General features: G+C 66.4%; 53 protein-coding genes. 8 read left to right on the top strand and 45 right to left on the bottom strand.

Annotated elements, in window-relative coordinates; translation table 11 throughout:
- Positions 1-74: 74 nt before the first annotated feature.
- The 4 genes from ACE3P6_RS08390 to ACE3P6_RS08375 all read right to left on the bottom strand — a co-directional run bounded on the left by ACE3P6_RS08390 (position 75) and on the right by ACE3P6_RS08375 (position 3,431).
- Positions 75-851 (bottom strand): ABC transporter permease, encoded by a 777-nt coding sequence (locus ACE3P6_RS08390; protein ID WP_374393715.1) that lies wholly within the window; start codon positions 849-851, stop codon positions 75-77.
- Positions 851-1,588 carry an ABC transporter permease gene (locus tag ACE3P6_RS08385; RefSeq protein ID WP_374393712.1) on the bottom strand — a complete coding sequence of 246 codons (738 nt, stop codon included), beginning with the start codon at positions 1,586-1,588 and terminating at the stop codon, positions 851-853. The genes ACE3P6_RS08390 and ACE3P6_RS08385 overlap by 1 nt, the downstream gene beginning before the upstream one ends.
- Before the next feature lie 275 nt (positions 1,589-1,863).
- Positions 1,864-2,631: a transporter substrate-binding domain-containing protein gene (locus ACE3P6_RS08380; protein ID WP_374393709.1), complete on the bottom strand. Its 768-nt coding sequence runs from the start codon at positions 2,629-2,631 to the stop codon at positions 1,864-1,866.
- Between the two features lie 32 nt (positions 2,632-2,663).
- Positions 2,664-3,431, bottom strand: coding sequence for an ABC transporter ATP-binding protein (locus tag ACE3P6_RS08375; protein WP_374393706.1), 768 nt, complete (start codon positions 3,429-3,431; stop codon positions 2,664-2,666).
- Between the two features lie 126 nt (positions 3,432-3,557).
- On the opposite strand from ACE3P6_RS08375, the gene surE reads away from it, so the two are divergent.
- The 3 genes from surE to ACE3P6_RS08360 are packed head-to-tail and all read left to right on the top strand — an operon-like array spanning position 3,558 to position 6,238.
- The gene (surE, locus tag ACE3P6_RS08370; protein ID WP_374393724.1) at positions 3,558-4,343 is read left to right on the top strand and encodes a 5'/3'-nucleotidase SurE; all 786 of its coding nucleotides are present in this window, start codon (positions 3,558-3,560) and stop codon (positions 4,341-4,343) included.
- Complete coding sequence (locus ACE3P6_RS08365; protein WP_374393703.1) at positions 4,340-5,011, top strand: protein-L-isoaspartate(D-aspartate) O-methyltransferase; 672 nt, start codon at positions 4,340-4,342, stop codon at positions 5,009-5,011. Before surE ends, ACE3P6_RS08365 begins: the two co-directional genes overlap by 4 nt.
- Positions 5,012-5,068: 57 nt before the next feature.
- Positions 5,069-6,238: a peptidoglycan DD-metalloendopeptidase family protein gene (locus ACE3P6_RS08360; RefSeq protein WP_374393701.1), complete on the top strand. Its 1,170-nt coding sequence runs from the start codon at positions 5,069-5,071 to the stop codon at positions 6,236-6,238.
- A gap of 1 nt (position 6,239) precedes the next feature.
- Here the strand turns inward: ACE3P6_RS08360 and ACE3P6_RS08355 are convergent, their stop codons facing one another.
- From ACE3P6_RS08355 to ACE3P6_RS08325, 7 genes are read right to left on the bottom strand one after another with little or no spacing between them, the layout of a single operon-like run.
- Positions 6,240-6,527: a type II toxin-antitoxin system RelE/ParE family toxin gene (locus ACE3P6_RS08355; RefSeq protein WP_374393698.1), complete on the bottom strand. Its 288-nt coding sequence runs from the start codon at positions 6,525-6,527 to the stop codon at positions 6,240-6,242.
- On the bottom strand, positions 6,524-6,703 hold the full coding sequence (locus ACE3P6_RS08350; RefSeq protein ID WP_374393696.1) for a hypothetical protein: 180 nt from the start codon (positions 6,701-6,703) through the stop codon (positions 6,524-6,526). Before ACE3P6_RS08350 ends, ACE3P6_RS08355 begins: the two co-directional genes overlap by 4 nt.
- A gap of 48 nt (positions 6,704-6,751) precedes the next feature.
- Positions 6,752-8,026: a hemolysin family protein gene (locus tag ACE3P6_RS08345; protein WP_374393693.1), complete on the bottom strand. Its 1,275-nt coding sequence runs from the start codon at positions 8,024-8,026 to the stop codon at positions 6,752-6,754.
- A 52-nt stretch (positions 8,027-8,078) separates the two neighbouring features.
- The gene (locus ACE3P6_RS08340) at positions 8,079-8,918 is read right to left on the bottom strand and encodes an ATP-binding protein (protein ID WP_374393691.1); all 840 of its coding nucleotides are present in this window, start codon (positions 8,916-8,918) and stop codon (positions 8,079-8,081) included.
- Complete coding sequence (gene tatC / locus ACE3P6_RS08335) at positions 8,915-9,784, bottom strand: twin-arginine translocase subunit TatC (protein WP_374370220.1); 870 nt, start codon at positions 9,782-9,784, stop codon at positions 8,915-8,917. Before tatC ends, ACE3P6_RS08340 begins: the two co-directional genes overlap by 4 nt.
- The gene (tatB, locus tag ACE3P6_RS08330) at positions 9,781-10,335 is read right to left on the bottom strand and encodes a Sec-independent protein translocase protein TatB (protein WP_374393688.1); all 555 of its coding nucleotides are present in this window, start codon (positions 10,333-10,335) and stop codon (positions 9,781-9,783) included. Before tatB ends, tatC begins: the two co-directional genes overlap by 4 nt.
- Before the next feature lie 33 nt (positions 10,336-10,368).
- Positions 10,369-10,572, bottom strand: a complete 204-nt coding sequence (locus ACE3P6_RS08325; RefSeq protein WP_374393685.1) for a twin-arginine translocase TatA/TatE family subunit — start codon at positions 10,570-10,572, stop codon at positions 10,369-10,371.
- A 159-nt stretch (positions 10,573-10,731) separates the two neighbouring features.
- Between ACE3P6_RS08325 and ACE3P6_RS08320 the strand changes: the two genes are divergently transcribed.
- Positions 10,732-11,085, top strand: a complete 354-nt coding sequence (locus ACE3P6_RS08320) for a helix-turn-helix transcriptional regulator (protein WP_374370211.1) — start codon at positions 10,732-10,734, stop codon at positions 11,083-11,085.
- On the opposite strand, the gene ACE3P6_RS08315 is transcribed toward ACE3P6_RS08320, so the two are convergent.
- Positions 11,082-12,164, bottom strand: coding sequence for an ABC transporter ATP-binding protein (locus tag ACE3P6_RS08315; RefSeq protein ID WP_374393682.1), 1,083 nt, complete (start codon positions 12,162-12,164; stop codon positions 11,082-11,084). The two genes, ACE3P6_RS08320 and ACE3P6_RS08315, sit on opposite strands and share 4 nt — an antisense overlap.
- Positions 12,165-12,245: 81 nt before the next feature.
- On the bottom strand, positions 12,246-13,022 hold the full coding sequence (locus tag ACE3P6_RS08310) for an SDR family oxidoreductase (protein WP_374393680.1): 777 nt from the start codon (positions 13,020-13,022) through the stop codon (positions 12,246-12,248).
- A gap of 102 nt (positions 13,023-13,124) precedes the next feature.
- Between ACE3P6_RS08310 and ACE3P6_RS08305 the strand changes: the two genes are divergently transcribed.
- The 3 genes from ACE3P6_RS08305 (at position 13,125) to ACE3P6_RS08295 (ending at position 17,388) form a co-directional block, all read left to right on the top strand.
- Positions 13,125-14,720 (top strand): peptide chain release factor 3, encoded by a 1,596-nt coding sequence (locus tag ACE3P6_RS08305; RefSeq protein WP_374393678.1) that lies wholly within the window; start codon positions 13,125-13,127, stop codon positions 14,718-14,720.
- A gap of 69 nt (positions 14,721-14,789) precedes the next feature.
- Positions 14,790-15,623, top strand: a complete 834-nt coding sequence (locus ACE3P6_RS08300) for a hypothetical protein (protein ID WP_374393676.1) — start codon at positions 14,790-14,792, stop codon at positions 15,621-15,623.
- Positions 15,624-15,741: 118 nt separating this feature from the next.
- Positions 15,742-17,388 carry a DEAD/DEAH box helicase gene (locus ACE3P6_RS08295; RefSeq protein WP_374393673.1) on the top strand — a complete coding sequence of 549 codons (1,647 nt, stop codon included), beginning with the start codon at positions 15,742-15,744 and terminating at the stop codon, positions 17,386-17,388.
- A 70-nt stretch (positions 17,389-17,458) separates the two neighbouring features.
- Here ACE3P6_RS08295 and ACE3P6_RS08290 read toward each other — a convergent pair whose 3' ends face one another.
- The 29 genes from ACE3P6_RS08290 to ACE3P6_RS08150 all read right to left on the bottom strand — a co-directional run bounded on the left by ACE3P6_RS08290 (position 17,459) and on the right by ACE3P6_RS08150 (position 40,773).
- Positions 17,459-19,135, bottom strand: coding sequence for a ribonuclease J (locus tag ACE3P6_RS08290; RefSeq protein WP_374393670.1), 1,677 nt, complete (start codon positions 19,133-19,135; stop codon positions 17,459-17,461).
- Positions 19,132-19,905 carry a type III pantothenate kinase gene (locus ACE3P6_RS08285; RefSeq protein WP_374393721.1) on the bottom strand — a complete coding sequence of 258 codons (774 nt, stop codon included), beginning with the start codon at positions 19,903-19,905 and terminating at the stop codon, positions 19,132-19,134. The genes ACE3P6_RS08290 and ACE3P6_RS08285 overlap by 4 nt, the downstream gene beginning before the upstream one ends.
- Positions 19,906-19,975: 70 nt before the next feature.
- Entirely contained in the window at positions 19,976-20,725 is a 750-nt protein-coding gene (locus ACE3P6_RS08280; RefSeq protein ID WP_374393667.1) for a biotin--[acetyl-CoA-carboxylase] ligase, read from the bottom strand.
- On the bottom strand, positions 20,715-22,151 hold the full coding sequence (nuoN, locus tag ACE3P6_RS08275; RefSeq protein ID WP_374393665.1) for an NADH-quinone oxidoreductase subunit NuoN: 1,437 nt from the start codon (positions 22,149-22,151) through the stop codon (positions 20,715-20,717). Before nuoN ends, ACE3P6_RS08280 begins: the two co-directional genes overlap by 11 nt.
- The gene (locus ACE3P6_RS08270; RefSeq protein WP_374393662.1) at positions 22,148-23,695 is read right to left on the bottom strand and encodes an NADH-quinone oxidoreductase subunit M; all 1,548 of its coding nucleotides are present in this window, start codon (positions 23,693-23,695) and stop codon (positions 22,148-22,150) included. The genes nuoN and ACE3P6_RS08270 overlap by 4 nt, the downstream gene beginning before the upstream one ends.
- A gap of 12 nt (positions 23,696-23,707) precedes the next feature.
- The gene (gene nuoL, locus ACE3P6_RS08265) at positions 23,708-25,966 is read right to left on the bottom strand and encodes an NADH-quinone oxidoreductase subunit L (RefSeq protein WP_374393659.1); all 2,259 of its coding nucleotides are present in this window, start codon (positions 25,964-25,966) and stop codon (positions 23,708-23,710) included.
- Entirely contained in the window at positions 25,967-26,143 is a 177-nt protein-coding gene (locus ACE3P6_RS08260) for a hypothetical protein (protein ID WP_374393657.1), read from the bottom strand.
- Positions 26,144-26,146: 3 nt separating this feature from the next.
- Complete coding sequence (gene nuoK / locus ACE3P6_RS08255) at positions 26,147-26,452, bottom strand: NADH-quinone oxidoreductase subunit NuoK (protein ID WP_197642188.1); 306 nt, start codon at positions 26,450-26,452, stop codon at positions 26,147-26,149.
- A gap of 85 nt (positions 26,453-26,537) precedes the next feature.
- Entirely contained in the window at positions 26,538-27,146 is a 609-nt protein-coding gene (locus ACE3P6_RS08250) for an NADH-quinone oxidoreductase subunit J (RefSeq protein WP_374393654.1), read from the bottom strand.
- Positions 27,143-27,556, bottom strand: coding sequence for a carboxymuconolactone decarboxylase family protein (locus ACE3P6_RS08245; RefSeq protein ID WP_374393651.1), 414 nt, complete (start codon positions 27,554-27,556; stop codon positions 27,143-27,145). The genes ACE3P6_RS08250 and ACE3P6_RS08245 overlap by 4 nt, the downstream gene beginning before the upstream one ends.
- Positions 27,553-28,047, bottom strand: coding sequence for an NADH-quinone oxidoreductase subunit NuoI (gene nuoI / locus ACE3P6_RS08240; RefSeq protein WP_294982410.1), 495 nt, complete (start codon positions 28,045-28,047; stop codon positions 27,553-27,555). The genes ACE3P6_RS08245 and nuoI overlap by 4 nt, the downstream gene beginning before the upstream one ends.
- Complete coding sequence (locus tag ACE3P6_RS08235; RefSeq protein ID WP_374393646.1) at positions 28,044-28,268, bottom strand: hypothetical protein; 225 nt, start codon at positions 28,266-28,268, stop codon at positions 28,044-28,046. The genes nuoI and ACE3P6_RS08235 overlap by 4 nt, the downstream gene beginning before the upstream one ends.
- Complete coding sequence (gene nuoH, locus ACE3P6_RS08230) at positions 28,268-29,305, bottom strand: NADH-quinone oxidoreductase subunit NuoH (protein ID WP_374393645.1); 1,038 nt, start codon at positions 29,303-29,305, stop codon at positions 28,268-28,270. The genes ACE3P6_RS08235 and nuoH overlap by 1 nt, the downstream gene beginning before the upstream one ends.
- 29 nt (positions 29,306-29,334) lie before the next feature.
- Entirely contained in the window at positions 29,335-29,721 is a 387-nt protein-coding gene (locus tag ACE3P6_RS08225; RefSeq protein WP_374393643.1) for a hypothetical protein, read from the bottom strand.
- Positions 29,722-29,743: 22 nt separating this feature from the next.
- On the bottom strand, positions 29,744-31,765 hold the full coding sequence (gene nuoG, locus ACE3P6_RS08220) for an NADH-quinone oxidoreductase subunit NuoG (protein WP_374393641.1): 2,022 nt from the start codon (positions 31,763-31,765) through the stop codon (positions 29,744-29,746).
- A gap of 69 nt (positions 31,766-31,834) precedes the next feature.
- Entirely contained in the window at positions 31,835-32,287 is a 453-nt protein-coding gene (locus tag ACE3P6_RS08215) for a hypothetical protein (RefSeq protein ID WP_374393638.1), read from the bottom strand.
- Positions 32,288-32,291: 4 nt separating this feature from the next.
- Positions 32,292-32,789, bottom strand: a complete 498-nt coding sequence (locus tag ACE3P6_RS08210; RefSeq protein ID WP_374393636.1) for a DUF3291 domain-containing protein — start codon at positions 32,787-32,789, stop codon at positions 32,292-32,294.
- Positions 32,786-33,187: a DUF5333 domain-containing protein gene (locus tag ACE3P6_RS08205; protein WP_374393633.1), complete on the bottom strand. Its 402-nt coding sequence runs from the start codon at positions 33,185-33,187 to the stop codon at positions 32,786-32,788. Before ACE3P6_RS08205 ends, ACE3P6_RS08210 begins: the two co-directional genes overlap by 4 nt.
- 107 nt (positions 33,188-33,294) lie before the next feature.
- Complete coding sequence (locus tag ACE3P6_RS08200; protein ID WP_374393631.1) at positions 33,295-33,531, bottom strand: hypothetical protein; 237 nt, start codon at positions 33,529-33,531, stop codon at positions 33,295-33,297.
- Between the two features lie 5 nt (positions 33,532-33,536).
- Entirely contained in the window at positions 33,537-34,832 is a 1,296-nt protein-coding gene (gene nuoF / locus ACE3P6_RS08195) for an NADH-quinone oxidoreductase subunit NuoF (protein ID WP_374393629.1), read from the bottom strand.
- A 9-nt stretch (positions 34,833-34,841) separates the two neighbouring features.
- Positions 34,842-35,069, bottom strand: a complete 228-nt coding sequence (locus tag ACE3P6_RS08190; RefSeq protein ID WP_374370144.1) for a DUF5337 domain-containing protein — start codon at positions 35,067-35,069, stop codon at positions 34,842-34,844.
- Between the two features lie 5 nt (positions 35,070-35,074).
- Positions 35,075-36,004 (bottom strand): hypothetical protein, encoded by a 930-nt coding sequence (locus ACE3P6_RS08185; RefSeq protein ID WP_374393627.1) that lies wholly within the window; start codon positions 36,002-36,004, stop codon positions 35,075-35,077.
- 63 nt (positions 36,005-36,067) lie between these two features.
- A complete protein-coding gene (locus tag ACE3P6_RS08180) occupies positions 36,068-37,246 on the bottom strand; it encodes an NADH-quinone oxidoreductase subunit E (RefSeq protein WP_374393625.1) in 1,179 nt (392 codons plus the stop codon).
- Between the two features lie 94 nt (positions 37,247-37,340).
- The gene (locus ACE3P6_RS08175) at positions 37,341-38,582 is read right to left on the bottom strand and encodes an NADH-quinone oxidoreductase subunit D (RefSeq protein WP_374393622.1); all 1,242 of its coding nucleotides are present in this window, start codon (positions 38,580-38,582) and stop codon (positions 37,341-37,343) included.
- The gene (locus ACE3P6_RS08170) at positions 38,582-38,773 is read right to left on the bottom strand and encodes a hypothetical protein (protein WP_374393619.1); all 192 of its coding nucleotides are present in this window, start codon (positions 38,771-38,773) and stop codon (positions 38,582-38,584) included. Before ACE3P6_RS08170 ends, ACE3P6_RS08175 begins: the two co-directional genes overlap by 1 nt.
- On the bottom strand, positions 38,773-39,198 hold the full coding sequence (locus ACE3P6_RS08165) for a thioesterase family protein (protein WP_374393616.1): 426 nt from the start codon (positions 39,196-39,198) through the stop codon (positions 38,773-38,775). Before ACE3P6_RS08165 ends, ACE3P6_RS08170 begins: the two co-directional genes overlap by 1 nt.
- Entirely contained in the window at positions 39,195-39,800 is a 606-nt protein-coding gene (locus tag ACE3P6_RS08160; RefSeq protein WP_374393613.1) for an NADH-quinone oxidoreductase subunit C, read from the bottom strand. The genes ACE3P6_RS08165 and ACE3P6_RS08160 overlap by 4 nt, the downstream gene beginning before the upstream one ends.
- Before the next feature lie 2 nt (positions 39,801-39,802).
- Positions 39,803-40,354, bottom strand: coding sequence for an NADH-quinone oxidoreductase subunit B family protein (locus tag ACE3P6_RS08155; protein WP_374393718.1), 552 nt, complete (start codon positions 40,352-40,354; stop codon positions 39,803-39,805).
- A gap of 53 nt (positions 40,355-40,407) precedes the next feature.
- Positions 40,408-40,773 (bottom strand): NADH-quinone oxidoreductase subunit A, encoded by a 366-nt coding sequence (locus ACE3P6_RS08150; protein WP_374370127.1) that lies wholly within the window; start codon positions 40,771-40,773, stop codon positions 40,408-40,410.
- A 241-nt stretch (positions 40,774-41,014) separates the two neighbouring features.
- On the opposite strand from ACE3P6_RS08150, the gene ACE3P6_RS08145 reads away from it, so the two are divergent.
- Positions 41,015-41,422, top strand: coding sequence for a hypothetical protein (locus ACE3P6_RS08145; RefSeq protein WP_374393610.1), 408 nt, complete (start codon positions 41,015-41,017; stop codon positions 41,420-41,422).
- Between the two features lie 64 nt (positions 41,423-41,486).
- On the opposite strand, the gene ACE3P6_RS08140 is transcribed toward ACE3P6_RS08145, so the two are convergent.
- From ACE3P6_RS08140 to ACE3P6_RS08130, 3 genes are read right to left on the bottom strand one after another with little or no spacing between them, the layout of a single operon-like run.
- Positions 41,487-42,008, bottom strand: coding sequence for a thermonuclease family protein (locus ACE3P6_RS08140; protein WP_374393608.1), 522 nt, complete (start codon positions 42,006-42,008; stop codon positions 41,487-41,489).
- Positions 42,008-43,240 carry a DegT/DnrJ/EryC1/StrS family aminotransferase gene (locus tag ACE3P6_RS08135; protein ID WP_374393606.1) on the bottom strand — a complete coding sequence of 411 codons (1,233 nt, stop codon included), beginning with the start codon at positions 43,238-43,240 and terminating at the stop codon, positions 42,008-42,010. Before ACE3P6_RS08135 ends, ACE3P6_RS08140 begins: the two co-directional genes overlap by 1 nt.
- Positions 43,237-44,484, bottom strand: a complete 1,248-nt coding sequence (locus ACE3P6_RS08130) for a TCR/Tet family MFS transporter (protein WP_374393603.1) — start codon at positions 44,482-44,484, stop codon at positions 43,237-43,239. The genes ACE3P6_RS08135 and ACE3P6_RS08130 overlap by 4 nt, the downstream gene beginning before the upstream one ends.
- Positions 44,485-44,753 lie beyond the last annotated feature (269 nt).

The raw sequence follows: 44,753 nt of genomic DNA, 5'->3' as shown, positions 1-44,753 counted from the left end.
CGCCTTCGGCTTCTCCTCGCCGGGGCAGGAAAACCAGCGAGGAGAAGCCGAAGGCGCACGACGAGCGGCCCGGATCACGCCGTCTTCTGCGGCACCCGGCGTTCCAGCCAGCGGAACAGCAGCACGATCAGCCCGGCGATGGCCATGTAGACCACGGCCAGCAGCAGAAGCGGCTCATAGACCACGAACGTGTCCTGCCGGATGCGCGAGGACACGGCGTAGATGTCGACCACGGTGATTGTCGCCACCAAGGGCGTCGCCTTCATCTGCAGCACGGTTTCCCCGCCCAGCGTCGGCAGCACCCGCTGCAGGGCCTGTGGCAGCCAGATGCGCCGGAACAAAGTGAAGCGCGGCATTCCCATCGCCTTCGCGGCCTCGAGCTGGCCATGCGGCACGCCCTTGAAAGCGCCGCGCATCACCTCGCCCTCGTAGCCCGCGACCGAGAGCGAGAGCGCCAGAACCGCATAGGGCCAGGCCTGCCTGAGGATCGGCCAGAGGTCGGAGCCCCGGATCCAGGGGATCGACGGGAAGAGCGAGCCGAGCCCGTAGTAGAGGAGCCAGAGCTGCAAGAGGAGCGGCGTGCCCCGGATCACCGAACAGAACACCCGCGCCGGGGCGGCCAGCCACCAGGGCCCCACCGCCTGCGCCAGCCCCAGGGGAATGGCCAGCGCCATGCCGAGCAGCATGGTCACGACCAGAAGCCAGAAGGTCGTCCAGATGCCTTGCAGGATCAGGCTCTGGTATTTTGGCACCGCCAGCCAGGTCCAGTTCAGCGCCAGCGCGCACCAGACCACGATGCCGAGGCCGACCCCCGCCATCACCAGCCGCCGCGGCACCCAGAAGCCCTGCATCAGCGCCCCTCGCCCCGGACCTGGCCGCGCCGGGCCCAGGCCTCGATCCGGTTGAAGACCAGCGTCGAGAGGATGGAGATCGCCAGATACAGCATCCCCGCCGCCATGAAGAAGGTGAAGAAGGCCTTGGTCGTGCTGGCCGCCTGCCGCGTCACCAGCGTCAGTTCGGCATAGCCGACCACGGCCAGCAGTGCCGTGTCCTTGGTGGCGATCAGCCAGAGGTTCGCAAGTCCGGGGATCGCCGCCGCCAGCATTTGCGGCAGGGTCACGCGCCAGGCGAGCATCAGTGGCGGCATTCCCATCGCGCGGGCGGCCTCGATCTGGCCGTGCGGGACCGAGAGGATCGCGCCGCGCAGGACCTCGGTCGCATAGGCGCCCTGCACCACGCCCAGGACGGCGATCCCGGCGGCGAAGCCGGAAATCTGGATCCGGTCATAGCCCCAGGCGAGAAGCAGGTTGTTGATCGAGGAGGTGAAGGCGAAATAGAGGATCAGGATCAGGATCAGCTCCGGCACCGCCCGGACGATGGTGGTGTAGATCGCCAGAAGGTCGCGCGTCACCGGCCCGCCGTAGAGCTTGCCATAGGCCCCGCCGATGCCGATCAGGAGGCCAAGGCCATATGCGCCAAGCGCGATCATGATCGACTGCGCCAGCGCGACGGCCAGGGTCTGCCCCCAGCCGGGCGGTGCCCAGGCGAGGAGGTCGAGCGTCGAGATCAGGAGCGCGCCGCCGGTCATGGGGTGCCCCCTTTGCAGGCGGCGGCCCCCCCTCCCTCTCCCTCCCCCACGCGGGGGGAGGGAAGCGCTTGGCCGGGAGGCGGAAGTTCATAGGAGAAAGGTTGCAGGCCAGCCGTTTGCCCTGTGTCACGCCAGTCGCGCCCTGCGCCTCCCCTCCCCCGCTGTGGGGAGGGGCTGGGGGTGGGGGGCAGCAGGCCGCACGGGCACGCACCCCCCCGCCCCTGGCGGAAGGGAAGTGTCCGACCGGACAGCGCCGCACCCCCGACGGTCACGGATCAGTCGCCGTAGATCGACGAGGCGAAGTAGTTGGCGGTGATCTTGTCGTAGGTGCCGTCCTCGCGGATCTTCTTGATCGCGGCGTTGATCTTTTCGCGCAGCGCGTCGTCGCCCTTGCGCACCCCGGCGCCGACGCCAAGGCCCAGCACCTCCGGGTCATCGGCGACCGCGCCCTTCAGCTCGCAGCAGGCCTTGCCCGCATCGGTGGCGAGGAAGGCATCCAGCGCGATGCTGTCGGCCTGGGTCGCGTCGATCCGGCCCGCCGCGAGGTCTGAGTTCGCCTCGTCCTGGGTCTGGTAGATCTTCACCTCGGCGGCGGTGGCGGCGAAATGCTTCTCGACATAGGCGGCATGGACGGTCGAGGCCTGCACGCCGATGATCTTGCCCGCCAGCCCTTCGGCGGTGGGCGCCATCTCGACCCCCTTGGTGCCGACGATGACGGTGGGCGTGTTGTAGTACTTGTCGCTGAAGTCGATCGACTGCTTGCGTTCGTCGGTGATCGACATCGAGGCCATGATCACGTCGATCTGGCCCGAGGTCAGCGAGGGGATGATCCCGTCCCAGGCGACCGGGGTGATCACGCATTGCATCTCGCCGGCCGCGCAGACGGCGTTGATGATGTCGATCTCCCAGCCGACCCAGTTGCCGCTGGCGTCGGGGCTGGCGAAGGGCGGATAGGCCTCGGCGGCGATGCCGACCTTGACCTCTTGCGCGGCCACCGGCGCGGCCATCAGGCAGGCGGCGGCGAGAAGCATCTTGAATTTCATCGGTCTCTCCTTGCTGGTTGGGTTCCGCCTGTTCAGGCGACGGATTTCAGGAATTGTTTCAGCCGTTCGGATTTCGGCGCGCCGAACAGCTGGTCCGGCGGGCCTTCCTCCTCGATCTGGCCATTGTGGAGGTAGATGACGTGGCTGGCCACCTCGCGGGCGAATTTCATTTCGTGGGTCACAAGGATCATCGTGCGCCCTTCGTCCGCGAGGCCCCGGATCACCTGCAGCACCTCGCCCACCAGTTCGGGGTCGAGCGCGGAGGTCGGTTCGTCGAAGAGCATCGCCTTCGGTTCCATGCAGAGCGCGCGGGCAATGGCGGCGCGCTGCTGCTGGCCGCCGGACATGAAGGCGGGATAGGCGCCCTCCTTCTCGGCCAGGCCGACGCGGGCGAGAAGCTTGCGGGCGCGGGCCACCGCCTCGTCCTTCGGGCATTTCAGGACATGGACCGGCACTTCGATCAGGTTCTCCAGCACGGTGCGGTGGGTCCAGAGGTTGAAGCTCTGGAACACCATGCCAAGCGACTGGCGGATGCGTTCGATCTGGCGGCGGTCGGCGGGGGTGCCGTCGGGGCGCATCGTGACCGCTTCGCCCGCGATGCTGATCTGGCCCGAGGACGGGGTTTCCAGGAAGTTGATGCAGCGCAGCATGGTGGACTTGCCCGAACCCGAGCCGCCGATGATCGCCACCACGTCGCCCTGCCGCGCAGTCAGCGAGACGCCCTTCAGCACATGATGGGCGCCGAAGCTCTTGTGCAGGTCGGCAACCCGGATCGCCTCTGGCCTGTCGGTCTGTGCCATGTGCTCCCCCCGGCCTGCTGTCATACAAGCGTGCAATTCGACGCCGCGCAAGCTTTTCCTTGTCCCATCGCGCCTTGAAGGCACGGGGAGGGTCGTCTAATCAGGAACGGCAGAATGAGGACCCGAATGCGCATCCTGATCACCAATGACGACGGCATCAACGCGCCGGGGCTGGAGGTTCTGACCGGGATCGCCAGCCAGATCGCCGGAAAGGATGGCGAGGTCTGGACCGTCGCGCCCGCCTTCGAACAGTCGGGCGTCGGGCATTGCATCAGCTATACCCACCCGATGATGATCGCCGAGCTTGGCCCCCGACGCTTTGCCGCCGAAGGGTCGCCGGCCGATTGCGTGCTGGCGGCGATCTACGATGTGCTGGACGGCGCGAAGCCCGACCTCGTGCTGTCCGGCGTCAACCGGGGCAACAACGCCGCCGAGAACGTGCTTTACTCCGGCACCATCGGCGGCGCGATGGAGGCGGCGTTGCAGGGCGTTCCGGCCATCGCCCTGTCGCAGTTCATCGGGCCCGACAATGCCCGGCTGGCCGATCCGGTCGAAAGCGCCCGCACCCACGGGGCCGCCGTGGTGCGTGCGCTCTTGGACAAGGGGATCTGGACCGACGGCGACTATCGGACCTTCTACAACATCAACTTCCCGCCCCTGCCCGCCAAGGCGACCAAGGGGATGATGGTCGCGCCGCAGGGCTTCCGCCGCGACACCGCCTTCAGCGTCGAGCCGCATCTGTCGCCCTCGGGCCGCAAGTTCCTGTGGATCAAGGGCGGTCCCCAGCACACGCCCACCCTGCCCGGCAGCGACGCGGCGGTGAACCTGGACGGTTTCATCTCGATCACCCCGATGCGCGCCGACCTGACCGCGCATGACCTCTTGGCCGACCTTGAGGCGAGGCTGGCATGACGGAAGGAGCGGAGGACGACCCGACCTCCGGCCCGCTTGCCGAACGCAAGATGCGCTTTCTCTTTGCCCTCCGCACCCGTGGCGTGACCGACAGCCGCGTGTTGACCGCGATGGAGAAGATCGACCGTGGCCTCTTCGTCCGCGGCACCTTCGCCGACCGCGCCTATGAGGACATGCCGCTGCCCATCGCCTGCGGCCAGACGATCAGCCAGCCTTCGGTGGTGGGGCTGATGACGCAGGCGCTGCAGGTGAACCCGCGCGACACGGTGCTGGAGGTGGGCACGGGGTCCGGCTACCAGGCGGCGATCCTGTCGCAGCTGGCCCGCCGGGTCTATACCGTGGACCGCTACCGCCGCCTGGTGCGCGAGGCGGCAGAGCTGTTCCGCCAGCTCGATCTGGTCAATATCACCACGATCACGGCGGATGGCTCGCACGGCTTGCCGGACCAGGCGCCCTTCGACCGCATCCTGGTGACGGCGGCGGCGGAGGACCCGCCGGGGCCGCTTCTGGAACAGTTGAAGCCCGGCGGGATCATGGTTGTGCCGGTCGGCCAGTCCGACGCGGTGCAGGCGCTGATCAAGGTCACGCGCACCCAAAGCGGTTTTGACTACGAGGAACTTCGCCCAGTGCGCTTTGTCCCACTGGTCGAAGGGATCGGCTCCGAGTAACATTCGCGCCCATGAACCGGGCTGAACCCGGTCGGGCGGATCATCAGGCGGGATGACATGACAAGAACCGGATCGAGACTGCGGGCCACGCTGGTGCTTGGCGCAAGTGCGATGGCACTGGCCGGGTGCCTTGACACCGGCAAGCTGGACTGGGACCTGCGGGCAGGCGGCGGCGACACGTCGGATGCGGCGCGGCAGGCCACGGCGGCGGCGCCCACGCCTGATGGCAACGGCATCATCTCATATCCCGACTACCAGATGGCCACCGCCCGGCGCGGCGAGACCGTCGCCAGCATGGCAAGCCGTCTGGGCATGAACCCCGAGGAATTCGCGCGCACCAACGCGCTGCGCCCGAGCGACCCGCTGCGCGAGGGCGAGATGCTCTTGCTGCCGAAGCGTGTCGCCGCTTCCCCGCAGCCGGCGGTGATCGGCGGCACGGCCCCGGCCTCGGGCGGCGGCATCGACATCACCTCGATTGCCACCACTGCGCTGGACGAAGCCGGGCCGACCCCGGTCAAGTCCTCGCCTGTGGCCTCGAAGCCGGTCTCGGGCCAGCCGCTGACCCATCGCGTCGCGCGGGGCGAGACGGCCTTCACCATCGCGCGGACCTACAACGTCTCGGCCAAGGCGCTGGCCGACTGGAACCAGCTCGGCTCCGACATGGCGGTGCGCGAGGGACAGACGCTGATCATTCCCGTCGCCACCGCCGCCGCGCCCGACCCGGAACCGGTGCCGACCGCGCCCGGTGCAGGCTCGCCCACCCCCGAGCCGCCCTCGGCCAAGAAGCCGCTGCCGGACGAAAAGACCGAGGCCACCGGCACCAAGCCCAAGGGCACCCCGCCCTCGCCCGATATGGGGGCCGAGAAGACCAAGCCGTCCAAGATGGCGATGCCGGCCTCCGGCAAGATCATCCGGGGCTACGACGCGAAGAAGAACCAGGGGATCGACATCGCCGCTGCAGCGGGCAGTGCGGTGAAGGCCGCGGATGCGGGCACGGTGACGGTGCTGTCGGCGGATACCAACGGCAAGGGGATCGTCATCATCCGCCACGCGGGCGACCTGTTGACGGTCTATGTCGGCGTGTCGGGCATGGTGGTGAAGAAGGGCGACAAGGTGAAGCGCGGGCAGGAGATCGGCAAGGTCGCGCCCGGCGACCCGGCCTTCGTCCACTTCGAGGTCCGCAACACCTCGAAGCAGAGCTTCGATCCGGTGGGGTATCTGCAGTAGGTCAGAGGAAACGCCGGGGTTTCTGGCTGGTGTGGGAGACCGTCAGGATTTCGACGGCACCGCTGTCGACCCTGTAGTGAAGACGATACGGCAGACCCGAGACGACGAGGGTCCGGGTTTTTCCACCTCGCCATCTGGCGCCAAGCTCGGGAAAATCCGTCAGGATTTCAGCGGACTGGCGGATGCGCAGCACAACCCGCAAGGCAGCGTTCAGGTTGCCGTCCAATGCGATATGGGCCTGGATTTCCCGCAGCCTATGCGCTGCAAGCGGCGAAATGATCAGCTTCATTCCAGGCCGAGAGACTTCCAGACTTCGGCGGCGGGAATACCCTTCCCCGCATCCAGCTCGGCGATCCCGGCTGCGATCTCGGCCTCGAGCCATTCCTCATAGCCCGGCTCCGGCTGGACCTCCGGCCCGTCGGGCTTGATCCAGCGGTCGATCTCGGCCCTCTTGTCGATGCGCATTGGGTCACTCCTCAGCGTAAGTATAGGCGATCGGGTGCCGTCCGGCAATCAGCCCCCCGCCTGCGCCACCAGCACCTTGTCGATACGACGGCCGTCCAGGTCGATGACCTCGAACCGGAAGCCCTCGGCGGTGAAATGCGCGCCGAGGTCGGGGATCTGGCCCAGCTGGTGCAGGACGAGGCCCGCGACGGTGTCGTATTCCCCCGCCATTTCGCGGGGCAGGCCCAGCCGGTCGCAGAATTCGTCGACCGGCATCCAGCCCGCGACGAGGTAGCTGCCGTCCTCGCGCGTGACGATGGCAGGTTCGTCGGGCTCGCTGGACGCCACCGCGCCGGTGATCGCCTCCAGCACGTCGCCTGTGGTCAGGATGCCTTCGAAATGGCCGTATTCGTCATAGACGAGTGCGAAGTGATGCTCGGATTTCTGCAGGATTTCCAGCACATCCAGCGCCTCGGCCCGGTCGGAGACCACCGGCACCTCGCGGACCAGCGCTTTCAGGTCCAGCGTCTCGCGGCGAGAGACGACCTGGAAGGCGTCGGACAAAAGCACGATGCCCATCACGTCGCCCTCGGTGTTGGCGACGGGCATCCGGGGGCGGGCAACCTTGCGGATCGCGGCCACGGCTTCGGCGCCGACGGCATCCAGCGGCAGCATCTCGACCTCGTGGCGCGGGGTCATCAGGGCGCGGGCGGTGCGATCCGACAGCCGCATGACGCCGGTGATCATCTCGCGCTCCTCGTCCTCCAGCACGCCTTCCTCGTGTGCTTCGGCCAAGAGGACGTGGACTTCCTCCTCCGTCACCCGGTTCTCGCTTTCCCCGCGCTGGCCGAGAAGCCAGAGGAGCGCCTTGCCGGACTTGTCAAGGAACCAGACCAGCGGCGCGCCGATGACGGAGAGGAAGGTCATCGCCGGGGCCATGCGGATCGCCACCCCTTCGGCATTGCGCAAGGCCATCTGCTTCGGAACCAGCTCGCCGACGATCAGGCTGACATAGGTGATCGCCACGACCACGCCGCCCACGCCCAGGGTCGAGGCCCAGTCCGGTTCAACCCCCTGCGCTTGCAGCCATTGTTGCAGGCGCAGGCCCAGGGTCGCGCCCGACAGCGCGCCGGAGAGGACGCCGACGGCCGTGATGCCGATCTGCACCGTCGACAGGAACCGGCCGGGGTGTTCGGCCAGACGCAAGGCCATGCGGGCACCGCGGCTTTTGGCTTCCAGCGGCTTCAGGCGGGCGGGCCGCGCGCTGACGATGGCCAGCTCGGACATGGCGAGCACGCCGTTCAGGACGATCAGGGCCAGGATGACCAGGATTTCGGTGATCATGATCCATCCCGCGTAAGGCGAGACGCCGTGCGCTGCAAGTGAAGATCACATGTCAGGCGCGGATGCGCACCCCTTCGCGCGCCGCGAGGTCGCAGAAGAACTGCCAGGCGACCCGGCCCGAGCGCCCGCCGCGCGTCGCCTGCCACTCGATCGCCTCGGCCACCAGACGATCCTCGGGGACCTTCACCCCATGCGCGCCGCAATAGCCGCGGATCATGTCGAGGTAGTCGTCCTGCGAACAGGGATGGAAGCCAAGCCAGAGGCCAAAGCGGTCGGAGAGCGAGACCTTCTCCTCCACCGCCTCGCCCGGGTTGATCGCGGACGAACGTTCGTTCTCGATCATGTCGCGCGGCATCAGGTGGCGGCGGTTCGAGGTCGCGTAGAACAGCACGTTCTCCGGCCGCCCCTCGATGCCGCCGTCGAGCACGGCTTTCAGCGACTTGTAGTGCTGGTCGTCATGGCTGAACGACAGGTCGTCGCAGAACAGCAGGAAGCGGTGCGGCGCAGCGCGCAGATGGGCCAGCAGGCGCTGGACAGACGGCAGGTCCTCACGCGAAAGCTCGACGATCTTCAGGTCATGCCCCTCGGCCCGGACCTGCGCATGCACGGCCTTGACCAGCGAGGATTTCCCCATCCCGCGCGCCCCCCAGAGCAGCGCATTGTTGGCGGGAAGCCCGGCGGCGAAATGCCGGGTGTTGTCCAGGAGCGTGTCGCGCGAGCGGTTGACCCCGATCAAAAGCCCGATATCGACGCGGCTGACATGGGCGACCGGATCAAGCCGGTCGGGCGAGACGTGCCAGACGAAGGCCTCGGCCGCGAAATCCGGGGCAGGCATCGGCGCCGGGGCCAGCCGCTCCAGCGCCGAAGCGATCCGGTCCAGCGCGTCGGTCATGCGTTGGTGCCCGCTGCGCCTTCGTCATCCTCGTCGATGTCGACCCAGGTGCCATCGGCCCGCATCTGCGCCTCGCGCTGGCGTTCGAACCGGGCGACAAGGAAGATCGAGATTTCATACAGCGGGTAGATCACCGCAAAGAGGATCAGCTGGCTCATCACGTCGGGCGGCGTGACCATCGCGGCCACGAAAAGGATGCCGACGACTGCATATTTCCGCATCTGTTTCAGCCCGCGCGACGAGGCCAGCCCGGCCCGCCCCATCAGCGTCAGCAGCACGGGAAGCTGGAAACAGATGCCGAAAGCCATGACGAAGCTCATCGTCAGCGACAGGTAGCTTTCCATCGAGCCCTGGAAGACGACGCCCGAGGGAACCTTGGACAGGCTGCCCGCATCGTTCACCGAGGCGGCGAAGCTGTCCTGGTAGGACAGGAAGAACTGGAACGCCCAAGGCAGGATCACGAAATAGGCCACCACCCCGCCCAGCACGAACATCACCGGCGAGGCGACCAGGAATGGCAGGAAGGCCGCCTTCTCGCTGCGGTAGAGGCCGGGGGCGACGAAGCGCCAGAGCTGGTAGGCAATGACCGGAAAGGCCAGGGCAAAGCCGCCCCAGAGACCGATCTTCATCGAGACGAAGAAGCCTTCCTGCATCTTGATCAGCACCAGCTGGCATTCCTGCCCGCGTTCGGTGAGCACGTTGCAGAGCGGGGCCTTCAGGATGTCGAAGACCGGCTTCCAGAAGATCCAGGCGAAGAGGAAGGCCGCCGTGAAAGCCGCGATGGAATAGAGGATGCGGTTGCGCAGTTCCGCCAGGTGCTCGATCAGCGGGGCCGAGCTGTCGTCGATGCTGTCTTGCTTCGTCATGCCTCATCGCCCTTGGCTTTGCGCCGACGGCCCGGCGCTTTCGCTGGCTGCGCGGCGGCGGGCGCATCGCCTGCATCCAGTGCCTTCAGCTTCGCGTTCATCTCGTCCATGATGGCCTTGCGCGCCGCCTGCTTGTCGATCAGCGCCTGCGTCGCGGGACCTGCCGCCGGGGTCTCGACCGGAACGGCCACGGCCTGCGCCGGAGCCGGCGACGGGGTCATGGGGGCGGCCGCCGGTGCGGGCGCGGGTGTCGAGGGCTTGGCGGCGTTCTTCACCGGGTCCCATTTCTCGAACTTGTCGGCGGCGGATTTCAGGCTTTGCATGCCGGTCGAGACCGGGTTCGTCACCGCCTTCAGGTCGCGGCGGACTTCATCCACCCCGCTTTCCTTGGCGGCCTGCTCCATCGCCCGGCTGAATTCCCGGCCCATGCTGCGGATCTTCGCGGTGAAGCGCCCCAGTTGCCGGAACATCTCGGGCATGTCCTTGGGCCCCACGACGATCAGCGCCACGACGCCGATCACCATCAGTTCCATCCAGCCGATATCGAACATCTCTTGTGCTTTCCGAAAAGCCGGGCCTCAGCCTCAGATCTTGTCCTTGGGCGTGACGTCCTTGGCTTCGTCGGCGGCCTGCTTCTCCAGCTCTTCCGAGCCTTCGCGGATGCCCTTCTTGAAGGCGGTGATACCCTTGCCGAATTCGCCCATCATCCCGGCGATCTTGCCGCGCCCGAACAGGACCAGCACCACGATTGCGATCAGCAGAAGCTGGATCGGGCTTCCCATATGCATGTCGTCATCTCCTTGTCTCTGGCCGAAAGCACCGGCCTGGGTTCGTCTGCCCCCTAATAGGTCCGCGCGGGCCCCGCATGAAAGGCCGAAGCGGCTTGCCTTGGGCAGTCTACTGACAGTATTTTGTCAGTAAGTGGGCCCCCTGCCCCGGATTCGGCCATGAAACGCGACGCGCGGCTCTACGATATCGTCCAGTCCCTGCGCGACGGGCGACTGCACACGGCGTCGGAACTGGCGGCGCGACTCGGCGTGTCGACCCGCACGATCTGGCGCGACATGGAGATGCTGGCGGCGACCGGACTGCCGGTGACGGGCGAACGCGGCCTCGGCTACATCCTGCGCTCGCCGCTGATGCTGCCGCCCACCATGCTGACGCCCGAGGAACTGGAGGCATTGGTGGAAGGGCTGCGCCATGTGGGGCTGGAGGGGAACCCGCGCGCGAAGGCGGCGCGGAGCCTGCTCTACAAGGTCGCCACCCTGCTGCCGCAGTCGGGGATCGAGACGGAGGGCTAGACCCCGAAGACGAAGCAGCGGTCGCGGCGGATCATCAGCCACAGGACAGTGCCGGGCTTCGGCAGGAAGACCCCCGGCACGCTGGCTGTCAACTTCGCGCCCTCGAAATCCATCGCGAAATCCACGAGGCTCTCGCGGCCGAGGTAGCGGCTGCGCAACACGGTGCCGCGGGCGGGGGTGCCGTCCTCGGGTGTCGGGTTCGGGCCGCGGCCACCCCGGTCGAAGTCGATGCGCAGGTGCTGCGGGCGGATCACGATCTCGACCTCGGCCCCATCCCTGTGGCCGGGCGTCAGGAACTCGCCGAAGGGGGTCGCGGTCAGGGCGCCGCGCGAAGTACCGCATATCACGTTGATATCGCTGAAGAAGGCGGCGGCCGCCTTGTCAACCGGCGCGTTGTAGACGTTGTAGGGCGCGCCCTTCTGCACGATCCGCCCCTGCCGCATCAGCGCGATCTCGTCGGCCATCCGCATTGCCTCGTCGGGCTCGTGCGTCACCAGAAGGACCGCCGTGCCTTCCTCTTTCAAGAGTTCCAGCGTCCGGTCGCGGATGCCGTCGCGCAGCCGGTTGTCAAGGCCGGAGAAGGGCTCGTCCATCAGCATGACGCGCGGGCGCGGCGCCAGCGCCCGCGCCAGGGCCACGCGCTGCTGCTCGCCGCCCGAAAGCTCATGCGGGTGCTTGCGTCCGAAACCGGAGAGATCCACCTTTTCAAGGAGTTCGTCTATGCGTCGCGCCTTCGCTGCGCGGTCGGCCCGAAGCCCGAAGCCGACATTGTCGGCCACCGTCAGATGCGGGAAGAGCGCGAAGTCCTGGAACATCAGCCCGACCGAGCGCAACTCGGGCGGCATATGCACCCCCGGCCCGGCCACCGTCACGCCGTCCAGCCGCACCTCGCCGGCATCCACCCGCTCGACCCCGGCGATCATCCGCAGCGTGGTGGACTTGCCGCAGCCCGAGGGGCCGAGCAGGCAGGTCACCTGCCCCGCCGCGACCGACAGCGAGACGTCGTCCACCACCCGCCGCCCGCCGAAGGAGCGGACGATGTGACTGACCTCAAGGCGCGGAGCGGGGACGTCGGGCATGGAACTCAACGGAAACACTCAGGTTTCCTAGCAGCCCCGCCCAACAGGGGCAAGGTCACGCGCCCGACGCCGGAGACAATCTTACATCGTCGTATTCGTCGCCCCACCGTCCAGCAGGATGTTCTGGCCCACGATGAAGCCCGCGTGCTGCGAGCAGAGGAAGGCGCAGGCCGCGCCGAATTCCGCTGGCGTGCCGTAGCGTCCCGCCGGGATGGTCGCCGAACGTTCCGAGATCGCCTCCTCCATGCTGATCCCGCGCGCCTTCACCACCGCCCCGTCCAGCGCGATGGCCCGGTCGGTCGCGTGGATGCCGGGCAGCAGGTTGTTGATCGTGACCCCCTTGCCCGCCACCTGCCGCGAGGTGCCGCCGACGAAGCCGGTCAACCCGGCGCGGGCCGAATTCGACAGGCCCAGCACCGGCACCGGAGATTTCACCGACACGCTGGTGATGTTGACCACCCGGCCCCAGCCTTGCGCCATCATCCCCGGCAGGACGGCCTGCATCAGGGCGATGGGGGTCAGCATGTTGGCATCGAGCGCCTTGATGAAATCCTCGCGGCTCCAGTCCGACCACATGCCCGGCGGAGGACCGCCCGCGTTGGTGACAAGGATGTCGAACGGCCCCTGCGCCAGCACTGCCGCTCGACCGGATTCCATCGTGATATCAGCGGACACGGTGGTGACCTTCACCTGATACCTTAGCCGGATGTCATGGGCCGCCGCCTCCAGCGCCTCGGCCCCGCGCGCGTTCATCACCAGATCGGCCCCCGCATCTGCCAGCGCCTCGGCACAGCCCCGGCCCAAGCCTTTCGACGAGGCGCAGACCAGCGCCCGCTTTCCCGCAATTCCCAGATCCATCGCGCAAACCCTCCTGCATGTGCCGCAAGCCTAGCAGCCAAGGCTGCAAGGGCAAGACGCGCCTCTGTTGCGGCGCGGCCCGCCGCAGGATAAGGGAGCCGCATGTCGAACCGCGCCCCCCTTCCGCCCGAAATCGCCCGCCGCCGGACCTTCGCGATCATCGCGCACCCGGATGCCGGGAAAACCACGCTGACCGAAAAGTTCCTGCTGTTCGGCGGCGCGATCCAGATGGCAGGTCAGGTCCGCGCCAAGGGCGAGGCGCGCCGGACCCGGTCGGACTTCCTGAAGCTGGAACAGGATCGCGGGATTTCCGTTTCCGCCTCGGCGATGAGCTTCGACTTCCGGCAGTACCGCTTCAACCTGGTGGACACCCCCGGCCACAGCGATTTCAGCGAGGATACCTACCGCACGCTGACGGCGGTGGATGCCGCGATCATGGTGATCGACGGGGCCAAGGGCGTGGAAAGCCAGACGCGAAAGCTGTTCGAGGTCTGCCGGATGCGCGACCTGCCGATCCTGACCTTCTGCAACAAGATGGACCGCGAAAGCCGCGACACCTTCGCGATCATCGACGAGATCCAGGAAAACCTGGCGATCGACGTGACCCCCGCAAGCTGGCCCATCGGCACCGGGCGCGAGTTCGTGGGCGCCTATGACCTTCTGCACGACCGGCTGGAGATCATGGACCGCGCCGACCGCAACAAGGTGGCCGAGTCGATCCAGATTTCCGGCGTGGACGACCCGAAGCTTGCCGAACACATCCCGGCGGACCTGTTGGCCAAGTTCCATGAAGAGCTGGAAATGGTGCGGGAACTGCTTCCGGCCTTCGACCGCAAGGCCTTCCTCGAAGGTCACATGACCCCGATCTGGTTCGGGTCCGCCATCAACTCCTTCGGGGTGAAGGAGCTGATGGACGGCATCGGCGAATTCGGGCCGGAGCCCGAGCCGCAGAAGGCCGCCGAACGCCAGATCGATCCGGCGGAACCGGCGGTGACGGGCTTCGTCTTCAAGGTGCAGGCCAACATGGACCCCAAGCACCGCGACCGGGTGGCCTTTGTCCGCCTCGCCTCGGGGCATTTCGAGCGCGGCATGAAGCTGCACCACGTCCGCTCGAAGAAGCCGATGTCGATCACCAACCCGGTCCTCTTCCTCGCCGCCGACCGCGAACTGGCCGAGGAGGCCTGGGCGGGCGACATCATCGGCATCCCGAACCACGGCCAGCTGCGCATCGGCGACGCATTGACCGAGGGTGAGGCGCTGCGCTTTACCGGCATCCCGTCTTTCGCGCCGGAGCTTTTGCAATCCATCCGGGCGCTGGACCCGCTGAAGGCCAAGCACCTGGAAAAGGCCCTGACCCAGTTCGCCGAGGAAGGTGCGGCCAAGGTCTTCAAGCCGATGATCGGGTCGGGCTATATCGTCGGGGTGGTGGGCGCGTTGCAGTTCGACGTGCTGGCCTCCCGGATCGAGCAGGAATATTCGCTGCCCGTCCGCTTCGAAGGGTCGAACTTCACCTCGGCCCGCTGGATTTCCGGCGACAAGGCCGAGATCGAGAAGCTGGTGAACGTCAACAAGGGCCATATCGCGCATGACAGCGACGGGGATCTCGTGTTCCTGACCCGGCTGCAATGGGACATCGACCGCGTGGTGCGCGACTATCCGGGCGTGAAGCTGACCGCGACCAAGGAGATGATGGCCTGAGCCGCGCTTGACCGCTTCCGGGCCGCGCCCTAGCCTGCGCGGGACCAAGGGAACAAGGCCAGCCTCAGCATGACGACGCCCGATCCCGCTGCGCCCGACGACCCCATCGAGACCTACCCCGATGCGCCCGACAGCCTGGTCGGCATCTGGAAGCAGCGGCGGCGGCGGTTGAAACTGGCGGCGCGCGACTGGTTCCCTCCGGCCGACCTTGACCTCGCCCCCCTTCTGGCGACACGCATCCCCGCAACGATCCCGCCACTGGAAGGCCCCCAGACCCTGCACGCGAAGAAGCTGCACCAGATGCGGGTCGAGCTTGCGGGCAAGCCGGAACTGGCGGCAGTCAACGCGATCCTGATCGCGCATCTCAGGAAACAACGCTTCCCGGCCCATGCGCCTGCCCTTTTCCGCCGTATCTGGGCCGAAGCCGGGCCAAAGCTGATGCCGGAACTGCCGGGGCGCTGGCTGATCTCCTCGGCGATCACCTTCGGCGACCACGGCGAGACCGAGGCAGAGCGCCGGGTGGGGCTGTCGATCAACGTGCTTTTCTCGCTGATGAAGCTTTACGAATTCGAGCGCCTCCACTCCGGCACCGACCCGGCGACGCCCTTCCCGCTGCGGCGCGTCCGAAACCGGCGCCTGCCGCTGGACATGCCGCATTTCAACCTGGGAGACGGCGGGCTGGACATCAACCTGCTGGCGCAGATCTGGGGCGAAGCCGAGAAGGTGCCGGTGGTCGGCCCGCTGGCCTGCCACCTGTTGCAGCGGCTGAACGCCGATCCCGGCAACCTGTTCCGGCGGATCGGCATGATGCGGGCGGGCAAGCAGCTGGACCGGCTGGACCGGGCCGCGCTGCCGACAGCCGACCCGGATGCGCCTGACCCCGGCGACACGCCCCCGGCTTGACCGGAGGGACGATTTCCGCTATGCGCCTTCGGCGGCCAAAACGGGCCGAGACGCCGGGGCGCCCGGAAACTTGCGTCCCATCATCCATGCGGTCCGATACCGCATTCATAGGACGCATATGACCAAGTTTACCGAACTCGCGCTGGACCCGCGCGTGCTGCAGGCCGTCACCGAAGCAGGTTACGAGACCCCCACCCCGATCCAGGCCGAGGCCATTCCCCATGCGCTGACCGGGCGCGATGTCTTGGGGATCGCCCAGACCGGCACCGGCAAGACCGCCAGTTTCACTCTGCCGATGATCACGCTGCTGGGTCAGGGCCGCGCCCGTGCCCGGATGCCGCGGTCGCTGGTGCTGGCGCCGACGCGCGAACTCGCCGCCCAGGTGGCCGAGAACTTCGACATCTACGCCAAGCACACCAAGCTGACCAAGGCGCTTCTCATCGGCGGGGTCGCCTTCGGCGAGCAGGACAAGCTGATCGACCGCGGCGTCGACGTGCTGATCGCGACGCCGGGGCGTCTGCTGGACCATTTCGAGCGTGGCAAGCTGCTCTTGACCGGCGTGCAGATCATGGTGGTGGACGAGGCCGACCGGATGCTCGACATGGGCTTCATCCCGGACATCGAGCGCATCTTCACCCTGACGCCTCCGAAGCGGCAGACGATGTTCTACTCGGCCACGATGGCACCCGAGATCGAGCGGATCACCAAGACCTTCCTGAAGGATCCGGCCAAGATCGAGGTGGCGCGCCAGGCGACGACCTCGACCACGATCACCCAGGCGCTGATCCAGGTGACTCCCATCCGCAAGGACCGCAGCTTCGGCGACAAGCGGGCCATGCTGCGCGCGCTGATCAAGGCCGAGGGCGAGGCCTGCACCAACGCGATCATCTTCTGCAACCGCAAGATGGACGTGGACGTGGTGGCGAAGTCGCTGAAATCACACGGGTTCAACGCGGCGCCGATCCACGGCGACCTGGCGCAATCGGAACGGATGAAGACGCTGGACGCCTTCCGCGACGGGACGCTGCATCTCCTCGTCGCCTCGGACGTGGCGGCGCGGGGGCTGGATATCCCGGCGGTCAGCCATGTGTTCAACTTCGACGTGCCCTCGCACCCCGAGGATTACGTCCACCGCATCGGCCGCACGGGCCGCGCGGGGCGTCTGGGCAAGGCCTTCACCATCGCGGTGCCCTCGGACGAGAAATACCTGAAAGCCATCCAGAGCCTGATCAAGGCGGAAATTCCGCATGGCGAGGCGCCGGAGGGCTTCGAGCCCTCGACCGCCGACAGCCGCCCGGACCGCGCCCCGCGCGAGGATCGCAAGGGCCGGGAACGCGGCGGACGGGGCCGTGACCGCGAGCGCCCGGTGAAGGCGCATGACGAGGTGGCGGCGATGGAGCCGGTGGTCGTGGCGCCGAAGGCCGAGGTGGCCGAGGACGCCCCGCGCGAGGAGCGTCGGGAAGAGCGCCGCGAGCCGAGGAGTGACCGTCGCCGTGAGAGCCGGGGCGAGGAGCGCAGCGAAGGTCGGGGCGAGCGTCGGGATGATCGCCGTGAGCCGCGCGAGGACCGCCGGGACGAACGCCGCGAGCCGCGGGAAGAGCGTCGGGACGATCGCCGCGACTACCGCCGCGACCGCGACCTGGGGCCCTCGGTGATCGGCATGGGCGACCATGTGCCCGATTTCATCCTGCGCAGCTTTGCGTTGAAGGCCGCGCCCGCGGTCGAAGAGGTCGAGGAAGCCCCGGCCACCGGCACCGAGGGCTGACGCTCATCCCTTCCTTCGGTCGGTCTTCGCATCCCTCAGCGAGGAGCGACCGAAGGGAAGCGAGGAGCCGTCACTCGGCCACCAGCCGGCTGATCACCACCGTCACTTCGGGCTTCTTGCCGATCTCTTCCATCGCGACCTGGCGGACGGTCTTGCGGATTTCCTCTTCCAGCTTGTCGTCGTCGGCCATCACCTTGCGACCAAGCCGCCCGATCACCTCGTCGAGGTCGGCCTCCATCGTCTCGCCCAGCGGACGCTCACCACGCCCCGTGGGCGGCAGGCCCATCAGCTCGACCCAGGGCTCGCCCATCGGGCTGTCGCTTTCGTCCAGGATCACCGTCACCGTCACCAGCCCGTTCAGCGCCATGCGGATGCGGTCGCGCACCACCCCGTCCAGCGCCCCGATCAGCGCCGTGCCGTCCAGATAGAGCCGTCCGGTTTCCACATATTCCGCCACCTCCGGCACGTCGCCCGTCAGGTCCAGCATCGTGCCGTTGGGGGCCACGGCGGCGGCGATCCCGGCCTCGGTCGCGATGCGGACGTGTTCGGTCAGGTGCCGGTGCTCGCCATGCATCGGGATCAGCATGTCGGGCAGGACGAGGCGGTGCACATGCTCCAGGTCCGGGCGGTTGGCATGGCCCGAGACATGATACTTGCCACCCTGGTCGTCGATCACCTGCACGCCCATTTCGGAAAACGCATTCCAGACCCGCAGCACGTCACGTTCGTTGCCGGGAATGGTCTTGGAGGAAAAGAGGAAGGTGTCCCCCTCCTTCATCTCGATCCCCAGATACTTGCCACGGCTGAGCTGCGCCGAAGCCGCCCGGCGTTCGCCCTGGCTCCCGGTGACCAATAGCATCAGGTTGCGCCGCGGCACTTCCAGCGCCTCCTCGGGCGTCACGGTCTTCGGGAAACCCGACAGCACCGCCGCCTCTTCCGCTGCCGAGAGCATCCGCTTCATCGACCGGCCCAGCACGCAGATCGTCCGGTCCGCCGCCCGCCCCGCCTCGGCCAGCGTCTTCAGCCGCGCGACGTTCGACCCGAAGGTCGTCGCCACCACCATGCCGCTGCGGCTGCGGATCAGCTCGGCCAGCGGTTCGGCCAGCGTCGCCTCGGAGCGGCCCTCGTGGGTGGAAAAGACGTTGGTCGAATCGCAGGTCATCGCCTTGACCGGGCGTTCGGCCACGATCTCGGCGATGCGGGAATCCTCCCAACCCTCGCCCACCACCGGCGTGTGGTCGATCTTGAAGTCGGCGGAGTGGAAGATGCGGCCCGCAGGCGTGTCGATCACCAGCGCCGATGACTCCGGAATGGAATGCGAGACGGGGACGAACTGCACCTTGAACGGGCCGACCTCGACCGTCGCGGGGCGGGGTTCCACGGTGACGATCTGGTCGACCGGCAGCCCGGCCTCCTCGAACTTCAGCCGCCCGATGGTGGCGGTGAAGCGGCGGGCGTAGACCTTCTTCTCAAGCTGGGTCCAAAGGGGCGCCAGCGCGCCGATGTGGTCCTCATGCGCATGGGTGATGAAGATCGCCTCCAGCCGGTCCAGCTTGTCATGCAGCCAGCTCACGTCTGGCAGGATCAGGTCGACGCCGGGCGAGGTGTCCATGTCGGGGAAGGCCACGCCCAGGTCGACCAGGATCAGCCGTTCCTTGCCCTTCGGCCCGTAGCCGTAGACGTAGGAATTCATCCCGATCTCGCCGGCGCCGCCGAGGGGAAGGTAGATCAGGCGGTTCGCGCTCATGGGGCATCCTTGTTGAAGGCGTTGATCAGGACGAGGCCGTGCATGGTCAGGTCGTCCTCGATGGAATGAAACAGCTCGGTCCCTTGGGCGAACAGGCTGGCAAGGCCCCCGGTCGCGATCACTTTCATCGGGCGGTCCCGCTCACGCCGCACTTCGCGCACGATGACCTCGACCAGACCGATGTAGCCCCAATACACGCCCGACTGCATGCAGGCCACCGTATTCGTGCCGATGGCCTTGGCCGGTCTGGCCACATCGACGTGAGGTAGCGCGGCGGCGGCCATGTGCAAGGCCTCCAGCGACAGGTTGACGCCGGGCGCGATGACCCCGCCGATATAGGCGCCGTCGTGGTCCACCACGTCGAAGGTGGTGGCGGTGCCGAAGTCGACGACGATCAGGTCGCCGCCATGCCGGTCGAAGCCCGCGACGGTGTTGACCAGCCGGTCGGGGCCGACCGTGGTGCCCTGGTCGACGCGGGGGGCGACGGGGAGCCTCGTTTCCGGCTTGCCGACGACCAGCGGGCGGCAGTTGAAGTAGCGGTCGCACAGGACGCGCAGGTTGAAGACCACGCGGGGGACGGTGGAGGAGATGATCGCCTCGGTGATCGTCGCCTCGGTTCCGGCCAGGGTCATCAGGCTGGTGAGCCAGACGAAGTATTCGTCAGCCGTGCGCCGGTGGTCGGTGGCGATCCGCCAGGTGGCGAGGAACTTCGCGCCGTCCCAGATCGAGAAGACGGTATTGGTGTTGCCGCAGTCGATGGCGAGAAGCATGGGCTGGCCTTTCACGGGACGCGGGGTCTAAAATTTTTCGCGAAAAATTTTAGACCCCGGCACTGGTCGGTCAAAAGAACACCTCGGCAGCGGGAATGGCAACCGGACCTTGGGTCATCCGCAGGATCAGGTTGCCGCTGGCGTCGATGCCCTCGAACACGCCCTCGCGGCTGTCGTTCCCGGTGCGGGCGCGGATCGTCTCGCCCAACCGGGCGGCATGGGCCAGCCATGCGGCGCGCAGGGGGGCGAAGCCTTCGGCCTGGAAGCTGGCCTCCCAGCGGGCATAGGCGGGGGCGAGGGCGTCGAGGAAGGTCTCAGGCGTGATCCTCAGCCCGGTTTCCTGCAGGAGCGAAACGGGCGGGACGGCTCCCGGCTCCACCTGCGAGGGGTCGGGCGCGGCGATCAGGTTGACGCCGATGCCGATGCAGAGGACCGGGTCGGGTCCATTCAACCCTTGGGATTCCAGAAGGATGCCCGCCAGCTTGCCGCCATTGCAGAGCACATCGTTCGGCCATTTCAGGGTGAAGCTGTTGCCCAGCCCCGTCACCTGCACCAGCGCATCGCGCAAGGCCAGCGCGGCGGCGAAGGAGCGGAGGGCAACCGTCTCGGGCGACCCGGATGGTTTCAGGACCAGCGTGCCGTGGAAATTGCCCGGCGGGCTGGTCCAGGGCCGCGCGCGGCGACCCCGGCCTGCGGTCTGGAGCCCGGCGAGGATCCAGGTCGGCCCGGCGAGCGTGGCGGCCCGCCGGAAGCCCTCGGCATTGGTGCTGTCGATTTCGGGCAGGACGATCCGCCCTGCCCCTTCGCCCTTAGCGGACAAGCGCTTCGGCGGCGACGGCGGCCGCAGGCTCGATCCCGAACAGGTTCACGATGCCCAGCACCATGATCGCCGCGACCACCACCAGCATCGCCCATTGCACCGGGGCCATGCGGCTGTCGACCGGCTCCTGTTCGGCACCGAAATACATGAAATAGACGATTCGCAGGTAGTAGAAGGCCCCGATGACCGAGGCCACCGCCCCCGCCACCGCCAGCCAGGTCCAGCCCGCATCGACGGCGGCCTTCAGGACGTAGAACTTCCCGAAGAAGCCGACCATCGGCGGCACCCCGGCGAGGCTGAACAGCAGCACCAGCATCGCCAGCGCCTTCAAGGGTTCCTTCTTCGCGAACTGGTTCAGGCCTGCGATGTCACTGACCGGACGCCCGTCCCGCTCCATCGACAGGATGAAGGCGAAGGTGCCGACGTTCATCGTGACATAGATCGCCATGTAGATCAGCGTCGCCTGCACCCCGTAGGCGGTGCCGACGCAAAGCCCGATCAGCGCATAGCCCATATGGGCGATCGAGGAATAGGCCATCAGCCGCTTGAAGTCGCGCTGGCCGATCGCCGCCACGGCGCCAAGGAACATCGAGGCGACCGAAAGCCCCGCCAGCACCTGGCCCCATTGGCCGGGAATGCCGCCGAAGGCGTCCTGCACCAGCCGCGCGATCAGGCCCATCGCGGCGACCTTGGGTGCGGTGGCGAAGAAGGCGGTGACCGGCGTGGGCGAGCCTTCGTAGACGTCGGGCGTCCACATGTGGAACGGCACCGCGCTGACCTTGAAGGCGAGGCCCGCCAGCATGAAGACGAGGCCGAAGAGCAGCCCCAGCGGCACGCCATCCGACAGCGTCGTCAGGATCCCCGCGAACTGCGTGGTGCCCGCATAGCCATAGACCAGCGAGGCGCCGTAAAGCAGAAGGCCCGACGACAGCGCCCCCAGCACGAAGTATTTCAGGCCCGCTTCCGACGACTTGGCACTGTCCCGCCGCATCGAGGCGACGACGTAGAGCGAGAGCGACTGCAGCTCCAGCCCCATGTAGAGCGTGATCAGGTCGGCGGCCGAGACCATGACCATCATGCCTGTGACGGCAAGCGTGATCAGGATCGGGTATTCGAAGCGCAAAAGCTCTCGCCGGGTCATGTAGTCCTGGCTCATCACCAGCACCGCCGCCGCCGACAGCAGGATCGTGACCTTGGCGAAGCGCGCGAAGGGGTCGTCGGTGAAAAGGCCCGCGAACACCGTCCGCTCCCCCGCCCCGCCCGCGCCGATGTAGAGCGCCAGCGCCACGAAGAGCCCCGCCGTCGCCCAGACCAGCGTGGCGGCAAGCTTGTCCTTGCCGGTATAGACCGCAGCGATCAGCGCGATCATGGCGTAGAGCGCCAGCACGATCTCGGGCAGCAGCGTCTGGAAATCGGCGGAGGTCATTCGGACTGTCCTTCGTTCAGGGCCAGGCCGTCAGCCGGTTGCGCGGCCTGGTAGTCGGTGACGAGGGCCGAGACGGAAGGCCCGATGATGTCGGTGACAAGGCTGGGATAGACGCCGAGGATCAGGGTCATCGCGATCAGCGGCGCGAAGATCGCCTTCTCGCGCGCGTCCATGTCGGTGATCGACTTCAGCGCTTCCTTGATCAGGTCGCCGAAGACGACCCGGCGGTAGAGCCAGAGCGCATAGGCGGCGGACAGGATCACACCCGTCGCGGCGACGGCGGCAACCCAGGTGTTGACCTGGAAGATGCCCATCAGCGTGAGGAATTCACCGACGAACCCGCTGGTGCCCGGCAGGCCCACGTTGGCCATCGTGAAGAACATGAAGACCAGCGCGTAAGCCGGCATCCGGTTCACCAACCCGCCATAGGCGTCGATCTCGCGGGTGTGCATCCGGTCGTAGATCACGCCGACGCAGAGGAAGAGCGCGCCCGAGATGAAGCCGTGGCTCAACATCTGGAAGATCGCCCCGTCGACGCCCTGCTGGTTCGCCGCGAAGATGCCCATCGTGACGTAACCCATGTGCGCGACCGAGGAATAGGCGATCAGCTTCTTCATGTCGGTCTGCGCCAGTGCCACCAGCGAGGTGTAGACGATGGCAATCGCGCTCATCCACAGGACCAGCGGCGTCATCACCTCCGACCCCACCGGGAACATCGGCAGGCTGAAGCGCAGGAAGCCGTAGCCGCCCATCTTCAAAAGCACCGCCGCCAGCACCACCGAGCCCGCCGTGGGCGCCTGGACGTGCGCGTCGGGCAGCCAGGTGTGCACCGGCCACATCGGCATCTTCACCGCGAAACTGGCGAAGAAGGCGAGGAACAGCATGGTCTGCAAGCCGCCGACGACCTGGAAGCCGAGCAGGCTGAATGTCTCATGCCCGAAGTCATGCGCCAGAAGCTTCACCATGTCGGTGGTGCCCGCATCCAGATACATCGCGATCATCGCGATCAGCATCAGGACCGAGCCGAGGAAGGTGTAGAGGAAGAACTTGAACGCCGCATAGATGCGGTCCTTGCCGCCCCAGATGCCGATGATCAGGAACATCGGGATCAGCCCGGCCTCGAAGAAGAGGTAGAAGAGGACGAGGTCGAGCGCGCAGAACACGCCCAGCATCAGGCTTTCCAGCACGAGGAAAGCGATCATGTATTCCTTGACCCGGGTCTCGACGCCCCAGCAGGACCAGATGGTCAGCGGCATCAGGAAGGTGGTCAGCATCACGAACAGGATGGAAATCCCGTCGACGCCCATCTTGTAGGAAAGGCCGAGGATCCAGCTCCGCTCCTCGACGAACTGGAAGCCGGTGTTCGACGGGTCAAAGCGGAACAGCACGAACAGCGAGATGACGAAGGTCGCGGTGGTGGTGAAGAGCGCAAGCCACTTCGCGCCCTTGCGCGCCGCCGCGTCGTCGCCCCGCATGAACAAGGCAAGGATCGCCGCCGCGACGAGGGGCAGGAAGGTGATGATCGAGAGAAGCTGATTTTCCATTTTGCGCGCCCCTTACTTCGCGCCGCCGAAAAGCGTCATCCAGGTGACGAGGGCCACGATCCCCAGCACCATCGCGAAGGCGTAGTGGAACAGGTAGCCGGACTGCGCGCGGCCTGCGAGGCGGGTGAGCATGGGGATGATCCCCATCGCCACCCCGTTGAGCGTGCCGTCGATGACGTCGCCGTCGCCCTTCTTCCACAGGAAGTTGCCCAGCCATTTGGCGGGACGGACGAAGATCACGTCATACAGCTCGTCAAAGTACCACTTGTTCAGCAGGAACAGGTAGAGCGGACGCTGCTGGGCCGCCAGACGGCGCGGCAGGCTGGTGTCCTTGATGTAGAAGAGCCAGGCCATCACGAAGCCGATCAGCATCGCGATGAAGGGCGCGACCTTGACCCAGGCCGGCGCTTCGTGCGCGTGGTGGATCACCTCGTTCTCCGGCCCGATGAAGATTGCGCCTTTCGGGGCGACGCCGGGCGTGGCGGCATGGGTTTCGGTTGCTGCGGCTTCGGTCGCGACCGTGGTGCCTTCGGCGGGCGCGGCCTCGGTGGTCGCCGGAGCGGCCTCCTCGGTCGTCGCAACAGCGGTGCCCTCGGCGGGTGCGGCCTCGGTGGTGGCCGGGGCGGCCTCGGTCGTCGCGACCGCGGTGCCTTCGGCGGCGGGCTCTTCGGCGGCAACCTCGCCATGCGCGGCGGCGGCTTCCATGCCGAACCAGGTCCGCAGCTTGGCCTCGTCGCCGAAGAAGACGTTGTACCACAGCATCCCCGAGAACACCGCGCCAAGCGCCAGCACCCCCAGCGGGATCAGCATGACCATCGGGCTTTCGTGCGGCTCGTGGCCGTGGTCGTCGTGACCGTGGGCATCATGCACTGCGCCGTGGTCGCCGTGGTGGTCATGCCCGTTCGCACGGCTTTCCCCGAAGAAGGTCAGGAACATCAGCCGCCAGGAATAGAAGCTGGTGAAGCAGGCGGCGACAACCAGCAGCCAGAAGGCATAGCTGGATCCGACCCAGGCGCTCTCGATCACCGCGTCCTTCGACAGGAAGCCCGCGAAGCCGTAATGCGTCAGCGGGATGCCGACCCCGGTGATGGCCAGCGTGCCGATCATCATCGCCCAGAAGGTCAGCGGGATCTTCTTCCTGAGGCCCCCGTAGTAACGCATGTCCTGCTCGTGGTGCGTGGCCATGATGACCGAGCCCGCGCCAAGGAACAGCATCGCCTTGAAGAAGGCATGGGTGAACAGGTGGAACATCGCCACCGAATAGACCCCCACCCCGGCGGCGACGAACATGTAGCCAAGCTGGGACATGGTGGAATAGGCGATCACCCGCTTGATGTCGTTCTGCACCAGACCGATGGTCGCGGCGACGAAGGCGGTGGTCGCGCCCAGCACGGTGATGAAGGCCGTCGCCTGCGGCGCGTATTCATAAAGCGGCGACATGCGGCAGACCAGGAACACCCCCGCCGTCACCATCGTCGCGGCGTGGATCAGGGCCGAGACCGGCGTCGGGCCCTCCATCGCGTCGGGCAGCCAGGTGTGCAGGAAAAGCTGCGCCGATTTCCCCATCGCACCGATGAAGAGAAGCACCCCGATCAGGTTCGCGGCGTTCCAGTCGGCCCAGAGGAAGCTGAGGTTGGTTTCGGCCAGCACCGGCGCGGCGGCAAACACGTCATCGAAGCGGATCGAGTCGGTCAGGTAGAAGAGGCCGAAGATGCCAAGGGCAAAGCCGAAGTCGCCGACCCGGTTGACCACGAAAGCCTTGATGGCGGCGGCATTGGCACTGGGCTTGCGGTAGTAGAAGCCGATCAAAAGGTAGGAGGCGACGCCCACGCCCTCCCAGCCGAAGAACATCTGCACCAGGTTGTCCGAGGTGACCAGCGCCAGCATGGAGAAGGTGAAGAACGACAGATAGGCGAAGAAGCGGGCCTTGTAGTTCTCGCCCTCGTGCCAGTTCTCGTCATGCGCCATGTAGCCGAAGCTGTAGAGGTGGACGAGCGCGGAGACCGTGTTCACCACCACCAGCATGATCGCGGTCAGCCGGTCCAGCCGGATCGCCCATTCGCTGCCCAGTGTGCCGGATTCGATCCAGCGCAGGATGGTGATGTGCTGCGTCTCGCCGTTGAAGGTCAGGAAGATGTACCAACTCAGCGCCGCGCCGAGGAAGATCATCGCCGTGGTGATGACCTGCCCGGCCTTCTCGCCGATCAGCCGCCAGCCGAAGCCACAGATCAGGGCCCCGATCAGGGGAGCGAAGAGGATGATCGTTGCCATTTACTCGGTCCTGCCTTGGCTGGATGCGCAGGCGGGCGAGCCGCAGCGCGTAGATTGGAATTCGTCCGCCATCGCCACGCCGTGTGTCCGGCAGGCCTGGCATTCAAGGTCGAGCGTCCGGCCCTTCACGGCCAGAACGCGCATCCCGAACAGGTTCACGTCCCCGACATGGGCCATCGTTCAGCCCTTCATCACGTTGACGTCTTCCACCTCGATGGTGCCGCGGTTGCGAAAGAAGACGACGAGGATGGCAAGGCCGATGGCCGCCTCGGCGGCGGCGACGGTCAGGACGAACATGGTGAAGACCTGCCCCACCAGATCGCCCGAGTAGGAGGAGAAGGCGACGAGGTTGATGTTGACCGCCAGAAGCATCAGCTCGATCGACATCAGGATGACGATCACGTTCTTCCGGTTGAGGAAGATCCCGAAGATCCCGATGACGAAGAGGGCCGCCGCCACCGTCAGGTAATGTTCAAGTCCGATCATCGTCTGGTCCCTCGTGGCCGTTTCGACCGTTTCGTAGGTCGGGGTTCACCCCGACATCCTTCGCAAAGTCGGGGTAAACCCCGACCTACAACCCCTGCCCCGGCTTCACGTCCTTCAGCTCCATCGCCTTGGCCGGGTCGCGCCACATCTGGGCCAGCACGTTCTGCCGCTTGATGTCCTTGCGGTGGCGCAGCGTCAGCAGGATCGCCCCGATCATCGCCACCAGCAGGATCAGGCCGGCAAGCTGGAACAGCAGGAAATAGCGGTCATAAAGCAGCATCCCCAGCGCCCGCGTGTTCTCGATCTCGGTCGGAGCCACTGCCTGGCGCAGGCCTTCCGCCCCGTCAGCGACAGTCCAGACGCCGACGCCAATGGCGACCTGCATCAGAAGAACCACGCCGATGAGGAGGCCCAGCGGCATGTAGCGCGCCAGTTCCCCCTTCAGCGCGGCGAAGTCGATGTCGAGCATCATCACCACGAAGAGGAACAGCACCGCCACCGCTCCGACATAGACGATGACCAAGAGCATCGCCACGAACTCCGCCCCGAGCAGGACAAACAACCCGGAGGTGGAGAGGAACGCCAGGATCAGCCACAGCACCGAATGCACCGGGTTGCGGCTGAGCGTGACCATCAGGCCCGCCGTCACCGTGATCACCGCAAACAGGTAGAAGGCAAAGCTGAAGACGGTCATGCGTCTTTCTCCTCAGGTATCTCGGCGAAGACGGACTGGGCGATTTCCAGCGCCTTCTGCATGGCGGGAACCCCGCCGAACATGGACATCTGCCAGATCACTTCCGCGACCTCGCGTTTCGTGGCCCCGGCAGAAAGGCCGTTCTTGATCGCCATCCGCAGCTGCGGCTCGCCCACCGGACCCAGCACCGTCAGCGCCGCGATGGTGACAAGGAAGCGGGTCCGCGCGTCGAGGCCCTCGGGGTTGAAGGTCTTGCCGAACCACATCTCCAGCAGCTCTTTCGGCATCGGCGGAAAGAACTTCTCGAACGCCTTCGCGTCGATGTTCTCCATGCCCGGCATGAAGGCATTGGCCATCTTCTGGCCCTGCTCCATCATCGCGGCGAACATCTTGGCGAAGTCTTCGGTCATCTGTAGGGCGCGTCGATTTCAAGGTTGCGGGCGATCTCGGCCTCCCAGCGGGCGCCGTTCTCCAGAAGCTTCTCCTTGGTGTAGAACAGCTCTTCCCGCGTCTCGGTCGAGAATTCGAAGTTCGGGCCTTCGACGATGGCATCGACCGGGCAGGCTTCCTGGCAGAAGCCGCAGTAGATGCACTTGGTCATGTCGATGTCGTAGCGCGTGGTGCGCCTTGACCCGTCTTCCCGAGGCTCCGCGTCGATGGTGATCGCCTGCGCCGGGCAGACGGCTTCGCAGAGCTTGCAGGCGATGCAGCGTTCCTCGCCGTTCGGATAGCGGCGCAGCGCGTGTTCGCCGCGGAAACGGGGGGAAAGCGGCCCCTTCTCATGCGGGTAGTTCAGCGTCGATTTCGGCGCGAAGAAGTATTTCATCCCCAGGCCGAAGCCCTTGATGAAGTCCACCAGCAAGAAATACTTCGTGGCGCGGGTCCAGTCGATGTTGCTCATCCCTCGATCCCCAGCTTCTTCTCGATATGTTCGACGCGCTCGTCGATGGAACGGATGTAACCGCCCAGACCGAACAGGACGCCTTCGGTCGATTGGGCGCGGATGCCCAGTTCATCGACTTTGGCCTCTAGGTCGTCGAACCGCTTGTCCATGCGCTTGAAGTCCTCACGGATCAGCTTGAGCTGTTCCAGCAGCAGATTTTCCACATTCGGGGCCATCATCAGCCTCCAATCGCCCAGCGGGCCCAGAAGCCGCCCAGCACTTCGAACTTGGCAAGGAACGCCACGATCACCACCCAGGCCAGCGACAAGGGCAGGAAGACCTTCCAGCCGATCCGCATCAGCTGGTCATAGCGGTAGCGGGGGACGATGGCCTTCACCATCGCGAACATGAAGAAGAAGAGCCACATCTTCGCAACCATCCACCACCAGCCATCCGGCAGGAACGGCAGCGGCGAGAGCCAGCCGCCGAAGAACAGCAGCGAAATCAGCGCGCACATCAGGAAGATCGCGATGTATTCGCCGGCCATGAAGAGGAGGTAGGGAGTCGAGGAATATTCCACCATGAACCCGGCAACCAGTTCGGACTCCGCCTCGGGAAGGTCGAAGGGCGGACGGTTGGTCTCGGCCAGGGCGCTGATGAAGAACAGGAAGACCATCGGGAAATGCGGCAGCCAGTACCAGTTGAAAAGGCCCCAGTCGCCCTCCTGCGCCGCCACGATGGAGGAAAAGCTCATCCCCCCGGTCGAGATGATCACCCCGATGATGATCAGGCCCAGCGAGACCTCGTAAGAGATCATCTGCGCCGCAGACCGCAGGCTCCCGAGGAAGGCGTATTTCGAGTTCGAGGCCCAGCCGCCCATGATCACGCCGTAGACCTCAAGCGACGACACGGCAAAGACGAACAGGATCGCGACGTTGATGTTCGCCAGAACCCAGCCGTCATCGAAGGGGATCACCGCCCAGGCGAGGATCGCGAGGACAAAGGACAGCATCGGCGCGAGGAAGAACACCGGGCGGTCCACCCCGGCGGGAATGACGATCTCCTTCACCACATATTTCAGCGCATCCGCCACCGATTGCAGCAGGCCGAAGGGCCCGACCACGTTCGGCCCGCGCCGCATCTGCACCGCCGCCCAGATCTTCCGGTCGCCGTAGACGAGGAACAGAAGGCTGATCATCACGAAACCCACGATCAGAAGGCTTTGTGCCGCGATCAGCACCGCCGTTCCGAACCCCGTGGCAAAGAACCCGTCCATGTCAGTCCCTCATCCTCAAACCGCCAGCTTTACTTCGCCGGTATTCCAAGCTCGTCGCATTCCGTCAGCGCCACTTCGGCATCCACGGTGCGCAGGCCCTCGGGCAGGCTGGCCGAGATGAGGTAGACCGCATCCCCGTACCATGTCCGGCCCTTCTTCGTCACGATGGTCCGCACTTGTCGCGCGAAGCCAAACCCTTGATCCAGCGCATATTGCGCGGCAGCACAGCGGCCATAGGCCTCGACATCCGCCCGGTCCTTCGCCCCGGTCATGGCGACCGAGAAGCTGACCATGTCGGTGTCGAGAAGGATGGTCGAAACCCCCTGGTAGACCGCCGTCTGCCCGCGTTCCTCTGGCACCTCTCCGCCGGGCGCGCAAGCCCCCAGCGCCGCTGTCGCGGTGCCTAGGGTGGCCATAAGGGAGAGGCGCTGTGTCATCTTACTCCGCCGCAATCGGGGTCACGGCGCGGGCCTTGGCCAGCGCGCTCAGTTCCGCCATCACCGTGGACGCCCGCGCGATGGGGTTGGTCAGGTAGAAGTCCTTGATCGCATTGCGGAAGGTGGCCTTGGCCGGAAGCTTGACCTCCAGGGGCTGCCAGGCATTCTCTGGCACCTCGTCGATGCGGCCCAGATGCGGATGCGCCTTGACCAGCGCCGACCGAAGGCCCGCCAGCGAATCCCACGGCAGTTGCTGGCCGACCTCGGCCGACAGCGCCCGCAGGATCGCCCAGTTCTCCTTCGCCTCGCCCGGCGCGAAGCCTGCGCGGAAGGCCAGTTGCGGCCGCCCCTCGGTGTTGACGAAGAGCCCGTTCTCCTCGGTATAGGCCGCGCCCGGCAGGATGATGTCCGCCCGGTTCGCGCCCCGGTCGCCGTGGCTGCCCTGATAGATCACGAAGGGCGCGTTGGCCCCGTCGCGGCTGATCTCGACCTCGTCCGCGCCAAGGTTGTAGATCACCTGCGCGCCTTCGGTGGCCTTGGAGAGCCCGCCTTCGGTGACAGCGCCCACATCCATCGCGCCGACGCGGCCCGCCGCCGTGTGCAGCACCATGAACTTCGCGCCCGCGCCCTGGGCGTAGGCCATCGCCTGCGACAGGACCGCCTCGCCATCCGCCTCGTTGATCGCGCCCTGGCCGATGATGACCAGCGTATCGGGCTTCTCGGTCACGCGGCCCACCAGCTCCACCAGCGCCGCCCGGTCCGACCCCATGTGCTTGTAATCATAGGTCAGATCGACCTTCTCGCCGAAGAGGCCCACCATCGCGCCATTGGTCCAGGCCTTGCGGATGCGGGCGTTCAGCACCGGGCTCTCCACCCGCGGATTGGTCCCGATCAGCAGGATCACCTTCGCCGTGTCGATGTCCTCGATCTTCGCCGTGCCGACATAGGCAGAGCGGTTGCCCACCGGCAGCTTCGCCCCATCGGTGCGGCACTCCACATGGCCGCCCAGAGATTCCACCAGCGCTTTCAACGAATAAGCCGCTTCCACCGAGGCCAGATCGCCGACCAGGCCGGCCACCTTCCTGCCCTTCATCGCGGCGGCAGCCTTCTCCAGCGCCTCGCCCCAGGACGCCTTCCGCAGCTTGCCGTTTTCCCGAACATACGGAGTATCCAGCCGCTGCCGACGCAACCCGTCCCAGACGAAGCGGGTCTTGTCGCTGATCCATTCCTCGTTCACGCCGTCATGGTTGCGCGGCAGGAAGCGCATGACTTCGCGGCCCTTGGTGTCGATGCGGATGTTCGACCCCAAGGCATCCATCACATCGATGCTCTCGGTCTTGGTCAGCTCCCAGGGCCGGGCGGTGAAGGCATAGGGCTTCGAAGTCAGCGCACCCACCGGACACAGGTCGATGATGTTGCCCTGCAGGTTCGAATCCAGCGTCATGTTCAGGTAGCTGGTGATCTCAGAGTCTTCGCCGCGGCCCGTCTGGCCCATCTGGGTGATGCCCGCCACTTCCGTGGTGAATCGGACGCAGCGGGTGCAGGAGATGCAGCGCGTCATCTTCGTTTCGACCAGCGGGCCAAGGTTCAGGTCCTCCGACGCCCGCTTCGGCTCGCGGTAGCGGCTGAAATCCACGCCGTAAGCCATCGCCTGATCCTGCAGGTCGCATTCCCCGCCCTGGTCGCAGATCGGGCAGTCGAGCGGGTGGTTGATCAGCAGGAACTCCATCACCCCCTCGCGGGCCTTCTTCACCATCGGCGAAGTGGTCTTGACCACCGGCGCCTCGCCGTTCGGCCCCGGCCGCAGGTCGCGCACCTGCATCGCGCAGGAGGCCGCAGGCTTCGGCGGGCCGCCCACCACCTCGACCAGACACATCCGGCAGTTCCCGGCGATCGACAGCCGCTCATGGTAGCAGAAGCGCGGGATCTCCACCCCGGCCGCTTCCGCCGCCTGGATGATGGTCATCGCGCCATCGACCTCGACCTCGATCCCGTCGATGCTGATCTTCTTGAGGTTGGTCATCTTCTCTTTCCCATCTTCCTGTCCCGAAGCCCGTTCAGAGCGCTTCGGGGAAAACCCTGATCGACAATCCTACCGGACCGTCAAAAACCGACTGATGCTCGTCTTTTCAGCCACTTCCGCCCGCCCCGCCATGCACCATGTACTCGGCTGCGCCAGAACCACGCCACGCTTCGTTATGTACTTGATCACCATGTCCTGCGCCAAGCGTGGCGAGATCGCAGCAATCGACCTGTTGTTGGCCCAAGCTGGATTGGGGCCGTACTTCTCCTGCAGGACGGCTGCGGCCTTGATTTCTGCGCGACCGTTGTAACCGAACGACTTCGGGCACTCCTTGGCGATCTGCTCGGCCGTCGCAATTTCGAAGCCGAGTTGCAGGACATCCGACGGGATTTCCGCAGGCGGGCCAGAGCTTTGCGGCTCTGCCGGGACGCATCCAGCGACAAGCAGCATGGCAAGCAATGCCAGCCCCCTGCAGCCACTGATCGACCGTTCCACTCCCGATACAAGACCTGCGACTGCCATCGCCCTACTCCGCCGCCACTTGCGCGCAACCGTGGGCCTTCCACGCCTGCGCTTCTTTCAGATATCTCCAGCCGAAGGCATGGTCGCTGTCGCCATGCGCTTCCAGATGCTTCAGCCGCTCCAGTGCCTCGTCCAAAGTGGGACGGTGCCCCGCAGGCACCCACCACATGACGAAATGCATGCGGCCCAGCACCTGGAACCACTCCGCCCGCCGCTCGTAGAAGGCGCGGTGGACGGTGTTCCAGACGAAATGCTCCAGCGTCTCGACGCTTTCCCAGACCGTGAGGTTCGACACGAACTGCGGGTCGCCGTCGATCTTGGTTTCGGTGTTCCCGGTGCCGGGCTCGCCCGAACCTTCCATCATCCAGACGAAGCCCGGCATCCGCTTGCCCAGCCCGTTCACCCGGTCGAGCGCGGCCATGAACTCGGCCACGCGCGGGTCGTCGGTGGGGGCCAGAAGGCGCCCCACGTTCAACTCGGCCAGGTGACGGGCTTCGGTCATTTCGTCGACCTCAACAGCGAGCCCGCAAGCGAACCCTTGGCGATCTCTTCCTCGCCGATGGCGCAATAGGCCTCCGGCTTGCCCGGCTCGGCGCCCTTGGCCTTCAGCCATTCCGCCGCCTCGGCCTTGAACTTCTTCTTCTCCTCTTTCGAGGTGACGAAGTCGCGCACCACGCCGGCCTCGTAGCCCTGCTTCAGCGCATAGTCGCGAAGGTTGTTCAATTCTCCCAACGCCTTCAGCGTGCGGGCCTTCATCGTCGGGCAATTGTCGGCGATGGCGTCGCCGATGAAACCTTGCAAAAGCTTGTCGTGGATCACCGGCTCTTCGTTGATCGGCACCAGCGCATAGGCGGGGGCGGTCACGGCAAGGGTCAGGGCGATGGTAAGATTGCGAAGCATGTTGGCCTCCTTGGCTGCTCGTAGCCCGGAGATGGGGGCAAAGCCCCATGCTATGCCATGACAAACCGGGGTTTTCAGCGGCTTGTGACCGAAGGTGACGGCGTTCGTCATGCGCAACCCTCCGGGTAGACCCATTCGCCGGTCGCCCGGTCGAAACGGTCGTAGATCGAGGCGTTCACCCTGCCCCCGCAGGCCGCATCCGCTGCCTTCCGCGCCAGCGCGCCTTCCCACATCTGGAACGGCTGGCCGTTGTTGGTGACGCGCACCGGCTCGCGCGAGGCAGGAACGGAAGCCGTTCCCACACAAGCGGCCTGAGCCAGCGTCACCGAAAGGGCCAGCGCCATCCGCATCACTCCGCCGCGACCGCCGAGATGCGCCCGGTCCGCTTCGCCTTGATCCGGTCCTCGATCTCGTCCCGGAACGCCCGGATCAGGCCCTGGATCGGCCAGGCCGCCGCATCACCCAAGGCGCAAATGGTGTGGCCCTCGACCTGCTTGGTCACGGACAAGAGCATGTCGATCTCCTCGACCTCCGCCTCGCCCCGGACCAGCCGGTCCATGACCCGCATCATCCAGCCCGTGCCCTCGCGGCAGGGGGTGCATTGGCCGCAGCTTTCGTGCTTGTAGAATTTCGACAGCCGCCAGATCGCCTTGATCACGTCGGTCGACTGGTCCATCACGATGACCGCCGCCGTGCCAAGGCCCGAGCGCTGCTCGCGCAGCCAATCGAAATCCATGATCGCGTCGTCGCATTGCGCCTGGGTCAGAAGCGGCACCGAAGACCCGCCGGGGATCACCGCCTTGATGTTCTTCCAGCCGCCGCGCACCCCGCCGCAATGGCGGTCCAGAAGCTCCTTCAGCGGGATCGACATCGCCTCTTCCACGACGCAGGGCTGCATCACATGGCCCGAGATGCCGAAAAGCTTGGTCCCGGTGTTGTTCGGCCGCCCGAAGCTTGCGAACCAGTCCGAGCCGCGCCGCAGGATCGTCGGGACAACCGCGATGGACTCCACGTTGTTTACCGTGGTCGGGCAGCCGTAGAGGCCCGAGCCCGCCGGGAACGGCGGCTTCATCCGGGGCATGCCCTTCTTGCCCTCAAGGCTTTCCAGAAGGGCGGTTTCCTCGCCGCAGATATAGGCCCCGGCGCCGTGGTGCAGGTACAGGTCGAAGTCCCAGCCCGACTTGGCCGCGTTCTTGCCCAGAAGCCCGGCGTCGTAGCATTCGTCGATGGCGGCCTGCAGCGCCTCGCGCTCGCGGATGTATTCGCCGCGAATGTAGATGTAGCAGGTGTTCGCCCCCATCGCGAAGGACGCGATCAGCGCCCCCTCGATCAGCGTATGCGGGTCGTGCCGCATGATCTCGCGGTCCTTGCAGGTGCCCGGCTCGGACTCGTCGGCGTTGATCACCAGATAGGACGGGCGCCCGTCAGACTGCTTCGGCATGAACGACCACTTGAGCCCCGTCGGGAAGCCTGCGCCCCCGCGCCCCCGCAGGCCGGACGCCTTGACCTGCTCGATGATCGTGTCACGCCCGCGCTTGATGAGGTCGGCGGTGCCGTTCCAATGCCCGCGCTTCATCGCGCCCTTCAGGCTGCGGTCATGCATCCCGTAGAGGTTGGTGAAAATGCGGTCCTGATCCTTGAGCATTTGGTCTTCCTAACCCCGGCGTCCGCGCCAGATCTGATACGTCACCACCATCGCCCAGACGAAGCCGGCGATGGCGGCAAGGTCGAAGAGGAACGCGAACCGCGTCTCCCACCCCATTTGTCCGCCCACGAACTGGGCGCCCATCCACAGGATCATGGTCGCCGCCAGCACGATGGCCACCAGACGCGTCTGTCGGGCGCGTTTCAGGTCGGCGGGATCGGGGCGGGTCTCGGCCATGTCTCTCAATACTCGTTGGTCCGGGCGCGTTCGTGGAACGCCTCAAGCCCTTCGCTGACGATGATCTTCGCCTGCTCCACCCATTTGTCGCGGGTGATGCGGCCCTTGAAGGTCTTCATTTCGGCATCGACAAGCGCGACATCGGCCTCGGTCCATTGCGCGATCTGGTCGAAATGGAAAAAGCCCATGCCGTTGACCAGCTTCTCCAGCGCGGGGCCGATGCCTTCGATCTCTTTCAGATCGTCCGCCTTGCCCTTGCGGGGCGCCTTCAGCCGGACGAGGCCCACGGGCTTCGCCGACTTCTCGGCCTTCAGCTTGGCCGCCTTCGGCTTCGGCTCGGCCTTGGCTTTCACCTCGGCCTTTTCGGCTTTCGGCTTCGCGTCAGCCTTCGGCTTCGCCGCCTTGGGCTTGGCTTCCGCCTTGGGTTTCGCCGCGGCCTTCGGCTTGGCCCCGGCCGCCAACACGGGCTCGGCCATCACGGCGGCCACCGGGGCTGCGGCTTCCGCCACGACCGGTGCAGCGGGCTGCGCGACGGGCGACTTCGGGGTGGCGATGATCGGCGCGGGCTCGACCTCGGCCAAGGGCGTCACCACCGACGATCCGGCGCGCGCCTTCAGAGCCTCGGGGCGCACCGGGACCGCCTTCACCGCCGGGACCGCTGCGCCCTCGCCCGTTCCAAGCCGAACCTCGCCCGAGGCCGGGACGATCTTGCGCACGCGCTGCGCCGCCGCCGCCTCTTCGTCGCGGTTCACTTTCGCCGCCAGCGAGTAGAGCCCCAGAAGCACGATCAGCGCGACCGCGAGGGCAAACAGCACGGCAGGCAACAGGAAGTAGTGCATGAGACCGCGCAGCACGGCAAAGGTCACGATCCCGGAGAGACCCACCAGGACCCAGCCGCCCGTGCCGATCGTCGTTTCATACTCCTCGTCGCGCATCCCGCGTCACTCCCCGAACCACACCACTCGCCGCAATCTCGTCCTGCCGTCCCGTTCCCGTTCCTATGCCTTCGCCGCCGCTTCCGCCTCGGCGACCGAGCCTCCCGCAGCCAGGATCTTCGCCTGCGCCACCCACTTGTCGCGGGTCACGCGGCCCTTGAAGCCCTCAAGGTTCTCGTCGACCCAGGCGATTTCGCCCGCCGTCCAGTTGGCGATCTGCTCGAAATGGTAGAAGCCCAGCCGGTGGCACAGGGCCTCCAGCTTCGGCCCGATGCCAAGGATCAGCTTCAGGTCATCCGCGCGGCCGCCCTTCGGCGCCGTCAGCCCTGCGGGCTTCACGCCCCCCGCCTGCCCCGCCGCTTTCGCCTCCGGCGTCGCTGCCGGAGTCGCGTTCGGCGCGTTGCCCTCCGACTTCGGCTTGCCCTTCGACGAAGCCTTCGCCTCCTGCACCGTCGCGCCCGTGGCATCCGCCGGAACTCCGGCGCCCGGCTTCGGCTCGACCGCCTTGCCCTTCGCGGGCTTCACCGGAGCCGCCACGCCCAGCCAGGGCGTCGTCAGTGGCACTTCGGTCCCGTCGATCCGCTTCACCGTGTCCTTGATGTCCACCGCCAGTTGCGCGCTGGCGTTGTACTGCTTCCGGCCCGACTCGAACTCCTTCAGGCTGGTCAGCCCCCCGATCGGCTCCGCCGCATAGCGCCCGTTCTGCGGCCCCGGCACCGGCACCTCGCCCTTCGAGAACCGCCCGATCAGCTCACGCAGCTTCGCAGCCGTCAGGTCCTCGTAGTAGTCCTTGCCGATCTGGGCCATCGGGGCATTCGCGCAGGCCCCCATGCACTCGACCTCTTCCCAAGAGAACTTCCCGTCCGCGCTGAGGGTATGCGGCGTGGAGGCAATCAGCTCCTTCGCCACCGCCACCAGATCCTCGGCCCCGCAGATCATGCAGCTGGTCGTGCCGCAAATCTGCACATGCGCGACCGACCCCACCGGCGAGAGCTGGAACATGAAGTAGAAGGTCGCCACTTCCAGCGCCCGGATATAGGCCATGCCCAGCATATCCGCGACATGCTCGATGGCGGGGCGGGTCAGCCAGCCCTCCTGCTCCTGCGCGCGCCACAGCAGCGGGATGATCGCCGACGCCTGCCGCCCCGCCGGATATTTGGAAATCTGGCCCTTGGCCCAGTCCAGGTTCGCCGGAGTGAAGGCGAAGAAGGCGGGTTGTTCCTTGTGAAGACGACGCAGCATCAGATCATTCCAGCAATGAGAGCCGGGAGCGCGACCGCGCCGACCGGCAGGATCAGAATCCCGAGCAGAAGAAACGGGGCAACGCCAAGGGCGATCACCGATCCACCTCCCCGAACACGATATCCATCGTGCCGATGATGGCGGAAACGTCGGCCAGCTGGTGCCCCTTGCAGATGTAGTCCATCGACTGCAGGTGAAGGTAGCCCGGCGCGCGGATCTTGGCGCGGTAGGGTTTGTTGGTCCCGTCCGCCACCAGATAGACCCCGAACTCGCCCTTCGGTGCCTCGACGGCGGCATAGACCTCGCCCGCCGGGACGTGGAAGCCCTCGGTGTAAAGCTTAAAGTGGTGGATGAGCGCCTCCATCGAGGTCTTCATCTCGGCCCGCTTCGGCGGGGTGATCTTGCCGCGCGCGAGGATGTCGCCCTGCCCCTCCGGCGCCTTCAGCTTGGCCACCGCCTGCCGGATGATGCTGGTCGATTCCCGCATCTCGGCCATCCGGCACAGGTAGCGGTCATAGCAGTCGCCGTTCTTGCCGACGGGGATCTTGAACTCGAACTCGTCGTAGCATTCATAGGGCTGCGCGCGCCGCAGGTCCCAGGCGAGGCCCGAGCCCCGCACCATCACCCCGGAATAGCCCCAGTCCTGGATGTCCTTCTCGCTGACGATGCCGATATCGGCATTGCGCTGCTTGAAGATGCGGTTCTCGGTCAGCAGCGTGTCGATGTCGTCGATGACCTTGGGGAAATGCGCCGCCCAGGCGTCGATGTCGTCCAGCAGTTGCGGCGTCAGGTCCTGATGCACCCCACCCGGCCGGAAGTAGGCCGCGTGCAGCCGCGCCCCGCAGGCCCGCTCGTAGAAGACCATCAGCTTCTCGCGTTCCTCGAAGCCCCAGAGCGGGGGCGTCAAGGCACCCACGTCCATCGCCTGCGTGGTCACGTTCAGAAGGTGGTTCAGCACCCGCCCGATCTCGGAGAACAGCACCCGGATCAGCGACGCACGACGCGGCACCACCGTCCCGGTCAGCTTCTCGATCGCCAAGCACCAGGCATGTTCCTGGTTCATTGGCGCGACGTAATCCAGCCGGTCGAAATAGGGCAGGTTCTGCAGATAGGTCCGGGACTCCATCAGCTTTTCGGTGCCGCGATGCAGAAGCCCGATATGCGGGTCGCAGCGTTCGACGATCTCGCCGTCCAGCTCCAGCACCAGCCGCAGCACGCCATGCGCCGCCGGGTGCTGCGGCCCGAAGTTGATGTTGAAATTGCGGATGCGCTGCTCGCCGGTCTCGAAATCGCTCGAGCCGTCGTCGTAGGTGTTCCTGCGAATATCGCCGTCCATCACACTGCTCCGCTCATTGAGTTTTGGCCGACGAAATTACATCCGCGTTTCAACCCAAGTGCTTTGATTTCAAAGAAAGTGGGAATCCAGGTTCCTGAACCTACAATTTTTTTAAATCCCCACGAGACACCGAGCATGGCTGCCAGCCCCGCCAAAAAAGTCCCGGTTTCAGACAAGAAATCCCAAGGCATCAAGCCACCGCTCTTTCTGCCTTGGCCATCGCCTTCGGCACGAACTTTTCCCAGCGAACAAGGGCGCGCTGGTGCCGCCCCTCGCCGATCAGATCCACCCCGTCATGGGCGCGGACCGAAAACCACACGAACTTGCCGTCGATCCCCGTGACTTCGGTCTCGACCGTCACCGTCAGGCCGGGGGGCGTGGGGGCAAGGTGGCTCACGTCGACATGGGTGCCCAGCGAGCCCTCGCCGTCCTCATAGTAAGGCAGCAACTGCTCGATGCAGGCCCATTCCATCAGCCCGACCATGTAGCCGGTCGCCAGCACCCCCGGCATGGCGCGGAATTCCGCGCTTTCGGGGTAAAGGCGCGGCACGGTCTGCGCCTCGCCGATGGTCAGGCGATGCACCCCCTTGGCGCCAATGGTCAGGCCGGGCTTCACTTCGTCCCCGCCTTCTGGTCGCCGGGAAGGATGTATTCGGCACCCTCCCAGGGCGACATGAAGTCGAACTGCCGGTATTCCTGCACCAGCTTCACCGGCTCATAGACCACGCGCTTCAGCGCCTCGTCATAGCGGACCTCGGTATAGCCCGTGGTCGGGAAGTCCTTGCGCAAGGGATAGCCCCGGAAACCGTAGTCGGTGAGAATCCGGCGCAGGTCCGGGTGGCCCGAGAACAGGATACCGAACATGTCGAACACTTCGCGCTCGAACCAGTTGGCGCTGGGGTGGATCGCGACCAGCGAGGGCACCATCTCCTCCTCGCGCACCGCCACCTTCACCCGGATGCGCTGGTTCCGGTACATCGACAGGAAGTGATAGACCACGTCGAACCGCTGCGCGCGTTCGGGATGGTCGACCGCCGTGATGTCCACCAGCGTCGAGAACCGGCAGGACGCATCGTCGCGCAGGAATTCGACCAGCGCTTCCAGATGGGCCAGGTTCGCCACCAGCGTCAGCTCGCCGAAGGCCACGGTCGCCGACTGCACCGCATCGGCCTGTTTCAGCGCGATGATCCCGCCCAGTTCCTGCAAAGCCTCGGACATGATCACCTCACCAGAGTGCCAGTGCGGCGGATCTTCCGCTGCAACTGCAGGATACCGTAGAGCAGCGCCTCGGCCGTGGGCGGGCAGCCGGGGCCGTAGACGTCGACCGGCACGATCCGGTCGCAGCCCCGCACCACCGAATAGCTGTAGTGGTAATAGCCGCCCCCGTTGGCGCAGGAGCCCATCGAGATGACGTAGCGCGGCTCGGGCATCTGGTCGTAGACCTTGCGCAGCGCCGGGGCCATCTTGTTGGTCAGCGTGCCCGCGACGATCATCAGGTCCGACTGCCGGGGCGAGGCGCGCGGCGCGGTGCCGAAACGTTCCAGGTCATAGCGCGGCATCGAGGTATGCATCATCTCGACCGCGCAGCAGGCGAGGCCAAAGGTCATCCAGTGCAAGGACCCGATCCGCGCCCAGTTGATGATGTCTTCCGTCGAGGTCAGGATGAACCCCTTGTCCGAAAGCTCCCGGTTCAGCGCCTGGACCGCGACCTCATGGTCCGCCCCCGCCGTGTTCAGCCCGGTCTGCAACCCGACCGGCTGGCCGCCCGGCATGCCGATGGTCTCGATCCCGCCGGACGTGCCGTCGATCGGCGTCGAGGTGCCCCTCACTCCCATTCCAGAGCCCCTTTCTTCCATTCATAGGCAAACCCGATGGTCAGGACCGCCAGGAACAGCATCATCGACCAGAACGCGGGCATCGAGATGTCGCCGAAGGCCACCGCCCAGGGGAACAGGAACGCCACTTCCAGGTCGAAGATGATGAACAGGATCGACACCAGGTAGAAGCGCACGTCGAACTTCATCCGCGCGTCGTCGAAGGCGTTGAAACCACATTCGTAGGCGCTCACCTTCTCCGGGTCCGGGTTCCTGACAGCCAGCACCGCAGCGGCCAGGATCAGGACCAGGCCAAGGCCCACGGCAATGGCCAGAAGGATGAGGATGGGAAGGTATTCTCTGAGAAGCAGGTCCACGAGGGGCTCCCTGATGCTGGCGGCGCGCGTGCAGGCGGGCGTCACGGCCCGTTTGTCCCTCCGGCTTTACTCTGCGCCCTTGCCGGGGTCAACCGAAGGCGGGTGAGAATCCGGCCCGGCCGTGAGCAGAAACCCATAAATACCAAGCGTTTCACTCAGGATACTCCGGGGCGGGTTCCCCCTACCTTGACCGGCACCGCGATCCCGCCTTTCCTCCGGCCAGCACGAAAGGACCCCACCCATGCGCCTCGCCCTCTTCTTCGCCTTTGCCGCCAGCACCGCCAGCGCCCAGACCTGCGAGATCGACATCGCCGCCGTCGAGGCCCGCATCGCCGAACTGGAGCCCGCCTACAGCCTCGTCCTCTCCGACATCGGCTGCGACGCGCCGACCAACCCGGCCCATGTCCTGATGTGCAACGACGCCGAAACCCCCGGCGCGACGCTTTGGCGCATGGGGCGGCTCGACGATCTGGCCTGGGTCTACGCGGTGGAAAACGCCACCGGCCAGGCGGTCGACCAGACGAACCCGCCGCGCGACGACGATTTCATCGCGAAGCGCGACGCCTGCACCGATGCGGCCTGCCTCTGCGACGCGCTGGTCCGGCACACGAACGACAGCCTCGGCGGCACCTCGCCCTATCCGCAGTGACCGCCAGCCCGCCAGAAGGACTCCCCCGTTCCTCTTGGCAAAAATACTCGCCTTGCCCGGCCGGTCAGCCTGCGCACCAGCCCCCGCGCAGGCCCCCACCATACTGGCGCGCATGGCCCGCCCGGATCATCAGCCGCGCCACATCCACCCCGTCCAGCTCCAGCCGCACCAGCGCCCGGCCATACTTGTCCGTCCCCTCCTGCGTCAGGCTCAGCCGGTCCGCCCCCTGGATCAGCGCCCGCAGGTGCCAGGACGCCTTCTCAGCCGCCAGGAACTCCCCCAGGCATTTCGGCGCATATTTCTCCGGCGTGTCGAAGCCCAGCAGCCGCGCGCTGACCATCCCGTCCTCCGGGCAGATCAGCGACACCGTGTCCCCGTCCACCACCCGGATGATCCGGCACGGCCCCTGTTCGCTGGCCACCGTCTTCATCGCCGCGTTCACCAGGTCGGCAAGCGTCGGCACCAGCACCAGCCCGCCGATGCCGAGCCCGATCACCGCCTTGAGGTAGAAACGGGGATCAGCCAGCCGCCGCAAGCCCCGCACAACCACTCCCGCAGGCCGGGCGGGCCGGAACAACCAGCCCATCAGTCCGCCAGCGGCGCCGCGACCGGGGCGAGGTCCCGCGCGGAAGCGGCAACCGCCACCTCCTCACCGATGATGCGGGTGATCTGGTCCACATCCTCCAACCCGAAGGTCAAGGGCAGCCGCATGTCGATCAGCCCCGCCAGCACCCGGTCGGTCTGCGGCAACACCTCCGGCGCGGCATACTGCCAATGCGCATAGCGGCTGGTGAAGCCCTGCGGATCGGCGGCCCCGAACCACTTCAGCTCCACCCCCCGCGCCGCCGCGCCCGCGACGAAAGCGGCCACCCGCGCGGGCTCCCAGCCCGGCAGCAGGAACTGGAAGGACGAGCCCACATAGTCCTCGGCTTGCGGCCGCGGGATCAACTGCACCCCGGCAACCCCCGCCAGCCCCCGCTCCATCCCCTGGTAAAGCCGCCGCCAGCGCGCCCGCCGGTCGTCCAGCATCCCGATCTGCGGCCGCAGGATCGCCGCCCGCAGGTTGTCCATCCGGGACGACACGTTCGGCACCTCCAGCTTCAGCGCCTCGAACACCTCCGGCCCCGGCGCCGCCCGGTGGCGCGCATACAGCATGTAGGACCCGGAGAGCAGCACCGCCCGCGCCGCAAGTTCCGGGTCATCCGTCACCAGCAAGCCACCCTCGCCCGAGTTCATGTGCTTGTAGGTCTGCGTCGAGTAGCAGCCCATCGCCCCGTGCCGCCCCGAGGCGACTCCCTTCCACTTCGCCCCCATCGTATGCGCGCAATCCTCGATCACCCGCAGACCCAGCCGGTCGCACAAGGCCATCAGCGCCTCCATGTCGCCGACATGCCCCCGCATGTGCGACAGAAGCAGCACCTTCGCCCCGGTGGCCACCGCCTGCGCCTCCAGATGCCCAAGGTCGATGGTCAGGCCCTCCGTGACCTCGACGAAGACCGGCCTTGCGCCCAGCGAGGCGATCGCCCCCGGCACCGGGGCCAGCGTGAAGGCGTTCGACAGTACCGGATCTCCCGGTCGCACCTGAAGCGCGCGCAAGGCGCAAGCCATCGCCGCCCCGCCCGAGGCCAGCGCCAGACAGTACTTCGCGCCCACATAGGCCGCGAATTCCTCCTCCAGCAGCGCCGTCTCGGCCACTTCTCCGGCGACCGTGTTGTAGCGATGCAGCCGCCCGTGCCGCATGACCGCCAGCGCCGCCGCGATGCCTTCCTCCGGGATCGGCTCCTGCTGGGTGAAACTGCCGTCAAACCGCTCGCTCATGCCTTCTCCGACCTCTTCAGCACCAGGAACAGCGCCGTCGTCACCACAAGACAGCCCGCCGCCACCCAATAGGCCACGTCGGTCGACCGCCACGCCCGGTCCTCGGCCCAGAAATGCCCGAAGATGAAGGCGAAGAACACCGTCCCGAACAGCATCGCCAGGTTGGTCACCGCCGAAATCCCGCCCTGCAACTCGCCCTGCGCATCCTCGGGCACCCGCTTGGTCAAAAGCGCCGTCAGCAGCGGATGCACGAATCCCTCCGGCCCGTGCAGGATCATCAGCGCGAAGACCCCCGGCACCGACCAGACGAAACCATAGCCCAGCACGACCAGCGTGGCGCAGGCCAGCCCGAACAGCGCAACGTTCCATTCCCCGAAGCGCTTGGTCGCAGGCCCGGTCAGCCCGCCCTGGAAGCCCCCGGCAATCAGCCCGAAGATCGCCAGCGTCGCCCCCACCATGACCTCGGACCAGCCAAACTTGGCGATGCCCCAGAAGGTCCAGACCGCCGTGTAGACCGAGGTGGAAAAGAAGAAGAGCCCCAGCACCAGCACCATCGGCAGAACGCCCCGATAGGTGGCAAAGACGCGAAAGGCCCCGAACGGGTTCGCCCGCCACAGATCGAAGGGGCGGCGGTTCTCCACGGTCAGCGACTCGGGCAGTACCGCCATCCCGTAGACGAAATTCAGCAGCGACACCCCCGCCGCCACCCAGAACGGCACCCGCGGCCCCAGCTCGCCCAAGAGCCCGCCGATGGCCGGGCCGATCACGAAACCCACGCCGAAAGCCGCGCCCATGTAGCCATAGGCCCTGGCCCGGTCGTCCGGCGCGGTGACATCGGCGATGTAGGCGGATGCGATGATCCAGCTTGCCCCGCAGATACCCGCGACGATCCGCCCGGCGAACAGCCATTCCAGCGTCGGCGCCAGCGCCATCAGGATGAAATCCATCCCCAGCCCGAAGATCGCCAGCAACAGAAGCGGGCGGCGCCCGTAGCGGTCGGCAAGGTTGCCCATCAGCGGCGCGAAGACAAACTGCGCCAGGCTGAAGGCCGCGAACATCCAGCCGCCGATGATCGCCGCCCGGTCGATGGTGACATGGCCCACATCCTCGATCAGCTTCGGCAGGACCGGCATGATGAGGCCAAAGCCCACCATGTCCAGGAACACGGTGATCAGGACGAAGGTCACCGCATGGCGGCTGACCGGCGAAGGCGCGCCGAGGCTGGGATCGAGGGCTTGGCTCATGGCGCGCGACCCTATGGGTCGGGGCGAAGACTGTCAAACCGGAGCCGCCCCGCAGGACGGGCTATCCGCCCCTGCTGCCAGCCGCGCCCAGCCTGCCGAAACCTTTCATCTTTGCCCCAAACATCCCCGCCGGAGGCCCCCCCTGTCCCCCCAGGCACGCGGCCCCCTCGCCGAACCCGCCCTTTCAGACTGGCCCAAATATCCCCGCCGGAGGCTCGCACCTCACCGCCACGAGCAACCTCCCGAATTCCGCGCACCGCCGATGCCGG

Origin of the sequence: Tabrizicola sp. (assembly GCF_041911175.1) — a bacterium.
Lineage (GTDB): Bacteria > Pseudomonadota > Alphaproteobacteria > Rhodobacterales > Rhodobacteraceae > Tabrizicola.
The sequence above is the reverse complement of the archived record's forward strand: the minus strand, read 5'-3'. Positions and strand labels throughout refer to the sequence as shown.

Excerpts from the sequence above, each read along its gene's own strand:
- ACE3P6_RS08390 (WP_374393715.1), bottom strand. The coding sequence starts at position 851 with ATGCAGGGCTTCTGGGTGCCGCGGCGGCTGGTGATGGCGGGGGTCGGC.
- ACE3P6_RS08385 (WP_374393712.1), bottom strand. The coding sequence starts at position 1,588 with ATGACCGGCGGCGCGCTCCTGATCTCGACGCTCGACCTCCTCGCCTGG.
- ACE3P6_RS08380 (WP_374393709.1), bottom strand. The coding sequence starts at position 2,631 with ATGAAATTCAAGATGCTTCTCGCCGCCGCCTGCCTGATGGCCGCGCCG.
- ACE3P6_RS08375 (WP_374393706.1), bottom strand. The coding sequence starts at position 3,431 with ATGGCACAGACCGACAGGCCAGAGGCGATCCGGGTTGCCGACCTGCAC.
- surE (WP_374393724.1), top strand. The coding sequence starts at position 3,558 with ATGCGCATCCTGATCACCAATGACGACGGCATCAACGCGCCGGGGCTG.
- ACE3P6_RS08365 (WP_374393703.1), top strand. The coding sequence starts at position 4,340 with ATGACGGAAGGAGCGGAGGACGACCCGACCTCCGGCCCGCTTGCCGAA.
- ACE3P6_RS08360 (WP_374393701.1), top strand. The coding sequence starts at position 5,069 with ATGACAAGAACCGGATCGAGACTGCGGGCCACGCTGGTGCTTGGCGCA.
- ACE3P6_RS08355 (WP_374393698.1), bottom strand. The coding sequence starts at position 6,527 with ATGAAGCTGATCATTTCGCCGCTTGCAGCGCATAGGCTGCGGGAAATC.
- ACE3P6_RS08350 (WP_374393696.1), bottom strand. The coding sequence starts at position 6,703 with ATGCGCATCGACAAGAGGGCCGAGATCGACCGCTGGATCAAGCCCGAC.
- ACE3P6_RS08345 (WP_374393693.1), bottom strand. The coding sequence starts at position 8,026 with ATGATCACCGAAATCCTGGTCATCCTGGCCCTGATCGTCCTGAACGGC.
- ACE3P6_RS08340 (WP_374393691.1), bottom strand. The coding sequence starts at position 8,918 with ATGACCGACGCGCTGGACCGGATCGCTTCGGCGCTGGAGCGGCTGGCC.
- tatC (WP_374370220.1), bottom strand. The coding sequence starts at position 9,784 with ATGACGAAGCAAGACAGCATCGACGACAGCTCGGCCCCGCTGATCGAG.
- tatB (WP_374393688.1), bottom strand. The coding sequence starts at position 10,335 with ATGTTCGATATCGGCTGGATGGAACTGATGGTGATCGGCGTCGTGGCG.
- ACE3P6_RS08325 (WP_374393685.1), bottom strand. The coding sequence starts at position 10,572 with ATGCATATGGGAAGCCCGATCCAGCTTCTGCTGATCGCAATCGTGGTG.
- ACE3P6_RS08320 (WP_374370211.1), top strand. The coding sequence starts at position 10,732 with ATGAAACGCGACGCGCGGCTCTACGATATCGTCCAGTCCCTGCGCGAC.
- ACE3P6_RS08315 (WP_374393682.1), bottom strand. The coding sequence starts at position 12,164 with ATGCCCGACGTCCCCGCTCCGCGCCTTGAGGTCAGTCACATCGTCCGC.
- ACE3P6_RS08310 (WP_374393680.1), bottom strand. The coding sequence starts at position 13,022 with ATGGATCTGGGAATTGCGGGAAAGCGGGCGCTGGTCTGCGCCTCGTCG.
- ACE3P6_RS08305 (WP_374393678.1), top strand. The coding sequence starts at position 13,125 with ATGTCGAACCGCGCCCCCCTTCCGCCCGAAATCGCCCGCCGCCGGACC.
- ACE3P6_RS08300 (WP_374393676.1), top strand. The coding sequence starts at position 14,790 with ATGACGACGCCCGATCCCGCTGCGCCCGACGACCCCATCGAGACCTAC.
- ACE3P6_RS08295 (WP_374393673.1), top strand. The coding sequence starts at position 15,742 with ATGACCAAGTTTACCGAACTCGCGCTGGACCCGCGCGTGCTGCAGGCC.
- ACE3P6_RS08290 (WP_374393670.1), bottom strand. The coding sequence starts at position 19,135 with ATGAGCGCGAACCGCCTGATCTACCTTCCCCTCGGCGGCGCCGGCGAG.
- ACE3P6_RS08285 (WP_374393721.1), bottom strand. The coding sequence starts at position 19,905 with ATGCTTCTCGCCATCGACTGCGGCAACACCAATACCGTCTTCTCGATC.
- nuoN (WP_374393665.1), bottom strand. The coding sequence starts at position 22,151 with ATGACCTCCGCCGATTTCCAGACGCTGCTGCCCGAGATCGTGCTGGCG.
- ACE3P6_RS08270 (WP_374393662.1), bottom strand. The coding sequence starts at position 23,695 with ATGGAAAATCAGCTTCTCTCGATCATCACCTTCCTGCCCCTCGTCGCG.
- nuoL (WP_374393659.1), bottom strand. The coding sequence starts at position 25,966 with ATGGCAACGATCATCCTCTTCGCTCCCCTGATCGGGGCCCTGATCTGT.
- ACE3P6_RS08260 (WP_374393657.1), bottom strand. The coding sequence starts at position 26,143 with ATGGCCCATGTCGGGGACGTGAACCTGTTCGGGATGCGCGTTCTGGCC.
- nuoK (WP_197642188.1), bottom strand. The coding sequence starts at position 26,452 with ATGATCGGACTTGAACATTACCTGACGGTGGCGGCGGCCCTCTTCGTC.
- ACE3P6_RS08250 (WP_374393654.1), bottom strand. The coding sequence starts at position 27,146 with ATGACCGTCTTCAGCTTTGCCTTCTACCTGTTTGCGGTGATCACGGTG.
- ACE3P6_RS08245 (WP_374393651.1), bottom strand. The coding sequence starts at position 27,556 with ATGACCGAAGACTTCGCCAAGATGTTCGCCGCGATGATGGAGCAGGGC.
- nuoI (WP_294982410.1), bottom strand. The coding sequence starts at position 28,047 with ATGAGCAACATCGACTGGACCCGCGCCACGAAGTATTTCTTGCTGGTG.
- ACE3P6_RS08235 (WP_374393646.1), bottom strand. The coding sequence starts at position 28,268 with ATGATGGCCCCGAATGTGGAAAATCTGCTGCTGGAACAGCTCAAGCTG.
- nuoH (WP_374393645.1), bottom strand. The coding sequence starts at position 29,305 with ATGGACGGGTTCTTTGCCACGGGGTTCGGAACGGCGGTGCTGATCGCG.
- ACE3P6_RS08225 (WP_374393643.1), bottom strand. The coding sequence starts at position 29,721 with ATGGCCACCCTAGGCACCGCGACAGCGGCGCTGGGGGCTTGCGCGCCC.
- nuoG (WP_374393641.1), bottom strand. The coding sequence starts at position 31,765 with ATGACCAACCTCAAGAAGATCAGCATCGACGGGATCGAGGTCGAGGTC.
- ACE3P6_RS08215 (WP_374393638.1), bottom strand. The coding sequence starts at position 32,287 with ATGGCAGTCGCAGGTCTTGTATCGGGAGTGGAACGGTCGATCAGTGGC.
- ACE3P6_RS08210 (WP_374393636.1), bottom strand. The coding sequence starts at position 32,789 with ATGACCGAAGCCCGTCACCTGGCCGAGTTGAACGTGGGGCGCCTTCTG.
- ACE3P6_RS08205 (WP_374393633.1), bottom strand. The coding sequence starts at position 33,187 with ATGCTTCGCAATCTTACCATCGCCCTGACCCTTGCCGTGACCGCCCCC.
- ACE3P6_RS08200 (WP_374393631.1), bottom strand. The coding sequence starts at position 33,531 with ATGGCGCTGGCCCTTTCGGTGACGCTGGCTCAGGCCGCTTGTGTGGGA.
- nuoF (WP_374393629.1), bottom strand. The coding sequence starts at position 34,832 with ATGCTCAAGGATCAGGACCGCATTTTCACCAACCTCTACGGGATGCAT.
- ACE3P6_RS08190 (WP_374370144.1), bottom strand. The coding sequence starts at position 35,069 with ATGGCCGAGACCCGCCCCGATCCCGCCGACCTGAAACGCGCCCGACAG.
- ACE3P6_RS08185 (WP_374393627.1), bottom strand. The coding sequence starts at position 36,004 with ATGCGCGACGAGGAGTATGAAACGACGATCGGCACGGGCGGCTGGGTC.
- ACE3P6_RS08180 (WP_374393625.1), bottom strand. The coding sequence starts at position 37,246 with ATGCTGCGTCGTCTTCACAAGGAACAACCCGCCTTCTTCGCCTTCACT.
- ACE3P6_RS08175 (WP_374393622.1), bottom strand. The coding sequence starts at position 38,582 with ATGGACGGCGATATTCGCAGGAACACCTACGACGACGGCTCGAGCGAT.
- ACE3P6_RS08170 (WP_374393619.1), bottom strand. The coding sequence starts at position 38,773 with ATGCCTTGGGATTTCTTGTCTGAAACCGGGACTTTTTTGGCGGGGCTG.
- ACE3P6_RS08160 (WP_374393613.1), bottom strand. The coding sequence starts at position 39,800 with ATGTCCGAGGCTTTGCAGGAACTGGGCGGGATCATCGCGCTGAAACAG.
- ACE3P6_RS08155 (WP_374393718.1), bottom strand. The coding sequence starts at position 40,354 with ATGCCGGGCGGCCAGCCGGTCGGGTTGCAGACCGGGCTGAACACGGCG.
- ACE3P6_RS08145 (WP_374393610.1), top strand. The coding sequence starts at position 41,015 with ATGCGCCTCGCCCTCTTCTTCGCCTTTGCCGCCAGCACCGCCAGCGCC.
- ACE3P6_RS08140 (WP_374393608.1), bottom strand. The coding sequence starts at position 42,008 with ATGGGCTGGTTGTTCCGGCCCGCCCGGCCTGCGGGAGTGGTTGTGCGG.
- ACE3P6_RS08135 (WP_374393606.1), bottom strand. The coding sequence starts at position 43,240 with ATGAGCGAGCGGTTTGACGGCAGTTTCACCCAGCAGGAGCCGATCCCG.
- ACE3P6_RS08130 (WP_374393603.1), bottom strand. The coding sequence starts at position 44,484 with ATGAGCCAAGCCCTCGATCCCAGCCTCGGCGCGCCTTCGCCGGTCAGC.